The 56,344-nt window shown below is 54.2% G+C and carries 52 protein-coding genes (1 of these 52 cut by a window edge); 32 read left to right on the top strand and 20 right to left on the bottom strand.

Annotation, left to right across the window (positions count from 1 at the left end):
• The 5 genes in view from sctR to sctN are tightly spaced (at most 21 nt apart) and all read right to left on the bottom strand, a layout consistent with a single transcriptional unit that may run on beyond the window.
• Positions 1–31, bottom strand: the 5' portion of a protein-coding gene (gene sctR, locus AC2IBB_RS25840) for a type III secretion system export apparatus subunit SctR (RefSeq protein ID WP_486329584.1). 617 nt of this gene lie to the left of the window's left edge; the window shows 31 of its 648 coding nt (coding positions 1–31); the start codon lies at positions 29–31; its stop codon lies beyond the left edge, outside the window.
• Positions 24–1,022, bottom strand: a complete 999-nt coding sequence (sctQ, locus tag AC2IBB_RS25835) for a type III secretion system cytoplasmic ring protein SctQ (protein ID WP_486329583.1) — start codon at positions 1,020–1,022, stop codon at positions 24–26. Before sctQ ends, sctR begins: the two co-directional genes overlap by 8 nt.
• Positions 1,019–4,399, bottom strand: coding sequence for a hypothetical protein (locus AC2IBB_RS25830; RefSeq protein ID WP_486329582.1), 3,381 nt, complete (start codon positions 4,397–4,399; stop codon positions 1,019–1,021). The genes sctQ and AC2IBB_RS25830 overlap by 4 nt, the downstream gene beginning before the upstream one ends.
• 21 nt (positions 4,400–4,420) lie before the next feature.
• Positions 4,421–4,894 carry a type III secretion protein gene (locus AC2IBB_RS25825; protein WP_486329581.1) on the bottom strand — a complete coding sequence of 158 codons (474 nt, stop codon included), beginning with the start codon at positions 4,892–4,894 and terminating at the stop codon, positions 4,421–4,423.
• A 3-nt stretch (positions 4,895–4,897) separates the two neighbouring features.
• The gene (gene sctN, locus AC2IBB_RS25820; RefSeq protein ID WP_486329580.1) at positions 4,898–6,217 is read right to left on the bottom strand and encodes a type III secretion system ATPase SctN; all 1,320 of its coding nucleotides are present in this window, start codon (positions 6,215–6,217) and stop codon (positions 4,898–4,900) included.
• Positions 6,218–6,322: 105 nt separating this feature from the next.
• Between sctN and sctW the strand changes: the two genes are divergently transcribed.
• The 11 genes from sctW (at position 6,323) to AC2IBB_RS25765 (ending at position 14,522) form a co-directional block, all read left to right on the top strand.
• The gene (sctW, locus tag AC2IBB_RS25815; protein WP_486329579.1) at positions 6,323–7,453 is read left to right on the top strand and encodes a type III secretion system gatekeeper subunit SctW; all 1,131 of its coding nucleotides are present in this window, start codon (positions 6,323–6,325) and stop codon (positions 7,451–7,453) included.
• Positions 7,454–7,496: 43 nt separating this feature from the next.
• On the top strand, positions 7,497–7,874 hold the full coding sequence (locus AC2IBB_RS25810; RefSeq protein WP_486329578.1) for a hypothetical protein: 378 nt from the start codon (positions 7,497–7,499) through the stop codon (positions 7,872–7,874).
• Positions 7,874–8,170, top strand: coding sequence for a hypothetical protein (locus AC2IBB_RS25805; protein ID WP_486329577.1), 297 nt, complete (start codon positions 7,874–7,876; stop codon positions 8,168–8,170). The genes AC2IBB_RS25810 and AC2IBB_RS25805 overlap by 1 nt, the downstream gene beginning before the upstream one ends.
• Entirely contained in the window at positions 8,167–8,544 is a 378-nt protein-coding gene (gene sctX, locus AC2IBB_RS25800) for a type III secretion apparatus assembly protein SctX (protein WP_486329576.1), read from the top strand. The genes AC2IBB_RS25805 and sctX overlap by 4 nt, the downstream gene beginning before the upstream one ends.
• Before the next feature lie 4 nt (positions 8,545–8,548).
• Complete coding sequence (gene sctY / locus AC2IBB_RS25795; protein WP_486329575.1) at positions 8,549–8,905, top strand: type III secretion apparatus assembly chaperone SctY; 357 nt, start codon at positions 8,549–8,551, stop codon at positions 8,903–8,905.
• Complete coding sequence (gene sctV / locus AC2IBB_RS25790; protein ID WP_486329574.1) at positions 8,902–10,974, top strand: type III secretion system export apparatus subunit SctV; 2,073 nt, start codon at positions 8,902–8,904, stop codon at positions 10,972–10,974. Before sctY ends, sctV begins: the two co-directional genes overlap by 4 nt.
• Before the next feature lie 262 nt (positions 10,975–11,236).
• Entirely contained in the window at positions 11,237–11,536 is a 300-nt protein-coding gene (locus AC2IBB_RS25785) for a hypothetical protein (protein ID WP_127969167.1), read from the top strand.
• A gap of 45 nt (positions 11,537–11,581) precedes the next feature.
• Positions 11,582–12,121, top strand: coding sequence for a hypothetical protein (locus AC2IBB_RS25780; RefSeq protein ID WP_486329573.1), 540 nt, complete (start codon positions 11,582–11,584; stop codon positions 12,119–12,121).
• A 53-nt stretch (positions 12,122–12,174) separates the two neighbouring features.
• Positions 12,175–12,693, top strand: coding sequence for a SycD/LcrH family type III secretion system chaperone (locus AC2IBB_RS25775; protein ID WP_486329572.1), 519 nt, complete (start codon positions 12,175–12,177; stop codon positions 12,691–12,693).
• A complete protein-coding gene (gene sctE, locus AC2IBB_RS25770) occupies positions 12,677–13,699 on the top strand; it encodes a type III secretion system translocon subunit SseC family protein (RefSeq protein WP_486329571.1) in 1,023 nt (340 codons plus the stop codon). The genes AC2IBB_RS25775 and sctE overlap by 17 nt, the downstream gene beginning before the upstream one ends.
• Positions 13,700–13,709: 10 nt before the next feature.
• Positions 13,710–14,522 carry a hypothetical protein gene (locus tag AC2IBB_RS25765; protein ID WP_486329570.1) on the top strand — a complete coding sequence of 271 codons (813 nt, stop codon included), beginning with the start codon at positions 13,710–13,712 and terminating at the stop codon, positions 14,520–14,522.
• Between the two features lie 92 nt (positions 14,523–14,614).
• Here the strand turns inward: AC2IBB_RS25765 and AC2IBB_RS25760 are convergent, their stop codons facing one another.
• The 5 genes from AC2IBB_RS25760 to AC2IBB_RS25740 form a co-directional block, all read right to left on the bottom strand.
• The gene (locus AC2IBB_RS25760; protein ID WP_486329569.1) at positions 14,615–15,199 is read right to left on the bottom strand and encodes a PEP-CTERM sorting domain-containing protein; all 585 of its coding nucleotides are present in this window, start codon (positions 15,197–15,199) and stop codon (positions 14,615–14,617) included.
• A 355-nt stretch (positions 15,200–15,554) separates the two neighbouring features.
• Complete coding sequence (locus AC2IBB_RS25755; protein WP_486329568.1) at positions 15,555–17,174, bottom strand: hypothetical protein; 1,620 nt, start codon at positions 17,172–17,174, stop codon at positions 15,555–15,557.
• 226 nt (positions 17,175–17,400) lie between these two features.
• Positions 17,401–18,429, bottom strand: coding sequence for a hypothetical protein (locus tag AC2IBB_RS25750; RefSeq protein ID WP_486329567.1), 1,029 nt, complete (start codon positions 18,427–18,429; stop codon positions 17,401–17,403).
• A 12-nt stretch (positions 18,430–18,441) separates the two neighbouring features.
• Positions 18,442–18,858 (bottom strand): hypothetical protein, encoded by a 417-nt coding sequence (locus AC2IBB_RS25745; RefSeq protein ID WP_486329566.1) that lies wholly within the window; start codon positions 18,856–18,858, stop codon positions 18,442–18,444.
• A 176-nt stretch (positions 18,859–19,034) separates the two neighbouring features.
• Positions 19,035–19,466: a GFA family protein gene (locus AC2IBB_RS25740; protein ID WP_486329565.1), complete on the bottom strand. Its 432-nt coding sequence runs from the start codon at positions 19,464–19,466 to the stop codon at positions 19,035–19,037.
• Positions 19,467–19,677: 211 nt separating this feature from the next.
• On the opposite strand from AC2IBB_RS25740, the gene AC2IBB_RS25735 reads away from it, so the two are divergent.
• Positions 19,678–20,952 carry a hypothetical protein gene (locus AC2IBB_RS25735; RefSeq protein ID WP_486329564.1) on the top strand — a complete coding sequence of 425 codons (1,275 nt, stop codon included), beginning with the start codon at positions 19,678–19,680 and terminating at the stop codon, positions 20,950–20,952.
• Positions 20,953–20,973: 21 nt separating this feature from the next.
• On the opposite strand, the gene AC2IBB_RS25730 is transcribed toward AC2IBB_RS25735, so the two are convergent.
• Positions 20,974–21,675, bottom strand: coding sequence for an SOS response-associated peptidase (locus AC2IBB_RS25730; protein WP_486329563.1), 702 nt, complete (start codon positions 21,673–21,675; stop codon positions 20,974–20,976).
• A 331-nt stretch (positions 21,676–22,006) separates the two neighbouring features.
• On the opposite strand from AC2IBB_RS25730, the gene ptsP reads away from it, so the two are divergent.
• From ptsP to AC2IBB_RS25715, 3 genes are all read left to right on the top strand, one after another.
• Positions 22,007–24,292 carry a phosphoenolpyruvate--protein phosphotransferase gene (gene ptsP / locus AC2IBB_RS25725; protein WP_486329562.1) on the top strand — a complete coding sequence of 762 codons (2,286 nt, stop codon included), beginning with the start codon at positions 22,007–22,009 and terminating at the stop codon, positions 24,290–24,292.
• Between the two features lie 196 nt (positions 24,293–24,488).
• On the top strand, positions 24,489–24,743 hold the full coding sequence (locus AC2IBB_RS25720) for a hypothetical protein (RefSeq protein WP_486329561.1): 255 nt from the start codon (positions 24,489–24,491) through the stop codon (positions 24,741–24,743).
• 55 nt (positions 24,744–24,798) lie between these two features.
• Positions 24,799–26,577 carry a hybrid sensor histidine kinase/response regulator gene (locus AC2IBB_RS25715; RefSeq protein WP_486329560.1) on the top strand — a complete coding sequence of 593 codons (1,779 nt, stop codon included), beginning with the start codon at positions 24,799–24,801 and terminating at the stop codon, positions 26,575–26,577.
• A gap of 27 nt (positions 26,578–26,604) precedes the next feature.
• Here AC2IBB_RS25715 and AC2IBB_RS25710 read toward each other — a convergent pair whose 3' ends face one another.
• Both AC2IBB_RS25710 and plsB read right to left on the bottom strand, forming a co-directional pair.
• Complete coding sequence (locus tag AC2IBB_RS25710; RefSeq protein ID WP_486329559.1) at positions 26,605–27,276, bottom strand: response regulator; 672 nt, start codon at positions 27,274–27,276, stop codon at positions 26,605–26,607.
• A 228-nt stretch (positions 27,277–27,504) separates the two neighbouring features.
• A complete protein-coding gene (gene plsB / locus AC2IBB_RS25705) occupies positions 27,505–29,979 on the bottom strand; it encodes a glycerol-3-phosphate 1-O-acyltransferase PlsB (RefSeq protein ID WP_486329558.1) in 2,475 nt (824 codons plus the stop codon).
• Between the two features lie 361 nt (positions 29,980–30,340).
• On the opposite strand from plsB, the gene AC2IBB_RS25700 reads away from it, so the two are divergent.
• From AC2IBB_RS25700 to murI, 5 genes are read left to right on the top strand one after another with little or no spacing between them, the layout of a single operon-like run.
• Complete coding sequence (locus tag AC2IBB_RS25700; protein ID WP_486329557.1) at positions 30,341–31,261, top strand: ABC transporter ATP-binding protein; 921 nt, start codon at positions 30,341–30,343, stop codon at positions 31,259–31,261.
• Positions 31,258–31,992, top strand: a complete 735-nt coding sequence (locus AC2IBB_RS25695; RefSeq protein WP_486329556.1) for an ABC transporter permease subunit — start codon at positions 31,258–31,260, stop codon at positions 31,990–31,992. The genes AC2IBB_RS25700 and AC2IBB_RS25695 overlap by 4 nt, the downstream gene beginning before the upstream one ends.
• Before the next feature lie 9 nt (positions 31,993–32,001).
• Positions 32,002–33,945: a GldG family protein gene (locus tag AC2IBB_RS25690; RefSeq protein WP_486329555.1), complete on the top strand. Its 1,944-nt coding sequence runs from the start codon at positions 32,002–32,004 to the stop codon at positions 33,943–33,945.
• A 30-nt stretch (positions 33,946–33,975) separates the two neighbouring features.
• Entirely contained in the window at positions 33,976–34,785 is an 810-nt protein-coding gene (nudC, locus tag AC2IBB_RS25685) for an NAD(+) diphosphatase (RefSeq protein ID WP_486329554.1), read from the top strand.
• A gap of 42 nt (positions 34,786–34,827) precedes the next feature.
• Positions 34,828–35,610 (top strand): glutamate racemase, encoded by a 783-nt coding sequence (murI, locus tag AC2IBB_RS25680; RefSeq protein ID WP_486329553.1) that lies wholly within the window; start codon positions 34,828–34,830, stop codon positions 35,608–35,610.
• 58 nt (positions 35,611–35,668) lie between these two features.
• Here the strand turns inward: murI and AC2IBB_RS25675 are convergent, their stop codons facing one another.
• Both AC2IBB_RS25675 and AC2IBB_RS25670 read right to left on the bottom strand, forming a co-directional pair.
• On the bottom strand, positions 35,669–36,676 hold the full coding sequence (locus tag AC2IBB_RS25675; protein WP_486329552.1) for a DUF2156 domain-containing protein: 1,008 nt from the start codon (positions 36,674–36,676) through the stop codon (positions 35,669–35,671).
• A 66-nt stretch (positions 36,677–36,742) separates the two neighbouring features.
• Positions 36,743–37,429, bottom strand: a complete 687-nt coding sequence (locus AC2IBB_RS25670; protein WP_486329551.1) for a class I SAM-dependent methyltransferase — start codon at positions 37,427–37,429, stop codon at positions 36,743–36,745.
• A gap of 498 nt (positions 37,430–37,927) precedes the next feature.
• On the opposite strand from AC2IBB_RS25670, the gene AC2IBB_RS25665 reads away from it, so the two are divergent.
• The 4 genes from AC2IBB_RS25665 (at position 37,928) to AC2IBB_RS25650 (ending at position 43,576) form a co-directional block, all read left to right on the top strand.
• Positions 37,928–38,806 carry an alpha/beta hydrolase gene (locus AC2IBB_RS25665; protein ID WP_486329550.1) on the top strand — a complete coding sequence of 293 codons (879 nt, stop codon included), beginning with the start codon at positions 37,928–37,930 and terminating at the stop codon, positions 38,804–38,806.
• Between the two features lie 206 nt (positions 38,807–39,012).
• Positions 39,013–40,530, top strand: coding sequence for a fatty acyl-CoA reductase (locus tag AC2IBB_RS25660; protein ID WP_486329549.1), 1,518 nt, complete (start codon positions 39,013–39,015; stop codon positions 40,528–40,530).
• 319 nt (positions 40,531–40,849) lie between these two features.
• Entirely contained in the window at positions 40,850–42,799 is a 1,950-nt protein-coding gene (gene acs, locus AC2IBB_RS25655; RefSeq protein ID WP_486329548.1) for an acetate--CoA ligase, read from the top strand.
• A gap of 105 nt (positions 42,800–42,904) precedes the next feature.
• Positions 42,905–43,576 carry a response regulator transcription factor gene (locus AC2IBB_RS25650; RefSeq protein WP_216734866.1) on the top strand — a complete coding sequence of 224 codons (672 nt, stop codon included), beginning with the start codon at positions 42,905–42,907 and terminating at the stop codon, positions 43,574–43,576.
• A gap of 31 nt (positions 43,577–43,607) precedes the next feature.
• On the opposite strand, the gene AC2IBB_RS25645 is transcribed toward AC2IBB_RS25650, so the two are convergent.
• Positions 43,608–47,117 carry a hybrid sensor histidine kinase/response regulator gene (locus AC2IBB_RS25645; RefSeq protein WP_486329547.1) on the bottom strand — a complete coding sequence of 1,170 codons (3,510 nt, stop codon included), beginning with the start codon at positions 47,115–47,117 and terminating at the stop codon, positions 43,608–43,610.
• A 347-nt stretch (positions 47,118–47,464) separates the two neighbouring features.
• Here AC2IBB_RS25645 and AC2IBB_RS25640 point away from each other — a divergent pair, with 347 nt between their 5' ends.
• Both AC2IBB_RS25640 and AC2IBB_RS25635 read left to right on the top strand, forming a co-directional pair.
• The gene (locus tag AC2IBB_RS25640; RefSeq protein WP_011398819.1) at positions 47,465–47,731 is read left to right on the top strand and encodes a DUF4212 domain-containing protein; all 267 of its coding nucleotides are present in this window, start codon (positions 47,465–47,467) and stop codon (positions 47,729–47,731) included.
• 18 nt (positions 47,732–47,749) lie between these two features.
• On the top strand, positions 47,750–49,525 hold the full coding sequence (locus AC2IBB_RS25635) for a sodium:solute symporter family protein (RefSeq protein WP_486329546.1): 1,776 nt from the start codon (positions 47,750–47,752) through the stop codon (positions 49,523–49,525).
• A 60-nt stretch (positions 49,526–49,585) separates the two neighbouring features.
• Here AC2IBB_RS25635 and AC2IBB_RS25630 read toward each other — a convergent pair whose 3' ends face one another.
• Positions 49,586–49,972: a hypothetical protein gene (locus tag AC2IBB_RS25630; RefSeq protein WP_486329545.1), complete on the bottom strand. Its 387-nt coding sequence runs from the start codon at positions 49,970–49,972 to the stop codon at positions 49,586–49,588.
• 172 nt (positions 49,973–50,144) lie between these two features.
• The gene (gene ppnP / locus AC2IBB_RS25625; RefSeq protein ID WP_486329544.1) at positions 50,145–50,426 is read right to left on the bottom strand and encodes a pyrimidine/purine nucleoside phosphorylase; all 282 of its coding nucleotides are present in this window, start codon (positions 50,424–50,426) and stop codon (positions 50,145–50,147) included.
• 172 nt (positions 50,427–50,598) lie between these two features.
• Between ppnP and AC2IBB_RS25620 the strand changes: the two genes are divergently transcribed.
• The gene (locus AC2IBB_RS25620; RefSeq protein WP_486329543.1) at positions 50,599–51,087 is read left to right on the top strand and encodes a hypothetical protein; all 489 of its coding nucleotides are present in this window, start codon (positions 50,599–50,601) and stop codon (positions 51,085–51,087) included.
• Between the two features lie 25 nt (positions 51,088–51,112).
• On the opposite strand, the gene AC2IBB_RS25615 is transcribed toward AC2IBB_RS25620, so the two are convergent.
• Positions 51,113–51,319, bottom strand: a complete 207-nt coding sequence (locus tag AC2IBB_RS25615; RefSeq protein WP_486329542.1) for a hypothetical protein — start codon at positions 51,317–51,319, stop codon at positions 51,113–51,115.
• A 182-nt stretch (positions 51,320–51,501) separates the two neighbouring features.
• On the bottom strand, positions 51,502–51,780 hold the full coding sequence (locus AC2IBB_RS25610; protein ID WP_486329541.1) for a hypothetical protein: 279 nt from the start codon (positions 51,778–51,780) through the stop codon (positions 51,502–51,504).
• Between the two features lie 634 nt (positions 51,781–52,414).
• Here AC2IBB_RS25610 and AC2IBB_RS25605 point away from each other — a divergent pair.
• The 5 genes from AC2IBB_RS25605 (at position 52,415) to AC2IBB_RS25585 (ending at position 56,167) form a co-directional block, all read left to right on the top strand.
• Positions 52,415–53,623, top strand: coding sequence for an RtcB family protein (locus AC2IBB_RS25605; RefSeq protein WP_486329540.1), 1,209 nt, complete (start codon positions 52,415–52,417; stop codon positions 53,621–53,623).
• A 45-nt stretch (positions 53,624–53,668) separates the two neighbouring features.
• Entirely contained in the window at positions 53,669–53,827 is a 159-nt protein-coding gene (locus tag AC2IBB_RS25600; RefSeq protein ID WP_486329539.1) for a hypothetical protein, read from the top strand.
• Positions 53,828–54,087: 260 nt separating this feature from the next.
• On the top strand, positions 54,088–54,417 hold the full coding sequence (locus AC2IBB_RS25595; protein ID WP_486329538.1) for a DUF2288 domain-containing protein: 330 nt from the start codon (positions 54,088–54,090) through the stop codon (positions 54,415–54,417).
• Between the two features lie 68 nt (positions 54,418–54,485).
• Positions 54,486–55,196, top strand: coding sequence for an alanyl-tRNA editing protein (locus tag AC2IBB_RS25590; protein ID WP_486329537.1), 711 nt, complete (start codon positions 54,486–54,488; stop codon positions 55,194–55,196).
• A 2-nt stretch (positions 55,197–55,198) separates the two neighbouring features.
• Positions 55,199–56,167 (top strand): WG repeat-containing protein, encoded by a 969-nt coding sequence (locus AC2IBB_RS25585; protein ID WP_486329536.1) that lies wholly within the window; start codon positions 55,199–55,201, stop codon positions 56,165–56,167.
• Positions 56,168–56,344 lie beyond the last annotated feature (177 nt).

Raw genomic sequence — 56,344 nt, 5'->3', positions numbered from 1 at the left:
CGATCAGGGGAATCGCCTGTATGTCAGCCATGCTCGGTAACCCCGCTGTCGGCGCTGGTCAAACGTACTACGCGCGTTCCTAGACGCCCATCGATTTCCACCAGCTCGCAGCGGGCTACGGTCTGTCCATTGATCTTCATGGCCACCGGCGCATCCAGGCTCAGGCCCAGGTCGAAAGTCGCGCCTTCGGTCAGTTGCGACAGTTCATTCAGGCTCAGTTTGAGAGAGCCGAGATAAAACTCCAGCTTCAATTCCAGGGCGCCCAGGTCGGATGGGGCGTCGAGAGGTTCGGAAAGGTCTTGCATATCTGCAGTCATGGGCGTCACCAGTACTAATTTGTGATCATCGAGTCGGGCGCGGCAGGCGCCGTAACCGGGCAGGCGTAAAGTCACCAGATCCGCGGACGCGCCAGGGGGCAGCATCAGTACGTCACCGGGCTCCAGGCCTTTGAAATCGTTGAGAAATATCCGGCGCTCCGCCAATAACAGGGGGGCGGAGGCCATTGGCTGAATGGGCGTCGGCGCAGGCTCGGCGGGAACAGAGGCGAGCAGCTCGGCGACGCGTCCGGCGATGTGCGGGGGCGGGACCAGCATGGCCAGACCGGCGGACCCGTTGGCGCTGATGCGAGCGCCGATGCGGACGCCGGACAGGAGCATCGTGCTGTCCTGACTGATCTCATCCAGCTCCAACTCTGTTTGCAGTGCTGATGAAAGCGCCTGTATCGGACCATTCAACTGGGCGGCTAGCAGTGCTGACAGCAGTGCGTCTGGATAAATGGACGCATCCTGATCTTCTCCCAGCAGCGCGCTGGCGGCGCGCTGGTCGAGGTGCAGGTGGCCGCGACGGCCTTCCGCATAAAAGGCGACGCTGACGAACGTCTCCAGCATTTCCAGGCGATGCAGGCTGAACTGAACTGAATGTTCAGGAAGCGACAGCAGGAAAGGACGTCGACGGGCGCAGATCAGGTTATCCAGCTCCATCTGCATCCGTCCCATGCGGGGTATCGTCAGCGGCTTAATCATTGCTGCTGGCCTTTGGCGCGGCGTACCGGCTCTTTTCCGTAAACGCTGGATTTTCTGCTTTCTTGAATCCTGACTTCAAAACGTTCATTGGGCAGCTTGCTCCTCAGGGATGTGCTCATCTCTCCCTTTAGTGACACCAGCAGCGCCTGAGTTTCAGGTGTGGGCGTATTAAAACTTAACTGAATGTCGCCATGTTTTCGCATGATGGCGATTTCCGTTCCTTTCAGCGGGCCGGAACTCAGCAGCAGACGCAGTTCTTCAGGCTGTCCGGAGCCTGGTTTGCTTACCAGGATGCGACTGACGATCTGATCGACGATTTTCTGCATCTCCGCCACTTTTTCCTGGGTGGAAACTTTGCTGGTTTCTGCTCCTGCGGCGTTGGCGACGGCGTCACGCGTCTGGTTTTGTTGTGTGGGCTGGATTTGAAAGCTCTCCACGGGGCCTTCACGGCGCTCTTGAGGTTGCTCTGTCTTGTCTTTGTTCTGTTGCAGCGGCGACTTTTCGCGACGCTCCTGTTGCTCGGAGGAAGCGGAGCCCTTGCCGGTCGCTCGGGTTCTGGCGACGTCAGCGCCACGCAGGATATCGCCGGCCAATCCATCTGGTCTGCCGGGCTCCCCTTTATGGGACTCCAATGGATTGGGGGCGCCGCTGGCGGTTTTTTTCAGTGGCGCCTGGGTGGCGGCCTGATTCAGGTGTGCGTCACTGTGACTCCCTTTAGACTTTAAGACTGCCTGGGCGCTTAGCTCGGGATTTTGGTTAAGGCCAGGTTGATCTGTGACGCTGGCGTTCTGGCCGATGTGAAGGGAGTCAGCAGGGAGTTTTTTGGGGATGACGGTCTCATCAACACTGGAGTGCCCGGTTTTCTTACTGGATTGCTCGGGATGATCCGTTGTGCGGTTTACCGGACGCGGTGCGTCAACGCTGTCGAGTGGCGTTTCAAACTTGGGCTGAGCGTCTGTTTTTACCCCAGGATTGGCCTGGGCGGGTTCTGTCTTGTTGACCGTATCCGGCTTAGCCTGAATATTCCCCTTATTTTCCGGCTTGGATTTCACAGGGTCATGGTTTATTTGAGCAGGCTCTGTTTTGGCAAGCGTGTCGGTTTTGCCTTGTGCAGTCGTTTCAGGCTTCGGATGAGTATCGGTCTTCACATCAGGGGTGGTCTGAGTGGGTTCTGACTTATTGGTCGGCTCGGGTTTAGCCTGTACCTCCGTCTTGTTCTCCGGTTTGGTTTTTACTGGATCTTGATTTGTCTGAACGGGTTCGGTTTTGGCGGGTGTGTCGGTTTTGCCCTGCGCAGTCGTTTCAGGCTTAGGTTGGGTATCGGTTTTGACCTCGGCGCTGGACTGAGCTGGCTCTGACTTGTTGGACGTTTCTGGCTTCGTTTGAACATCCGCCTTGTTCTCTGGTTTGGTTTTCACCGGGTCGTGGTTTGTCTGAACGGGTTCGGCTTTGACAGGCGTTTCAGTTTTGCCTTGCGCAGTCGTTTCAGGCTTCGGATGAGTTTCGGTCTTCACATCAGGGTTGGGCTGAGTGGGTTCTGACTTATTGGTCGGCTCAGGTTTAGTCTGGACTTCCGTCTTGTTCTCTGGTTTGGTTTTTACTGGATCTTGATTTGTTTGAACGGGTTCGGTTTTGGCGGGTGTGTCGGTTTTGCCTTGTGCAGTCGTTTCAGGCTTCGGATGAGTATCGGTCTTCACATCAGGGGTGGTCTGAGTGGGTTCTGACTTATTGGTCGGCTCGGGTTTAGCCTGTACCTCCGTCTTGTTCTCTGGTTTGGTTTTTACTGGATCTTGATTTGTTTGAACGGGTTCGGTTTTGGCGGGTGTGTCGGTTTTGCCTTGCGCAGTCGTTTCAGGTTTAGGTTGAGGATCGGCCTTCACCTCTGGGATGGCCTGAGTGGGTTCTGACTTATTGGTCGGATCAGGTTTAGCCTGGACTTCCGCCTTGTTCTCCGGTTTGGTTTTCACCGGGTCTTGATTAGTCTGAACGGGTTCGGCTTTGACAGGCGTTTCAGTTTTGCCTTGCGCAGTCGTTTCAGGCTTCGGATGAGTATCGGTCTTCACATCAGGGTTGGGCTGAGTGGGTTCTGACTTATTGGTAGGCTCGGGTTTAGCCTGTACCTCCGTCTTGTTCTCAGGTTTGGTTTTTACTGGATCTTGATTTGCCTGAACAGGCTCCGTTTTGGCGGGTGTGTCGGTTTTGCCCTGGGCAGTCGTTTCAGGCTTAGGTTGGGTATCGGTTTTGACCTCGGCGCTGGACTGAGCTGGCTCTGACTTGTTGGACGTTTCTGGCTTAGGTTGAGTATCGGCCTTCACCTCTGGGTTGGCCTGAGTGGGTTCTGACTTATTGGTCGGCTCAGGTTTAGCCTGTACCTCCGCCTTGTTCTCCGGTTTGGTTTTCACCGGGTCTTGATTAGTCTGAACGGGTTCGGCTTTGACAGGCGTTTCAGTTTTGCCTTGCGCAGTCGTTTCCGGCTTAGGTTGAGTATCGGCCTTCACTTCAGGGGGGGGCTGAGTGGGTTCTGACTTGTTAGTTGTTTCTGGTTTGTTTTGGATATCCGCTTTGTTTTCGGGGGTAGGCTGTAAAGGCGATTTATTCCGCTGGTCGGATTCGGTTTTGGTCTGAATTTCGGGCTTTTGGCGGGCGTCCGTGTGAGCGCCGGGCTTAATTGACGGGAGTTCTGTGTTTGTAGACTCTGGAAGTTTTGTCTGTCCATTGGCGCCCGGCTTATTGACCAGGGACTCCGTCTCACGTTGCGCCATGAGCGTTTCAGATTTGGTCTGGGTTGGCGTGTCGTCTGGCTGTATTGCGCTGCGATCAAGCGCCTCGGGCTTGATCTGGCCCAGGTCTTCATTGGCTTTAGGAGGCGACAATTCAGGCTTCTCCACCGACAAAGGCAGTTTGTTAAGCGGATTGAGATTGCTGAAAGCGGCGTCGCTCGTGAGCTGATTGGCGAAGACACGGGATTCACTCTTCGCCTGCTCTTGAGACAGCGTTTGCAGAGGTTGCGCTAACTCAGGTTTGCCCAACAGCCCGCCTTTTTCGCTGGCTGTGGATTTTTGCGCGAATGTCTGGGTCAGGGACGGAATAGAGACTTTTGCGTCCGCTTGCCCTGCTTTGGATTGCGGCGTTGCTGCGTTTTGCGAGGATAGATTTTCCGCCGTCTTGAATGCATTCTTCACCATTTCAATCATGGCGTTGCGGACCTTGTCCGGAACCGGCTTCTCCTGCGACTGCTCTTCCGCCTGACGAAATTTATCCGGGTTGACGGACTTGGTCTCCATCAACTTGCTGAACTGCTGCAGAGAGGTTTCAGAGACTGCTTCCGACTCTTTTTCCCTGTCTGAGGAACCTGGTGTGCGATTGGATATTTTCATAATGATTCTGGAGTACTGTGTTTAGTTTTGGGGGCGTGAAAAACTGGTTTCGCTGGCTTCCTCAAGCTCTAGATCTTCGAGTCGCAGAGCCTCTGCATTAGCCTCGGCAGTCATTTGCGCAATCAGCATCTGGCACTTTTCGACGGCTTTGCCGGCTTCCGCCAAAGCCAGCTCCGCCTGTCTCAAATCGGCTTCGGCTTTAGTCTGCTCAACCCTGGCCTGTTCAACCTGCTCCGTCAGCGAAATTTCCTTCAGGCGCAGCATGCCGATCTGGTGTTTGACTTTGTCGATGGCTTTAAGCCCGACCTCTGATCCCATGATGCCGTCATACAGGCGATGTTCTTCCTGCACACGCCAGATTTCGAACTGTTGCAGGTCGCGCTGGGCCTCTTCGAGTTTCGCCTGGGCCTGCGTCAGTAACTGACGTTTCCTGAGAGTCTCCGCCTGGGCGTTGCGCTCGCGCAGCTTTTTGATGTCGGCCAGTGCGGACAGCATGATCTACACCGACTGCGCCAGGGCGTTAAGCGTGGCTGGGAAGTCGCACTTTTCGTCGGTCGCCTGCTTGAGAAAGCCGCGGATGCGGTCGATCTTGGCGATGGCTTCGTCCGCCAGCGGATCGCTGCCGCGCTGGTATTCGCCGATTTTCACCAGCAGCTCCACATCCACATACTTGGCCATCAGCTCGCGCATCTTGCCCGCCGCCTGACGATGCTCCGGGCTGGTGATGGCGGTCATTACCCGGCTGGTGCTGGCGAGCACGTCGATGGCGGGATAGTGGTTGGCGGCGGCCAGTTTGCGCGAGAGCACAATGTGGCCGTCGAGGATGGAGCGCACCTCGTCGGCGATGGGTTCGGACATATCATCCCCTTCCACCAGCACGGTGTAGAGCGCGGTAATGGAGCCCTTGTCGTTGAAGCCCACCCGTTCCAGCAGCTTGGGCAGGGTGGCGAACACGGAAGGCGGAAAGCCGCGCCGGGTGGGCGGCTCTCCCGCCGCCAGACCGATTTCCCGCTGCGCACGGGCGAAACGTGTTACTGAATCCATGAGCAACAACACTTTCTGACCCTGGTCGCGGAAATATTCAGCGATAGTGGTGGCCACATAGGCGGCTTTGGCGCGCTCCATGGACGGGCGGTCCGACGTGGAGATCACCAACACTGAACGGGCCAGCCCCTCCGGTCCCAGGTTATGTTCGATAAACTCCCGCACCTCGCGGCCCCGTTCTCCGATCAGGGCGATAACGATGACATCCACATCCGCGCCCATGACCAACATAGACAGCAACGTACTCTTACCGCCGCCGGCGGCGGCGAATACGCCCATCCGCTGGCCTTCGCCGCAGGTGAGCAAACCGTCCAGAGCGCGCACGCCGAGACTGAGCGGTTCGCTGATCATGCGGCGCATCATGGGGGAGGGAGCGTCGGCGTAGACCGGGTAGTGCTGCAGGTCGGAGGGAAAGTCCGCGTTTTTGCCGTCCATCGGGGCGCCCATGCCGTCCAACACGCGGCCCAGCAAATGAGGGCCGACCGCAATGTGGTGGGACTGCCCGGTAGTGATCACTTCCGTGGCGGTCGAAATACCCAGCATGTCGCCCATCGGCGTCAGCAGCGCTTCTTTCTCCTGAAAGCCCACTACTTCGGCGAGCAGTCGGGGCGCGCCGGCGGACTCCAGATAACAAAGTTCGCCGATTTGAGCGCCGGGAACGATCGCCCGGATGATGGTGCCGACCACGTTGGTCACCCGGCCGCGAAGGCCGACCGGCTGCACCTCGGCGATGGCCGAGCGCAGGTCTGATAACACATGGCTCAACTGGCTCACGTTTGACTCCTTAAAGCGGAAATTAACTTTCGCAGAAAAACTTTCTTCTTATGGGTGTTACCAACAGGGAGAAAGTTGCATGTTCAATTGCCGGAGATCGCAAACTTGAGTGAGCAAATCGTCAACCGGACCAGCGCTCCTGTCCTGCAGAGCGGGTCGATATCCACGAATGAAGCGGCTGCCCGGCAGGGCAAGCTGCACGGGGAAAATGTGCAGGTGAAGCAGAGCGCGTCCTCTTTACTGGAAGACGCCAAAGAGGAAGTGTCTCTTTTGTTCAAGGAGCGAGCGGAAAAGACGTTGGCGCGGCGGGAGATGTCCACCGGCAAGAAAGAAAACAACCAGCAGATCCTGATTGAGAAAATCCGGGAAATGATGGATCAGGTCCCTGATCTGCTGAAGAACGTCAAAATGAAAGTGCTCATTGAGCGTATGGCCAGTAACTTTCCCTCTACGCCTCAGCAATTGATGCGCCGCCTGGAGGAGTTCTCCAAAGACCCGACCCTGCAATTCGTCGCCTTACAGGTGCTGGAGCAGGAAGCCAAAGCTGGCGGCGCCGATAAGGCTGAACAGCTGAAGATGATCAAAAGCGCCGCCACGGAGCTGATGAATAGTAAAGGCGAGGCGGTGCGAGCCGGGTTGAATGTCTCGCTTACCGCCTCCGAATTCGCCGACCGTCTGAAAACAGACGTTCAGTTGCTGCGCGACGCCTATCGCGATGCGGTGCTGAACTACGGCGGCATTACTCAGACGTATCGCAGCATCATTGAGCGCCATAAAGGCAGTCCGTTTGAAACCGTGCGCAAATTTTTGATGAAAGCCCTGGGCGCTGATTACAACGCGCAAGGGCCGTCCATTGAGCCAACCCGGCTTAAGGCGATCATGGACGATATGTACGCCCTAAAGCTGCTGGGCGGCGTGCACGAACAATGCTGCGACATCATGGGCGTGATGCGCGATCTCTACGGTCAGGAGGACTGTAAGAGCGGCCAGGACCTGATGGGCAAAGTGCTGGACATCAAGGAAATGGATTGGGTGCAACCGTCCCAGATTGCTTCTATCCCAATGGAAATGAATGTGCAGGGCATTGAAAACCAGATCTACCTGTTGCGGGAAGTGGACACAGTATTTCGCGAAATTCCCGAAAAAACCTACAACGACCCCGCCGACCGGGAACGCCTGCTGGGCGTATCCAGGGAAGCCCTTGAGCAATTGTTTATCAAGGAGCAGGAAGAATGAGAGTGGGGCGACGATCAATTCAGAACAGGAGTAAGTCGAAAAAATGAATGCGATTCACAACATGTTGAACGCCTATGGCCGCAGCATGGGCGTCAATGGCGTGGGAGAAGGCGTCACCGCGCTGAGTTACGAAACCGGCGAGCGTATCACCCTGGACCAGCGCGACGATTGCCTGGCGGTGTCCCTCAGTTATGAATTACCGGAGTTTGAAGTGGACGAAGTCGCCGAAAAACTGTTGCAACTGACCCACTATCAAACGTCCACGGATTATCAGATCCAGCCGGGCCTGATGGGGGAAAGGCGGTTGGTGATGACCATCTGCATGAACGCCTCCGAGGCGTCCATTGACTTCCTGGACGGCGCTATCCGCCGCCTGCGGCATCGCTATCAGGAACTGACCGGCAAACTGGGTAATCTCTGATGGATGTCATTCTGAGCATGCCCTGGCCGCTGCAGCCGGAAGTGGAAAAGTCGTTTCTGATGCGCTGTCGCGAACTGGCGGAACAGGGGGAGGAGCGGGTGCTGATCCGCTGCGACCAGCCTCCGCATCCGTCTACCAGGGTGCTGACTCTGCTGTTGAGTATCGCACGCCTGGCGCCTTATGGGCCGACGCAATGGCGAGTGATCGACGCGGAAGAGAATCTGCTGGAGGCGCTCAGACTGACCGGACTCGATCATTGGTTTAAAAACGGGACGGACGAGGAGGCTGTCGCATGAACAACATCTCTTTGCGCTCCAATATCGAAGGGCTTTCCCTTTATAACGCGGCGGACGAGCGTCAGCTGCCGTCACGTAAGAAATTCACCCCCGCCGGCGGGCAGGTGGTGTCACATTTACGTCAGCTCTACAGCAAAGGCGAAGAGTCGTCATTGCTCGACTCCTTCATCAAACCCCGGGTCAGCTCTGAAAGCCTGCTGTCGCCAGTGGATTTCGAGCGGCAATACGGGGAAGTGCGCGGACTCTTTCAAAAACTGGCCCAGCAATCGCCAGAGGACCGTGAGCTGTTCAGCAAGGCGGAGAAAATTTTGCGGGATAATCAGGACGATATGCGTTACCTGAATCAGTATCGCAATGCGTTGATCGAGGCATAGTCGGATGAGCGAGTCACTGTCTCTCAGTCCCGCCAACCGTGAATGGCTGTTGGCGCTGGCGTTTGTATACCTGCAGCAGAACCATCATAAAAAGGCGCTGACCCTGTTGCAGGCCACCGCCAAACTCTGTCCCGACGATGCTTATGTGACCCGCGGGCTCGCCTTCGCCTGTCTGAAGGCCACGCGCTACAAAGATGCGCTGACCCTGAGCGACCGCAGCCTCCGGGAACTGGGCGTGAAACAGGAAACCGCGCCATTTCTATTGATACGCAGTCACGCGCTGTGGGCGCTGGAGCGTCCTGAGGAAGCGCGTAAAAGCCTGAAGAAATATCATCAACTAACAAGGAACTCTGTCGTATGAGTAGAGGAGCTTCTGTTCTGAGCGCGCTCAGCCAGCGCAACGACGTGGTGCTGGCGATCTTCCTGGTGGGCATCATTTTTATGATGATACTGCCTATGCCGACCATGCTGGTGGATGTCATGATCGCCATCAACATGGGGGTGTCGGTGATACTTCTGATGCTGGCGCTGTACATCAAATCGCCGCTGGACTTCTCCGTGTTTCCGTCCATGCTGCTGATCACCACTATGTTTCGATTGGCGTTATCGATCACCACTACGCGTCTGATTCTGTTGCAGGCGGACGCCGGGCAGATCGTCTACACCTTTGGTAACTTTGTCGTCGGCGGCAACCTGGTGGTGGGCGGCGTTATCTTCCTGATTCTGACCATTGTGCAGTTCCTGGTTATCACCAAGGGCTCGGAGCGGGTGGCGGAAGTCAGTGCGCGTTTCTCTCTGGACTCCATGCCTGGCAAACAAATGAGTATCGACGGCGACATGCGCGCCGGAGTTATCGATATGGAGGAAGCCCGCGTCAGACGCGCCAAAGTGGAGAAGGAAAGTCAGCTATACGGCTCTATGGACGGCGCTATGAAGTTCGTCAAAGGCGACGCGATCGCCGGCTTGATCATCACCGCGGTTAACATTCTCGGCGGTATCCTGGTTGGGGTGACGCAAAATGGCCTGAGCGCCGGCGACGCCGCCGCCATCTATTCGGTGTTGACCATCGGCGATGGTCTGGTGGCGCAGATTCCCGCTTTGTTTATCTCTATCACCGCCGGCTTCATCGTCACCCGCGTGTCCACGGATGAGTCGGAAAATCTGGGGCGCGATATCGGCGGACAGATCGGCGCGCAGCCGAAAGCGCTCTTTATCGGCGGCGCCTTGTTGTTGGGTTTCGCCTTGATTCCGGGCTTTCCAACGGCTGTTTTCCTGGTGCTGGCCGGGTTGATCAGTTCGGTGGGTTTTATCATGAGTCGTAAAGCCAAACACGCCGACGCGGACGATGACGACATTCCCGCTATGGCGGCGGCGGGACAAACCCGAACGCCCAGCAAAACGCCGGAAAAAGACGACTTTTCGCCTACAGTGCCCTTGTTGCTGGATGTGGCGGCGTCCTGTCAGCAAATGCTGAAGCCCTCTGAACTGAACGCCGAGTTATACAGAGTGAGGCGCGCACTGTATCTGGACCTGGGCGTTCCGTTTCCGGGCATTCACCTGCGTTTCAACGAGAGCATGAAGGACGGCGAATACACCATTTTGATGCATGAGGTGCCGGTGGCGCAGGGGCGCTTGCCGGCGGATAAAGTGGTGGTGTTGCAGGATCAGGAGCAACTGGACATTCTTGGCATCCCCCATCAGCAGGGCGAGCTGGCGATGTCAGCCAATCCATACTGGGTGGAGACATCCCATGCGCCCGCCATGGAGGACGCGGGTATCGAATATCTGGATGCGCCGCGGCTGTTGATTTACCACCTGTCTTTTATTTTGAAACGCTACGCCAGCGAGTTTATCGGCTTGCAGGAGTGCCGCTACCTGCTGGACCAAATGGAAGGACAATATGGCGACTTAGTGAAAGAGGTGCAGCGCGTCGTGCCGATTCAGCGTATTGCGGAGATTTTGCAGCGGCTGGTGTCAGAAGATATCTCCATCCGTAATCTGCGCGCCATCATGGAGGCGCTGGTGGAGTGGGGCCAAAAGGAAAAAGACACGGTGCTGCTGACGGAGTACGTTCGCAAGAGCCTGAGCCGCTACATCAGTTATAAGTTCTGTAATGGCCAGAATGTGCTGCCCGCTTATATGTTGGATCAGGACCTGGAAGAGTCCATTCGCGGCGGCATCCGACAGACGTCTTCCGGGGCTTATCTGGCCCTTGACCCGGACACCACTCAGAATTTCATCAATGAACTGCATCGGGAAGTCGGGGATCTGGACGCTTTGCAGCATAAACCGGTGTTACTGGTGTCCATGGACATCCGCCGTTATGTCAGAAAGATGATCGAGCGCGACTTCTTCGAACTGTGCGTGCTGTCCTATCAAGAACTCACTCAGGACATCACGGTGCAGCCGATCAGCCGGATTTGTCTGTAATCCTCATCGAGCTAAATATCGAGAGCGGTGGAACTCCTCCAGCGCTCTTTTTTCCGCTTTTGTCCCTCTCTCCAAATCCTCTCCCCCAACTCGCCCAAACAGCGCCGCAATTCCCAATTTAGACGCAAATATTCCCAAAAACAGCGACTTTTTGCGTCTTTCCGTTACTCAACTAATGATCCTCTCCGTAAACCGCGACGGTGATCCCCAAGCGGTGCGGCGAGAGGGTTATTCATGACTAAATCAAAGTGAGGTTAAAGCTATGAGCCAGACATTTACGGATGTAGAGGTGGAGAAAACGCTGGCGGAGTCCGAAGCGTTGATCCGTAAAGCGGAAAATATGCGTGAGCAGGGAGACAAGTTGTTTCAATCCCTGGGAATTCCCCGAGGCAGCGCTCAGAAGATATTGAATCACCCATTGGCTTCCGAAGGGTTCAAGCAGCAGGGTATGGAGCAACTGCAGGAATGGCGGGATGAAATTACCGAGATCATGAAGACCGGTAGCCGTACCACGACTCCCATCAAACGCAAAAAATCCAACCGTAATTATCTGGCGATTTAGCCCTCAGCTTTTTCGGTCTTACCTATTTAATACGAGGAAATTGAGATGAGTACAGTCCCTGTAACCAACAACCAACCCGTCAATCCATACGAGACTACTACGCCTACTGGCGATCCTAAGAATGCGTCCAAATTCGACGACGCCAATATGGACCCGTTTACACGAATCATGCTGCTGCAGGAAGAGCGCGTTGGTTTGCTGGATGGTCAGGTTAAATCCCAAAGCGAACGGATGCAGAGCATCAACACGGAGATCAAGGATTACGGCAAAACCATTTCCATGGTGAATGACAAGGCCGCGGGGCTGAAAAAGGGGGAGGACAAACTCACGCTGACGGATGCGGAAGTGACTGAGCTGAAGTCCAAAGGCGTTGATGTCAAAGGCAACGAAGTCAGCAAAGACCAGCTCAACTCCTATGCTGAAACCCTGAAGCAAAAGCGGGACGGCCTCAACAACGACTCACAGATGGAAATGATTCGCCTGCAGGGGCTGATTAACAAGCAGCAGCAGGCCTACCAGTTGATGACCAACATTCAGAAGAAAGAACACGACACCATCATGGCGACCATTAACAAGATCAACTGATGGCCTGCGTGTGTTCTGAACTCACAGAACTTAATCAGTAAAGGAGACATTCCGTGGCTGAATCAGCACAAGCAATACAACCAGACGCAGACGCCCGCTTTGAAGCGCTTCTGGAGTCGGTGGTGCATGGTCACGCAACCTTGGGCGAGATCAAGGGGATCACCGACAATGAATTGGAGGCGGTCTACACGGTGGCGTACAACCTGTATCGACAGAATCGCAATGGGGAGTCGGAAAAGCTGTTCCGTTTCCTTTGCCTGTACGGGCATTTGGATAAGCGGTTCTGGATGGGGCTGGGCGCCTGTCTGCAACAGCAGCAGAAGTATGAGGAAGCTGTGCAGGCGTATTCTTACATGGCCGTTCTGGATGTGGAAAATCCACACCCCCCAATGCATGCGGCGTTCTGCTACCTGGCTTTGAACGATCTGGAGAAGGCGGAAAGCGGTATTGAAGCGGCCTTGCATTGGGCGGGCGATCAGGAAAAGTACTCCCAGGTGCGCGCCAAAGCTGAGCTATTACGTTCAGTACTGCAACAGAAAAGGGAGGGCCTGGCCAATGGTAACGGTAGTTGACAATCAACAGTTCAATTATCCGATTGGAAACCCGGAGAATCAGGACGTTCAACTCCCGGGTCAGAAAAAAGTCGGTCCGCTTCAGGTTTCTCTGAATGTTCAGGAACCTCAGACCGGCGCCGCGCCAAATGCGTCGGGCAAGTCCTTTGCTCCGGACCTGGAGCAGCCGCAACCCCGCTCCTCCGATGAATTAGTGGCGCTGTTGTTAACGATAAAGTCCAAGTCCAGCAACGAGCAGATCGCTTCCTCCCAGCAGGACATTCAGCTGAACCGGACCAAGCAAAACCAAAAGCATGAGGAAATGCAGGAGCAAATACAGAAGTCCATCGAAGCCGGCGACAAGGCCAAAAAAGGCGGTCTGTTCGGCAAAATTTTCGGATGGATAGCCAACATTGCGACGGCGATCGCCGGCGCAGTCATGATCGCAACCGGGGTGGGAGCCATTGCGGGCGCAGCCATGTTGGCGTTGGCGGTGGATTCAATGGTGGGCGCGGCCACCGGTCACAGCCTGATGGGCGAAATGACCAAAGGTATAGCCAAGGGGTTACAGGCCATGGGAATGGACGAGAGTGTCGCCAACATTGTTGCTGGCGTCGTCACCGCGGCCGTAACGATCGCTGTCTGCGTCGGCGCCAGTATGGCCTCCGCCGCCAAAGCGGGTTCGGGGTTGATCACCAGGCTGGCGTCTTCGCCCGAGCAGATGCAGAAGATCCAGGTTGCGGGCGCTCAGGTGAAGAATATCTCCACGGCGACAGCCGGAGTCTCGGAGGTCGGCAGCGGCGCATCCCAGATAACCACTGGCGTATACAAGAAGCAGGCGACTGATTCTCGCGCTAACCAAATGGATATGAAGAAGGAACTCGCGAAGTTGCAAGCGGCCATGGAGGCGGAGCAGGATCGCTTGAAAGAAGTCATCGCCAAACTGAACGAGGGCGTCAGTCGCATCCTGCAGATCATGGGGAACGACCACAGCACTCGCATGCAGATCAGCAGGAATATGGTATAGGAGACTTTTTATGAGTGTTAATCCGGTAAACGAAGCGAATAACCCATTCGCTTTTTCTATTAATACGGAAGGCCCTGTTCCGGTTAAAGGTCCCAAACAGGAGGCTTCGCTGGTGCTCAGCGACGGTAAGCAGGACATACCGCTGATGCGTTTCAGTCGTGAGACCTACCAACCACAACTGGAGAGCCCTGATAGCAAGGCAGGCCCGCCAGGGAAGCAGCTTGACGGCAAGCTGTCGGAGGCCAGCGCCACTCTGGAGGTGGATATCTTCGCCATTATGAGTTTGATCCATGAGCTGGCGCAGACGCAGAAAAAAGGCGCCCGCGACATTCGTCATGGCGAGTACCAGCAGAAGTGGCAGTCGCTGGAAAACGCCGGCAAGGAGCTGCGTGACTCCGCAGGTAAAGAACTGGCGGCGTCCCTGGTGCAGGGCGCTTTTCAGATCGCAGGCGGCGCCGCTTCCGTCAAACTGACGGTGAAGTCGACACAGCAGACGAATGCGTTGATGAAAGACACCAAGCTTGATCCTGCGCAGTTGCAGCTGAAGCTGCAGGTGCCGCAGAACCTGACCAACCTGGGACAGACCTTCACCCAGATGGCGGGGGGCGTCGGTACGGTGGTTGCGGCGCCCCTGACCTATGAGTCCAAGCTGGATCAGGAGCATCAAAAGCAGTATGAAGCGGAGTCCGAGAAGCACTCGGCGAATATCGATGAAGCTAAGGATTTCATTCAGACCATGAAAGAAATCATGGACGACGTGAGATCCAAGCTGTCCGCTATCGAGCAATCCAAGCACGAAACGCGGCAGAAGATATTCTCGTGAAGTTGATTGTGTTGCAGTAACAAAAACGGCTGATCCCCAGATCAGCCGTTTTTGTCAGGGTGTGATGAAGAAAGCGCTAACCGGTTAAATGTTTAAGATTTGCGTCGCGCTCTTCCTGCGAGTCCCAGAAGGGCTGCGCCGAATAAGGCCAGTGTGGCGGGCTCAGGGACTTTCTTGATGCTGGTGATAGCAAACTTCACTGTAGCGTTGACGTCAAGCGTCAGACTGCCTGAATCAAATAAAGCAACAGGGAGGTGATTCAAGGAGGGTGAAAGAGGCTCTTTAAAGTTGAGTTCAAATTCAGCGACGTCAAAATAGAAAATAGGAATGTTATCAGAGGGGACTTCATCGGTGAAACTGAAGGTGTTTTCATTCATACGCGCTTTCATTTCGAAGGGAGGCATCGTGCTCTCGCCTGAGTCGCCAAAAACATAGTCACCGACTCTGGCGCTCCAGGAGCTGATTACAATTTTTCGATCATCCGGCGATCCTACGATATCGTAAGTGAGGCTTCCAAACATTGAGGTTCCAATATTGGGAAAATCCCTTTCAGGAAAGTAGGGGTCAAACACATTACTGACGTCTTCCAGACTGCCTGAAAACTGATAGGTAATGGGAGTAGCGCGAACCGTGGAGGTAAGCGTTAGGACGGTTAAGAAAAGTAAAACTTTCTTCATGAGAATTCCTTGTTAAAAGTACCCTTTAATTCAACGTTTTACGCAAAATGCGCGCCATCTTCCATATTCCCTGTCGGTGTCGGCTTTATCTGTGAGGTCAATCTACAGCAGCTTACACTTTTGTAAACTTTGCTGACGTTTGGAGCTGTTCTACGGCATTCGCGGTTGTCTTTGCTGTTCGAGCACACACTGGCGTAGTTCATATTGTCCCGACACTCAAGTAAGCGAACGTCAATTATAAATAAAAGACGTTGCATTATGTATGGATTCGCCGCCGCCTTTTTTACTTTAAGTTTTGCTTTTGTAAAAATTACCGACGTACTTCGACCTTTACTCCCTAATTACAAACGCACAGTTACATCGGAATCCGCTCCACATTACCCAAACGGCCGTCTTTGAACTCCAGCTGATAAAAAATATCGTTCCAGTCTCCTGGTACGGTAAACCGGTATGCGCTGAGGATGGTTCGCGGGTTTTTCTCAAAAATCTGCTCTCCTTTAATACTCACGGGTAAGCTGTTTTCGAGTTGGTCGCTGCTGGCGCTATAGCGAATCCTCTGTACATTCGCCCAAATCACCAATGGGTCATGGTCCGGCGGCGCGCAGCCAATGATCTCTGCGTTGCGATGACAGTTCAATTGAGGACGGCCCAGGTTAGCGGCGGTCTTGCGTATGATCTGGTCCAGGTCGAAGGCGTAGCTGAACTCCCGGGACTCACCGTCATGGCTGACTCGCACTTTAATCGCGTCGCTTTGGGGCGGAACGATGGGAAAGACATTTTGCGCCTGTCCTCCCTGGGAGGTATTGATGAACCCCTTGCCGTCGGAGTCGTAGGCGATCTCCAGGCTGGGCCTGGAGACATAACACTGGGCGCCGGACGCTCCCAGGAATAACTGAAATGATCTTCCATGCGCTTCAAACTTAAGCGCGGCGAACGGCGCTTCCGCGTAGTCAGCGCCCTTGGCGCGCAACGGCGTCCAACTGGAGTCCCGATGATCGTAACTGTCTGCGTTGTAGCTGATTTTGATATTGAACGGAATGGACCCGGCGTCAGCGAAGAGAATGTCTCCGTAAAGTTCGGCGCCAGGCTTCAGCCCGATGATGTCAAAAGGAGGGATGAGACAAAGCTCGCTTATTCCGCCAGCCTCCACCTCACGGCAGTCGATGGCGGTTTGAAAAGCATGATTTCCATGGGTGGGTCCGAAGGCCAGCCCCGTCGCCTGGGCTTCACAGAGCTCTTGCGCATCTACCTTGCAGCCGCTGGGAGTACACTCGAATACCCTGTCTGGTCTATGTTCCAATTTGGCGGCAAGTCCGTTGCGACGAACATCTGTCTGAAACTGTCGCAGTCTGCCGCTTAACTTCATTGCGTCAGTCTGTGCGCTGTTAACGGTTTCTCCAGCGGCGTCGAACATTTTGGTCATATTTTCACGCAGCGCCTCCTGCTGTTGCTGGATGAACTGGCTGGAATTCGGGTCCGGCCTGACCATGAGTTCATTGACGGCGCTGTAGCGTTTTCCGGCGGAAGTGGTCGCCTCCACTACAATACTGACCCGGCTGAAGTCGGTCGCATCCCTGATCGACACCAGCGTCAGCTCCATCTGGCAATTATCCGGCGCTTGCTTCAACACCGCGCCTTCATTGCCTTGCACCTGCCAATGACAGGTCATGCCGCTCAGGTGCTGTCTCCGTTCCGCATCCAGCTTCACCACTACTTTCTCACCGGGCTTGATCATCTTTTCGCCGATGATGTCGATGCGATAGGAAGGAGAGTCTTCCTGGCGGATACTGATATCTCCTCCTACATTGCCGCCGACCATGACGTTATTGTCGCCGCTGTTGTGCTGACTGGATGTAGGGTCGCGGTTAATGCTGAAGATGATGGTGACGACGCCGGCGAGGATGGACACCACGGTGGCGAACAGTTTGAGGGCTTTTGATCCAGAGAGAAACGAATGAGGCGCAGGCTTCGACATAATCACTCCTTCCTGTTATAGGCGAGTCGCCAGTCCTGAATGATGGGTGTGCAAACGTGATTACAGCGATGAGATCAGAGTTCGATTATAAAGGAAGTGAGAGACTGTTTTGTATGCGCGACGACTAAGCTTTGGTTTAGGCTGAGAGTTTAGGAAGGGGCTTATCCTGTGGCTGTGTGGCCGAGCGCAAAGAGACGGTCGGCCACAATCAAGGGAAGTAACGCGGCTACATTTGCTGCACGTAGCGGATGGCGTCACGTTCGTTGGAGGTGGTCCAGCCGTCTTCCAATATCGCTGTTAGCAGGTTGCGCAGTGGCGTATGCGCTTTCAGACTGCTTTTGATGATAGGCGTCGACCGGCGCACTCGGTTGACGTAAAGCAGCGCGACGTCGTCCGCATCCGAGTTGTACGCCCAGTCCAGCTCTTTGAAGACGCTATAGACCTTGTCCATTTCGTAGCTGCACTTTTCCACCAGGTCGCGGGCGATGGCTTCTTCGTCGGTGTTGAACATTTGCGTATGTTTGTCCAGAAAGGTTTTCACGAAAGGGTCATTGGAGGCGGCGACCTCAATGTAGGCTTCGTCGGCGATGATAGAGCCCAAAACGCCGCCGACCACGGCGCCAATGGCGACGCCCACCGGGCCGGCCCATAATCCCGCCACCGCGCCTCCCGCTGCGCCGCCGGCGAAACCGCCACCCAGATTCGCGGCTTCTCTGCCTGTCGCCCGGGTTTTATCTTCAGCGGAGGCGATGTTGTAGATGGCGATGCCGGCGCTTAATAACCAGAGGGCGCGGCCGGCTTTACCCAGGCGAATGGCTTTCGCGGAGACTTTGGGGTTCGCTCTGCCGGAGCTTTCCACAATCTGTAGAAAGACGTGATCCTGATCCGCTTTGCTCAGTTGCGAGAAGGGCTTGCTGAACAGGCGCTTGGCGTACTTGTCGCACAGCACATCCAAATCCAGACCTTTCGCTTTGAGGGCGCGGGCTTTGGCGCGTCCGATGTCGCTGGATTTGGTTCTGGCCCACTCCATGATTTCATTACGCATCTGATTGGCGGCCTGCGCCGCTTCGCTGGGGCTCATCTGACGGCTGTTGACCAGGTCTTTCAGCGATTCCGCATAGGCCTTGGTTTTCTCCATATACATCTGGCGGACATTACTGTCCTGAATAAAACGTTGCCCGAAATTGACGGCCTGGATTTCAAACTGCCTGATGGCTTCATGCGCGCTGTTATTGTTGGATTGATTGTCCGGCATACTAGGTTCCCTTTAGTCACTTTGAGTAATGATTATCTGCGTGCGTCGGAAAAACTTATCGGAGCGTTGAACTCCTGGAACCGCCTCGGCTTTCCACATAAAGCGCGGCTCCTGCAACCATTCCGCCCGGATCTTGAGGCCCGGCCAGAAGAGGAAATCGATGTGACTGACGCGTGCGTCGACGAATTGAAATACGCCCCCTGTGTATTCGGCGGAGAGTGTGACTTCTTCTTTTACATGGCCGCTGCTGTCGAGGTGTTGTATATGCAGCGTTTCTTCGTAGGGGCAGTCTTCGCTGAAGAAAGCCAGATATTCCTGATCGCGGTTGAAATGCGCTTCGTAGATGAGGCCTTCAGGCGTCGGAAAGGGAAAAGTCGCCTTGTCTGCAAGGGCGAGGGCGTTGGTTTCTTCTCTGATGGGAGCGGTCATACGCTTTATGCTCGTGGTTTGAGTTCAGTCCTTTAGCTCTTTGCTAAGCGTTAGCCGCTTTACCATAGCGTGGCGGGGAAGGGATAAGCAAGCTTACGATGAAGCCCATGAGTCCGGCGTTGAGGAGAAGTGGGCGCGCACGCTGATGGGGAGCGTCACCGTGCGCAGCGAAGCGGTTACTTCATGCCAATGGACTTCAAAAACTCGTCTTCCGTCATTCTTGGATGGTCTCCAGCGAATGCATAGCCGGCGGGTTTGCTGTCAATATAGATTTCTCCCGCCAGTTTGAACTGGGACTGGTCGTCGAAGAGGCCGCTCCAGAGATATTTCTCGCCTGTAGGCTTCAGGTGGTAGTACAGGTTGGTCCCGCAGTGTTTACAAAACGCACGTTGCGCCCACTCGGAAGAGTCATAAGCCGTAATGTTGTCCTCACCTTCAAAGACCGCTTCCTGCGCGGAAATCGCCATGGAAGGGCCGCCGTTCCAGCGACGGCACATGCCGCAGTGGCAGGCGTGGTATTCAGAATTGACGTTTTTCGCGGCCACTTTTACCGCGCCGCACAGGCATTGGCCGGCCAATGGTCCGGCGATAGTTTTGCTTTCACTCATGTAGTATCCCTCTGACTTATTGCTTGGTTTTATCGTATGTTTCGTAACGGCGTTGATTTCGTCACAGCTATCGTCTCGACACGACAATACTACCTGTCAGCTACTGACAGCATTGTGTCAGGAGCTGACGGCCAGATTACAATTTTCCGCCATGAAGAACAAAAGCGAACGACAACCTCTTTTCTCTAGTAACCGCAACAAGAGTCCAGCCATGACTGAACGTATGAAATGCCAAAACCTGTCGTGCAACCATATGATCTTGCCCAGCACCGCTGAGTGCACAGGTGGCTTGTGCATGCCCTGCGCCCTGGAGCAGGAGCGGGAAGCGAAGAGAGAGTACATACGTAAGCACAGCATAGTTATTGACCCCTACGCAGGACTGACTGACAGGGTCGATATCATAAAGGCGTATCACCTGCCTGCGCCTGGAGACCCCTTAATAACTTACACCCCATTTTCAGGGGCTATCGAGAAGGTTTATCAGGCGTTGACGGGAAATGAAACGCAACGCTTGGCGGAATATGCCGCAGAACAGCTTGAGACCGATGAAGACGATAGTGCAATAGAAATTGCTATGACGCTGGCGGCGTTCACGGATGCGGACCTGGCGGCTGTGCTGGAACGCCTCCTGTCTAGCGAGTGTTATGAGCCAGCCATATTATTTCGCGGGGCGAGCGAAGAGGTGGTCAACCTCTTGATAGAGCGCTTGGGAGCAGACCCTGAGTTGGATGGCCGTATTCTTGAAGCCTTGGCGTGGAGTGAGGACAGAAGGGTTGTGGCCTATCTGGCGCAATGGTCGCAGCAGCCGCCGGATTGGGCGTCGCGTCTGAATGTACCGGTGATGAATTGTATGGCTGAGGCCGGCTGGACGTTGGATAGTCATAATCAGCCGCGAAAACTCTACTTGGATGCCTGCTACGCGCTGGGGCCTACGGATACTGAAACGAGCGACGCCATTCGCGTAGGCAGTATTGATGCGTCAATCTGCCCTTGGTGCGAAGGCGAACTTACGCGTTTATTTGATCTCAATCTTAAAGACCCGAGGTTGGCGCTTTTCCCCTGGCAGGGAAACCGTTTGATTCTGTCGACCTGCCTGCTTTGCGCCTGTTTTGCTGAGGCGATCTATATGCATTATGACCAGGAGGGGGCGCCTGTATGGTCGTCGCACAGCAAAAAGTCAATCTATTCTCCTGACTGCTCTGAGATAGTGGAACCGCTCGTCACGCTCAATTGGAAGCTGTCCTCCCAGCCGAGGAAAGCCCGCTTCGCCGCCGTTCCCTTCGTTCCCACAACATTCTCGCAGATCGGCGGTATGCCTACCTGGGAACAACCCGCGGCGTATCCTGACTGTCCTGAATGTCACGAAGTCATGACGTTTATCGGACAGTTGAACATGGCGGAGGTGACAGAGTTTGGAGAGGGAACCTACTACGCCTTTCTGTGCCCAGGCTGCCGTATCTCGGCGACAAACTATCAGCAGACGTGAAGTAGAGAGGGAAAGGTCTGATTACTTATCCGCTAGCGGCCTGGGCGAATCAGTGGGCTCCATCGTTTGGCGTGACTTGTTTCTAACGTTATTAACCGCAGTACTCAACGGATAATACATCCAGTTAGTCAGTTCTCGCGGCGCCAGCATCGGGCGGATATCGACTAGTGGCGTGTCGGCGTTCAGCCAGGCGTTAAACTGGTCTGGCGTCAGTAGCACGGGCATGCGGTGGTGTAGTGCCTGTAGAGAGGGCGAGGCTTCGGTGGTGATGATGGCGCAGGATTCGAGGTAGGCGTCGCCTTTGCTCCAGATATCCCAGACGCCGCCGAAAAAGCAGTGCCCGGATTCTGGTTTGATGTAATAAGGCTGTTTGACGCCGTTTTCCAGCTTCCATTCGATAAAGCCGCTGGCGGGAATTATGGCGCGGCGGCGCTGAAACGAACCCTTGAAGGCCTTGCTGGTTTCAATGGTCTCCGCTTTGGCGTTGAACATGTTGTACTTGGCGGTTGGCTCTGGCGCCCAGCTTGGCGTCAGCCACCAGCGCATGCTCCTGAAAAAATTCGTCAGCTCTTCCTGCACCGCCACCATCACTTCTTCAGTGGGGGCGATATTGAACAAATCATCCTGGTAAAAATGCGACTTCAATCCGCTGGTGTCGAATCCGAGTGAGTCCATCAGGGCGATCACGACTGGGGAGTCGGTGACGTTGAATCTTCCACACATAGCAGCCTCGGCGTAATGGCGTTGCCTTTGGCAAGTGTAGACTGGATTGGCGCGACCATTGCGCAGGTTTGGGCAGTTCCAGATAAAGCCACATCACGGCCTATAACGAGATGATGAGCGATGGAATAGAGATATTCGTCACACTTGGATATCGTCGACGATGTAATTTTAGAAAAACATGCAGGATACAAGCCGATTTATGTCAAATATGCGAAAACAGTGGAAATTCCCTCTTGGTAATATGACGGGCTGGCGCTTATAGTTATCCCTGCCTGTTTACCACTGGTGAGCTAGTTAAGTTTGCCGTAGCTTGATTCTCCAGAGTATCGCCATGCTTGAGCCATTAAAAATCCTTAGGGAAATCTTTCAAGAAGCGGCGGATTTGCACGCCGCCAAAGACCTGTCTGAACTGATCGTCGATCGTGTACAGTCCGCAATGCGGGCGGATGTATGCAGTATTTATTTATTGGATGAAACTTCCCAGGAATTGGTTTTGATGGCGACCCGGGGGTTAGACCCGGAATCGGTGGGGCGGGTGCGTCTGCCCGTCGGGCAGGGGCTGGTTGGTTATATTGCGCAGCATCAGTCATTGATGAACGTGGACAGCGCGGAAAAGCACTCTAACTTCAAATATTTCCCGGAAACCCGTGAAGAACGCTTCTCGGCTTTTCTGGGCGCGCCGATTATCAACTTCCGCAAGAATATCGGCGTTATCGCGGTGCAAAAGAAAGAAGCCGCGTATTTCAGTGACGAGCAGGAAGCGTTTGTCGTCACCATCGCCGCCCAATTGGCCGGTCCATTGAGCCAATGGGTGCAGCAGGATGGCGTGTTTGACCGCGAAGTATGCCGGGATAAGTTCAAGGCGAACTTGAAATTCCGCGGCGTCAAAGGCGCAGCAGGCATGGCGATTGGTCGCGTACATTGGGTTGGCAAAGGCCACGATCTGGCGTCAGCGCCGGATCGGGAAGCTAAAGACGCTGATCTGGAAATCGCCCGTTTCACTAAGGCTTTGGAATTAGCGAAAGAGGAGCTGAACGCCAGCGGCGAGCGTATGGCGGGCTCCATACCCAAAGATGTGCTGGCGCTGTTCGGCGTATATCGCATGATCCTGGAAGATCAGGAACTGACCACCGAAACCGTCAATCACATCCACTCAGGACTTTGTGCGTCCTCCGCGTTACGCAAAACCGTTGAGGCGCACGCCCGCGTGTTTGAGAAAATGGATGACGCTTATCTGCGCGCCAAGGCGGATGATATCCGACACATCGGCAATCGTATTTACGCGAACCTGCGCGGCGTCGACAGTCCCGATGTTATCAATGTCAGTGAGCCTACGATCATTGTGGGCACGAATCTGAGCATTACCGATGTCGCCCAATTCCCGCCAGAGCATCTGGTAGGGCTGGTGTGCACCAGCGGCTCTTCATTGTCGCACATAGCGATTCTTGCGAATGCGCTGGGTATTCCCGCTGTCATGGGAATCGGTGACATCAAGCCTGCGCTGATCGAAAATGCGGAAGCGGTGGTGGACGGCTACCGGGCGGTAGTGGTGTTCAACCCTGTTGACGCGCTGCGCAAAGAGTTCAAACGTCTCGCCAAGCAAGAGAAGAAACTGATCAAAGGGCTGGATGAGCTGCGCGACCTGCCGGCGCAAACTCCAGATGGTTTCCGCGTCAAACTGTTCGCCAACACGGGGTTGCTGGCGGATATCTCGCCGGGACTTTTACGCGGCGCGGAAGGCGTAGGGCTGTATCGCTCAGAAATTCCATTCATGGTGCACGAGTCCTTCCCCTCGGAAGAAGAGCAGGTGCAGATTTATCGCAAAGTGCTGGAAGCCTATGCGCCGAGGCCGGTGTACATGCGCACCCTGGATATCGGCGGCGATAAAAATCTGCCTTATTTCAGCTTTACGGAAGAAAACCCGTTTCTGGGATGGCGTGGGATACGCTTTACGCTGGATAACACCGGTATCTTCATCAGCCAGATTCGCGCCATGCTGAAGGCCGGACGTTACCTTGGCAACCTCAAGATATTGCTGCCCATGGTCAGCCGTCTGGATGAAATCGAGAGCTTTAGAAGCCTGCTGCAGGAAGCCATCGGACAGTTGAAAGAAGCTGGCGTCGAAGTGAGTGAACCGCAAGTCGGCGCCATGATTGAAGTGCCGTCGGCGATGGTGCTGTTGGAAGATCTGGCGCAAATGGTGGATTTCTTCTCCATCGGCAGCAATGACTTCACCCAATACATGCTGGCGGTGGACCGCAACAACGCCAAAGTATCCGACCTCTACGACTGGTTGAACCCGGCGGTGCTGCGCTCCATTGGTCGCGTGGTCAAGGTGGCGAAGAAGCATGGCGTACCGGTCAGCGTGTGCGGCGAAATGGCGTCCGATCCGGCAGCGGTCTTGTTACTGCTGGGCATGGGAGTGGAGATGCTCAGCCTGTCCGCCTACAACCTGCCGAAAACCAAGTGGGTGATTCGTTCCGTCTCTCATCAGACAGCGGAGAAACTCTGGAAAAAAGCCTCACGCATGCGCAATGAGAAAGAGATCCGCGCCATGTTGCACGAGGTGTTGGACCAACATGGTCTGGGTGGACTGATTCGCGCTGGCGCACAGTAATCCGGTCAATTCCGGCGCTAGGCGTCAGTGCGCCTGAGCCTCGCAGCGAAGAGCCTTGTGGCGAGGGCTTTCCGTCAGGTGTTTTTCACCCAAACAGGTGATTTCAAGCCGCTCCCTTCCTTGCATAATCCCTCGTAACCGCTGTGGCGGCCTTAATAACTTCAACCCCCTCTTTCATGTAAGACCTATAAAAAGCATGTTACGCAAGACGCTTTATCGAGCCACTTTGGCGTTGTGTATTATTTTGCTGGCGACGGCCGCCTGGTTATGGGCGCACCGTTCCATGGATCTTGAGTTTAAACAGCCGGGGTGGCTGTCCGGCCTGGGGCGGGAAGCGCCGCCCGCTTTATATGATGCGCAGGCGGGACGAGGGGCGACGAAATACCCCGCGCAAGCTTCCAGTGATCGAGCGGCGATGCATGGCCTGAAACAAATACGTGACATGGATTAGATAGCGTGAAAGCAAAGCTTGCTTGTTAGGGGGCTGGTGTATATATCTAAACCCCATGGACGAAAAACTGATACAACAAGAATTACAACGCGGTTTTAAGTGGCTCAGGTTTTCTCCCTCCCTGGAGGAAACGTATCGCGCATTCCACAATCAGCGTGTACAAACGCGTCTGCCTCTCGTGCATGCGACGGCGCTGGCGTTCATCATCATCTATTCCTTGCTCGACTACTATTTGTTCCCTCGGCAGATCGCCAGCTGGACCATTCCCATTCGTCTGTTTCTGGTGTGTCCGATTATCGCCCTGGCGCTGTACGCGGGCATGCATTCCTGGCCCCGGCGATGGTTCATGCCTCTCTATAACGGCACCTATGCGTTGGGAGGACTCAGCGTGGTGGCGATCATCTGGATCGCGCATTCGCAAAATGTCATGGTGCCCTATGACGGCCTGTTTCTGGTGCTGATATACGGTTACTTTCTGATGGCGATTCCCTTTTATGTCGCCACCGCGATTTCCACCTTGATATATGCAGCCTATCTGCTCGTTGAACTGGATGTTGGCATGGAGCCGGCGACACTTGGGTTTAACGCATTCTTTTTGTTTGGGGCCAACCTGATCGGCGCGGTGGGCTCATATATTCAGGAACATGCTCAGAGGACGCTTTTTCTGAACCTGCAACTGGTCCAAATTGCGCAGCGTGAGGCTGAACGCGCGAACCGCTCCAAGACACGCTTTCTCGCGGCGGCCAGTCATGACTTGCGACAGCCCTTGAACGCCATGAGCATGCTCGCGGAGAGTCTCTCCGCCAAGATGGATCGCAACTCTGAGGAAGGCGTCATCGTCGGTAAACTGCGTCGATCACTCAGTCAATTGAGCGACCTGTTCAAATCGCTGCTGGATATGTCTCAGCTCAGCATGGGCGTGGTCAAGCCGAACCCCCGCCACTTTTATCTGCACGAGCTGGTGCGCCGGGTGGCGATGGAGTTTGACGCTGTGGACATTGTCACCTCCCGTCCAGAACGTATTGACACGGAGTGCGATGAGGGGCTGGTTGCGTATTCCGATCCCATTTTACTGGAGCGAATGCTGCGCAACCTGATCATTAACGCGCTTCAGCACGCCAGCGCCGACGCCATTCGGGTGAGCTGCCGAAGGCTGAATAATGTGCTCGACATCCATGTGATTGATGATGGCGTCGGGATTCCCTCCCGGGATATCAAACGCATATTCAAAGAGTTCCAGCAAGGCGGCGATGATGAAGGGAAGCCGCGATCGGGCATTGGGCTCGGGCTGGCCATCGTGCGACAGCTGGCGGGGCTATTGGGCGGTGTTCTGACGGTAAAGTCGTCGCCGGGCGTCGGAGCGGATTTTAGTTTCACTATCGCCTGCGGGCGGCCTAATCTGGTGGCTCCACAGCCGGAAGCCTATCCGGAAACCCGGACCCTTGGCGGCATGTCAGTCTGGCTGGTGGAGGACGATCAACCAAGCAGGGAGGCGATGCGCCAACTACTGGACGCCTGGGGCGTGCAAGTGGAAGCCTTCGCTGACGCCAAAGCAGCGATGGGCAGGTTGCATGATGAGACGCCGGATATGATCCTGTCAGATTATCGGTTAGGCGGCGCCATCTCCGGGCTGGATGTCGTGCTGTCGTTGCGGCGGCAAAGCGGACGGGATATTCCGGCGGTGATCATCTCCGCTGATGTGGAAATGCTGCAGGCGGAAGCCGGCAGCTATCCCAGCATCGTATTCGTCGCCAAACCGGTAACCCCGGCGCGGCTATATCTGATCCTGAGCCGGGAGTCCGCCCGCGCCGTCGTGGAAAACGCCGTCGGATAACCGAAAGCGCGACTGAATGACGGCGGGTCAGGCGTCCACCAGATGCAGCCGCGTCGCCACGCTGACGCATTCCGTTCGATTATGCACATTCAAGTGCATGAACAAGGCTTTCAAATGTGATTTCACGGTATCTTCCGTCAGTCTTAACTCCGAGCAGATTTTTTTGTTCGGCAAACCTTTGGCCAGCAGTTGCAGGACTTCCATTTGCCGGGGAGTGATGGAGTCGAGTCGCAACTGGCTGTCCTGAATCGGAGCCTGGCTGCGGTGGGTATAGAAGTTCGGCACGTATTGCTTGCCGTTGAGAATCTGCCGGATCGCCAGATTGATCTCCATCGCGCTGGATGACTTGCTGATAAAGCCTATCGCGCCGCTGCGCAGCGACAATTCCACGTCCTCTATGTCTTCCGAGGCGGATAGAATCGCCACGGGGATATAGATGCGTTTACAGGTCAGGTAGCGCAGAAATTTAAAGCCGCGCCCATCCGGCAAGGAAAGATCCAGCAGGATCAGGTCGAAACTTTGGTCCGCATCCAATAACGCCTGCGCCGCCTGACAATTGAAGGCGTTCACCAGATCGATAGGAACCTGTTGGGCGGTGAGGGCGACGCGCAGGCCGTCGATAACAAGTTGATGATCGTCAATCACCAGGACCCGTAGATGATTTGGTACAAATACCGCTGAAGAGGCGCTTATGCTCACGTTGACTCTCCCTGCGCCGCTCGGCGCTGTTTTCTTTTTGTTATGAGCTAAAAATTATACGCCGATAGAAACGTTGAACAGTGAACGATTGCTAGTTTTTGGGAACAGAATGGGATACGGAAGCATTGCTTTCTCCCCCGAGCCTGATTTGCGCAGAAAAGTCATGCGAGACAAAGGGGAGAGCATGACAGACCGCTTCTCTGAGCAGCCTGTCATTGAGGTTTTGCGTCAGGCGGCGGGAGGAGACGGCTGTGTCTCGATAGCGACTTGCAGGATGCTCTGACGCAGCTCCGCATTCAACACCAAACGCGCGTCTTCCGCGATATTGTCGAGGTCTTCGTCGTAAACGATGTGGCCTTCCTCGTCTACCTGAATGATCTCGTTACTTTTCAGATTGTTGATGAAGTTGCGGAACAAGGCCTTATCAAAGAACTCCGGCGCATTAAGTCCGTATAGGATGGACATGCGCTCCGCCATGGACGTGCTTTGCTCCTCCAGGGCGTTGGCGGTGATGGCGCCTTTGCCGTGACGGCGCAAAATAGCGATGGCGATGTAGTAACGCTCCAGCGTAGGGATAATGGTCTTGGCCAGGGCGTTGAGCAGGACGAACTCGCGGGAGCCCGCCATGGGGCGATAAAGGTTGTCCTTGTCCTTCAGCAGCAGGTTGCTTTCGCACAACGTCTCGATCCAGCGCTCGATTTCCGGGTCCACATCGTCTTTATGCCAGCGCAGGAACAGCTCTGACTTGATGTAGGGATAAATCGAACTCACCAGCCACACCAGTTTGGTGCGGTCCATAGTGCTGTTGTTCTGGAACAAACTGGCGACCAGCGCGGGCAGCGCCAGGAAGTGCAGAATGTTGTTGCGGTAATAGGTGAGCAAAATAGCGCTGGAGCCTTCCAGGCTGATGATATCTCCCAGCTTCTGTTGCTGGCGCAGGGCCAACCCCATGCTCTCCGTGTATTTGACCCAATCCGCGCCGCAGCCCTCCGGGAAGCTCATTTCATTACTGTAGGGATGCATGCGCAGCAGCGAAACCACCGCGTCGCAATGGTCCGCCAGCATTTTCTGATCCATCGCCTGCTTCGGTGTGGCCAGCAGCAGAGTGGCGACAATGTTGATCGGGTTGAGCGCCGCTGCGTTATTGATGCGGGTGGCGACCATTTCCGCCAGTTCGTCGATCATATGCGGCATCCATTTGGGGCGCGCTTCCTGATCGTAGGCTTGATCGCGCCAGTGCGGCTGTACTTTATCAAGCACGTCGGACAGCGCGAAAGGCTCGCCGAAGTTGACGCTGACGCGCCCAAAGGAGTTGCGCAGGTTACGCAGAGACTTGAACAGGCCGAATATGTTTTCGTCTTTCTTCTTCTTGCCGCGCAGCTCGCCGAGATAAGAGCGCGCTTCCAGGATTTTCTCGTAGCCGATATACACCGGCACAAAGGTGATCGGTTTTTTGTAGTTACGCAGATAGCTGCGTACGGTCATCATCAACATGCCTGCTTTCGGCTGCAATGTACGCCCGGTGCGGCTGCGGCCGCCTTCTACAAAGTACTCCACAGGATGCCCGCGAGTGAACATGGAGTGCATGTATTCGTTGAAAACGGCGGTGTACAGCTTGTTGTTCTTGAAGCTGCGGCGCATGAAAAAGGCCCCTCCGCGACGCAGAATCGGGCCCACTACAGGCATGTTCAGGTTAATGCCGGCGGCGATATGGGGCACCATCAGACCGTTGCGATACAGCACATAGGAGAGCAAGAGGTAGTCGATGTGGCTGCGGTGGCAGGGCACATAGACCACAGCGCTGGACTTGGCGGCCTCTTTCACCGCGTCAATATTGTTGATGTTTACGCCGTTATAAATCTTGTTCCACACCCAGGTCAGAATGATGTCGAGAAAGCGCACAGCCGCGATGGAAACGTTGGAGGCGATTTCGTCCGCATATTTGCGCGCCCGCTCTTTGGCTTTCTGAGGGCTGATGCTCTCTTTCTTGGCGGTTTCCCGAATGGCGTCTTTGACGGCTGGGCTGCGAATCAGCGTGGACACCAGGGTGCGACGGTGAGACAGGTCGGGACCGACCACCGCCTGGCGCATGCGACGGAAATGTACGCGCAGCAGGCGCGCCAGTTTGCGGTTGGCGCGTTGCGGGTCCTGGGTGTCGTCGACGATATAGCGCAGGGAAATCGGTTTGCTGAATTGAATAAAGGTGTTGCGTCCGTGGATCATGATGGTCAGGAACTGGCGTAAGCGACCGGCGATGGACCAGGTGTCCGCCAGCATCAGCTTGAACAGAGAGCGTTCTTTTTCCGGCGTCCGGCCCCAGAACAGGGAGACCGGGACAATCTGCACATCCAGTCCAGGGTCTTTCTGCGCGGCGCTGACCAGCTGTTTCAGACGCTCGGTGATGGTCGGCGTATGGCGGCGACGAAACATCTGGCCGCGTTTCTCATATAGGAAGAAGTGACTGCGTGATAAAACCGCATCTCTCAATGTCAGCGGCGCCTGGGAGGAAGGCAGACCGGCGAGGCGGCACTCCTGCTCCAGCACCAGCCGGCTGCTGAGCGAGCTGTGCTGCAGTACGTAGACGACGGGTTTTTCCGGGTCCAGCCCCAACTGCTTGGCGTTGTTGCCGATAACGTCTGTCCTGACCCATAAAAATAGAATTTTGCGGAGCAGGTTAAAGAAAAAAGAAGTGATTCCGAGCATGTAAAATACCGTTTAGCCCTGGCGAAGTGCCCGCTAGTTTAACGACTCCGCCATAGACTGGCAAAGCTCGGAAATGCTTGATTTTCAGCGGCTATATTCCGCGAGGATTGGGTTTGCGCAAACTTTCTGCAATGTAATGTAGAAGCGAAATGGGAATCTTGCAAAGCGGGATGCGACTCCTTATTCTTCTTTTTCTTTGCGTCCTCCTGTTGCGGCTTAACTTTCAAACATTCCATTTAACTTCAATCTGTTGTGAGGACTGGATTATTGGCGAATGGAATGTTGCAAGGTGTGTTTTAAACAACTTATGCGCCGCCTCTTTGGCGCTCGTTCCTTTATATAGCGAACGCGAGACCCTTCAATGATAAAAATTCAGAATCTGGAAAAGAAATACGGCGATATTCAGGCCGTATCCGGCATTTCTTTCGATATTGCTCCTGGTGAAGTTTTAGGCTTTTTAGGTCCCAACGGCGCCGGCAAAACTACGACCATGCGGATGATTACAGGCTATGTGCAGCCCAGCGGCGGTTCCGTCAGCGTCATGGGCGTTGACGTGGCCCATGCGCCGCAGCAGGCGCAACGGATCATGGGGTACCTGCCGGAAGGCGCGCCCTTGTATGGTGAGATGACGGTGGCGGCTTTTCTGGGCTTCATCGGTAAAGTGCGCGGTTTACGAGGGGCGCAACTGAAGCAGCGCATAGAGCAGGTGGTCGCCCAGGTTTCCCTTCAGCATGTATTGCAACAACCGATTGAAACGCTGTCCAAGGGCTTCAAGCGTCGCGTCGGGTTGGCGCAGGCGTTGATCCATGATCCGCAGGTGCTGATTCTGGATGAGCCTACCGATGGACTTGACCCCAACCAGAAGCACGAAGTGCGCAAACTGATTCAAAACCTGTCCAAGGACAAGATTGTCGTCATCTCCACCCACATTCTGGAAGAAGTCGACGCGCTCTGTTCACGGGTGGTGATCATCGCCAGTGGGCGTATCGTCGCCAACAGCACACCAGCGGAGCTGGCTGCGCAGTCCCGTTTTCATAAGGCGATATTCGTGCGTTTCTCCCAGCCATACGCCGCCCTGGCTGCGCTGGAAGCGCTGCCGGAAGTAGGGGAAGTGGAGCAAGTGGATGAGATGACCTATCTGGTGTATGCGAGTCCTGACGCAGCGCCGTTGCATGCTGTCAATCAACTGATCCATTCTCATAACTGGGATGTGGAGGAACTTCACGTAGAACGCGGCAGACTGGATGATGTATTCCGTCGCTTGACCATGGAGGCGGCATGAACGGCGTAGGCATTGTTTTCAAGCGGGAACTGCTGAGTTACGTTTCTACCTCGCTGGCGTATCTGTTTACCGTCATCTTCCTGGTGCTCAGTGGTATCTTCACGTTTTATCTGGGGCACTTTTTCGAGCGCGGACAGGCGGACCTGGAAGCATTCTTCAACTATATCCCCTGGCTGTTCGTCGTGTTGGTGCCGGCTTTGACTATGCGGTTGTGGGCGGAGGAGCGCAGCACGGGCACGATAGAGTTACTGCTGACCCTGCCTGTCCAGCCTTTTGTATGGGTGCTGGGAAAATTCCTGGCGGCCTGGGTGTATCTGGCCGGCGCGCTGGCGCTGACTTCGCCGTTCTGGTTTACCGTCAATTATCTCGGCGATCCGGATAACGGCGCTATTCTGGCCGGCTATATCGGCAGCTGGTTTATGGCGGGCGGCTTTCTGGCGCTGGGCTCCATGTTTTCCGCCGCCACCAAGAATCAGGTGATCGCCTTTATCCTTACCCTGGTGGTGTGCTTTCTGCTGGTGGCGTCCGGTTTCCCGATGGTGCAGGACTTTTTCTCCGCCTGGGCGCCGAATGGCGTGTTGGATTTAGTGGCGGACCTCAGTTTCTTCCGTCACTTCGAAGCCATTTCCCGAGGCGTCATTGATCTGCGCGACGTGCTCTATTTCGGTTCCATTATTGTCCTGGGCGTCTGGGCGACAGCGCATCTGGTCAAGCGTACGGCATCAAACTAAGGAGACGTCATGAAGCGAGCGGGTTTTGTCGTAATCGTTGTGATCGCCGCCCTGGCGCTGTTCAATCTGGCGGTGCAGCGGGGTATGAGCGGGTTCCGCTGGGACCTTACTGAAAACAGTCTGTACACGCTGTCTGACGGCGCGCGCTCCATCCTGGGCGGGTTGTCCAAAGACATAGAGTTGACGGTGTATTATTCCGAAGGCGCGTCGAAGGATTTGCCTGCTCTGCGTGCTTATGCGCGCCGGGTGCAGGAGCTGCTGGAAGAGTTTGAGCAGCATAGCGATGGAAAAGTCACTCTCAAAAAAGTCGACCCGGTTCCGTTCTCTGAGGAGGAGGATGAAGCCACTGCCGCAGGTTTACAGGCGATACCTGTTGGCGTAGCGGGAGACAACGTCTTTTTCGGACTGGTGGGCAAAGCGGGCGATAAAGAAGAAATCATCGCCTTCTTCCAGCCGAATAAAGAGCAGTTCCTTGAGTATGAATTGAGCAAGCTGATTTACAACCTGAATCGAGAGCAGCTACCCATCGTAGGCGTCATTTCCGGTCTGCAGATCAACGGCGGCTTTGATATGTACCGGCAGTCCCAGCAACCGGCCTGGATTGTCATGCAGCAGATTGAAGACTTGTTTGACGTGCGCTGGATGCCTGAAGATTTCGATGCTGTTGATGAAGATGTGGACGTGCTGATGGTTGTGCACCCCAAAGACCTGACCCAGCAGGCGCAGTTGGCGATTGATCAGTTTGTGCTGAAGGGCGGTCGCGCTCTGGTGTTTGTCGATCCCGATGCGGAGCAGGACCAGCCCGGTATGCCGATGATGGGCGCGAACATGTCCCGACGCAGTCAGTTGGACCCGTTGCTGAAAGCCTGGGGCGTCAGTCTGAAAGAGGACTCGGTGCTGGCGGACTTCAAAAACAGTATGGTGGTGGGCGTAGGTCAGGCGCGTACGCCGGTGCGTCATCTGGCGTTGTTGGGGCTGGCTGAAGACAGTATGACGCAGAGCGACATCATGCTGGCGGGTCTGGAGAGCATCAACGTTTCCACGCCCGGAATTCTGGAGAAAATCGAGGGTTCCACCACCACCGTCAAGTCTTTGCTGACATCCAGCGACGAAGCCGCTCCCATTGAAGCCGGCGCATTCGCGAACATGCAGAACCCGGAGTCGCTGTTCGATAAGTTCAAAGCCACTGGTGAGCAATACACAATGGCTGCGCGCATAGAGGGGCCTGCCAAGACCGCGTTTCCTGACGGTATTGAGATCACCGAAGAAGCAAAAGACGAAACTACGCAGGATGACGAAACAGCAGATGCGACTGAAGAAGACGCCGCTTCTGCAGAGCCCAGGACCGTCACCCGACATGTCGCCCCAGGCGTTACCCAGAGCGACAACATCAACGTTGTCGTCATCGCGGACACGGACATTCTGTCTGACCGCCTCTGGGTGCAGGTGCAGGAGTTTTTTGGCCAGCGCATCGCCAGCCCCTGGGCGAATAACGGCGACCTGGTGGTGAACGCGCTGGATTACCTTGCCGGTAACGCCAGTCTGATCAATATCCGGTCGCGGGGGCGTTTTACCCGTCCATTCGAGAAGGTTGACGAGTTGCGTCGTGCGGCGGAAGAGAAGTTCGCGGATCAGCAGCGAGAACTTCAGGACCGACTCTCAGAAACGGAGCAGCAGCTGGCGGAATTGCAGCAGGCGCGACAAGGCGGTGATGAAGCTGGCGGCGGCGTATTGTTGACGCCGGAGCAGGAAAAAGCGCTGGAGGACTTCCAGGAGGAGAAATTGCGTATTCGCAAGGCGCTGCGGGATGTGCAACATAATCTGGATCGAGATATCGACGATCTCGGACGACAGTTGAAGCTGGTCAATATCCTCATGGCTCCGCTGGCGTTGACGGTGATCGCTCTCATAGTGATGCTGTGGCGCAGACGCGGAGTTAGAAAAAGCGTTTAATAAAGTATCGGAAGTCGAAGGAGACAGGCGGTGGCGGTTTCGTTTAATTATCATCCTGCGCTGGTGAGCGGTCTGGAAAGCGGCGCCCGTCGCCATATTTATTTTCACGAAGACAAGCTATTGCTGCCCGCTGCGGGCGCCCAGCCCTGGGGTGCGGAAGAAGTCGATAATCCAGAAGGCCCGGTATTCCTGCTGGGTGAAGTGGATGGCGCCAGCTGCAGCGTAGGCAGTTTGAAGCAGGCGCCGCCTGGATGGACGGAAGTCGGGCTGCGGGATTATCTGCTCGGTTGCGACGATGTGGATGATTTCCGCGTGGTGAATGCCGCTTCCCAGCTACTGTATTGGTTGCGTACGCAGAACTTTTGCAGTCGCTGTGGAGAACGTCTGAGTTTTAACGAAAAAGATCGCGGCCTGCGTTGTCATGGTTGCGGTTACATTTCCTATCCTAAGGTGTCTCCCTGCGTCATCGTGGTCGTGCATCGTGGCGATGAGATCCTGCTGGCGCGCTCGCACCGCTCATTCAGTAAGCTGCCAACGTTCAGTTGTCTGGCCGGTTTCATCGAGGCGGGAGAGAGCGCTGAAGAAGCTGTGGTCAGAGAGGTGATGGAAGAGTCGGGTGTATTGGTGTCCGATATCGAGTACGTGACCTCCCAGGCCTGGCCGTTTCCTCATCAACTGATGTTGGGCTATCACGCCCGCTATGTGTCCGGCGACCTCAATATCGACACTACGGAACTGAAAGAAGCCGCTTGGTTCAAAGTCGATCAGCTGCCAGCGGTATCGCCTATGAAAACCATCGCGGGGAGATTGATTGACGCCTATGTGGCCAAGTTCCGGTGATTGCTTGAGATGAAGGCGAACGCGCAAGAGACGACAGGGCCTATGGCCCCGACGTTGATCATCGACTCCGGCAGTGGCGGCCTCTCCATTTGGGGACATATCCGTCGCCATACGCCTTGGCTGCCCACGCTGTACCTCGCTGACTTTGGTTTCTATCCCTATGGCGACAAGAGTGAGCAGGAGATAGAAACCCGTGTGCGTCATATTGTGGAGCAGATCAGCGAACGTTATCCCGCTCAATTGATTGTCGTCGCCTGCAACACCGCCAGCACGGTGGTGTTGGATCATTTGCGGGCTCGCTTTGAGCAGCCAGTGGTGGGCGTGGTGCCAGCCATTAAGACGGCGGCGACGCAGACTAAAAAGCAGGTGATTGGGCTGCTGGCGACCCAGGGAACCGTGCGCCGGGCGTATACCGACGAACTGATTCGGGACTTCGCCAGCCATTGCAAGGTCATTAAAGTCGGCGCGCCGGATCTGGTGCAGTGGGGTGAGGACTGGGTGCGAGGGCGCAGTCCTGACATGGCGCGATTACGGGCGGTCATCCAGCCGTTTCTGGACGCGGAGGCGGATCAGGTAGTGCTTGGATGTACGCATTTTCCATTGTTGAAACCTTTTCTTTATCAGCTGGCGCCGGATATCAACTGGGTGGATTCCGGCGAAGCAATCGCCCGACGGGTGGCTTATCTTCTGCAGGCTCAACAGGGCGAAGGCGGTGAGGAGTCAACCAGTCATCGGGCGTTTTATTCCGGCGATAAGCAGGACATCGAGTGGGAGCGGGGCGCAGCGGCGTTAGGCTTTTCGTCTGCAGAGCAAATAGCGCTTTAATAGCATTCGCTAATAGGACGACGCGATCCATGCGTCAACGAAATGATATTGATCGGTCTTAGAACAGCCTGGTCAATTTGAACATACAGAAAAACTCCAACAGTGGCGTCGCCTTGTGGTGACAGCAGTAAGTTTTTTCCACCTCGCCGCGAAAGCGGGTTTTAGTGAATTCCAGCCCTTTGAAGTTGTAAAGAAAATTGCCTTTGGCGTAGACCAGTCGCATCATCTTCTTCAGTAGTTTTGCTTCTTGCGCTTCGTCTTCCGCGGAGAGCATTAACGGGATTAATCCCAGATCCAGATAGGGAACGCCTTCCTGTTTAAACACGTCCATGGCGTGGGCCATGATGGTGTAAAAAAGCCCTTGCTTGAAGTTGGCGCTGGCGCGGGAAATATTGGGAACGTAGCTGATGATCTCGTTCTTGTAATAGATGGGATCGAAATAAATAAAACCTACCGCTTCGCCATCCTGATAGGCATAGAAGTGGCGTTCATTTTCTTTATAGCCCATCTCCATGGGACGGATCAGGAAGCGGATCTCGTTACTCTTGCATTTGCGCGTCTTGATCCAGGCTTCGGAAATCTCCCGGGTATGGTCGTCGCTGAAACGTTCCTTCACGGTCACGCCTTGTTTTTTCGCCTGGTTCAGCGCCGTGCGCAGCACCTGTTTCTTCTTGCCGCTTAAGCTCCAGTCCTTCAACGCAATGCGCGACTCGGAGCCGAATTGCGTGCCGTACATACCGAGACGACGGTGCAGAATGTCAACCACGGGCTTAGTTACCTGAACATGATTGGCCTGGGGGTAACGGGTATGGAAACGGGTTAGCATCAGTTCGAAATTCTGCGACGCGCACACCGGATCGGACAACACGAATATTCGCCCCCATTTGCGCATATAGGCGATGTAGCCCACGCCGCGAATATCGAAATACTGCATGTCCGGTTGCAGGGTGGAGAACGCCTGAGAATGGGAGCCGAATTCTTTGAGGTAATTGACTCGCTCTGAGAATGTGAAACTGCCTGCCTCTAACTCGCCGAGCGAGTCCAGCGCTATCGCCTGATTGCTCATTTCCTGACTCCTTCGTTGTTATTGTGTATGTTTTTGGCGTCTGAGTTTGTAACCCTTACAATCGGGTCAGGCTTGTTTGCGTCCGAGTACGGACCAATAACAGTTCATACTGAGGAGTTTGAAGAACTTTTTATTGCGAATGTCCAGCCCCTGCCTTTCCATATACTCGGGGTAGTTATAGATGTTGTGCATGGCGTTGTTCGCCATCAACCAGAACAGAGAAACGGCGACGTACCAGTAGGCCTGTTTGAATGCGCGCGCAACGATATTCCCGGTAGGGTAGGCGAAATCTCCAACCACGACTGCGCCTCCTGGCTTGGCTAAATCAATCAGATGCCGCAACACTTCCTCCATCATGCTTTCCCTGAATACATTCAGGAAAAAGTTGGCGACCACCATGTCATAGTGCTCAAGTTCGCTGAACTTGAATATGTCGCTGTGGACTTGGCGGATATTCAAGTGCTGCTTGCCGGAAGCGGTTAGCGCATCCTGAAACTTGCTTAGCATGGTGGCGGACAGATCGACGACGGTGACTTCCGCCCCTAACTCGGCGGCATGGATGGCGTCTTTGCCGTGTCCGACGCCTGCGAACAGAATTTTGTCGCCGGGTTTTACATTATCCGGCGTGATCATGCCGATCTTGCATTGATGAATGGATTTGCCGCTGTACAGCGCGCTGAGGAAGTCGTAAACCGGACCGATGAGACGGTATTTATCCCTGGCGTTCTTTACGCCTACTGCGTTGATGGTCATGTTGCGTTTCGCCCTTGTTAGTTATTGTTATGGGGGAATACTAAATTAACTTATCGTAACAAGACTGTGCGTCAGGCCTCATTTCTACCTTGCCTTAATTAACGAAATGGAGGTGAAAATCACAAAAATTCAAATAGTTGAATGAGATTGTAAGACAATGTGTTTGAGGGTTGTGCGCAAGTTCACATGCATCTCGCCGCATGAGACTTTTGGCGTATTGCATTTAAGAGTAAGTGCTCTAATTAACTTGTTTCATAATTGCCGGCGAGGGCTTAACATAGCGACGCCCGCATTGGTTTGGAGTTGTCGATGACAGTCGGCGGCTTGGGAGTCGAACTGGCGGTGCGAACAATCCTATTTGCAGATGATTGAGTCAGGGAATGATGCAGTCTTTTGTTTCCGATGTCGTCGACTCGCGGAAGCGGTTTTCACTGACGACGGTCTCTGCGCATATGTCCGCCAACCGAACAGCCCAGACGGTAAGTTTTAAGCATGGATATGCAGAACCTTCTCCCCATTGTGCAGCAGGAGCCGGTGCAGTTCTCGTCCCGAGGCGATGAGCTGGTCGGCCGGTTATTCCTGCCCGCCAGGGAAGGTCGCTTTCCCGCCGTAATCATTTGCCATGGCGCCTTTGGCTATAAAGAGCATTTTTATGAACTGACGGAAGCGCTGGCGCATCGAGGAGTGGCGGCCTTGGCGCTGGATATGCGCGGGCATGGCGAATCTGAAGGGCCCCGCTTTCATGTGAGCATGCAGGCATGGCGGGATGACGTGGCGGCGGCGCTGGCGTATCTCAAATCGCGTCGAGAAATTGAGTCTCACCGTATTGGCGCTTTGGGATTTTCCTCCGGCGGCACAGCGGTGCTTGAGGCCGCTGCGCAGGGCGCATCATTGCGCGCACTGGTGACGCTTAGCGCCACGGTTCGTAACGTGTTGAATTGGTGGCAATGGCCGTTTCTTAAAACCGCCAATCTGGTCGGCTCGTGTAAGCGTCGGCTGGGGTTCGGCGATCTCCGTCTTCCGCTTGCATTTGCGCTGAAATCAGTTCCCGCAGCAGTGGACCCGCGCATCAATGCGGCTGTCGTCGGCGACCCTTATTTGGTGCAGGCGTACGCTGGTTTACCTGTACCTGGCGCGATTGACTGCTTCATTGTTGACACATTTCGGCGCACAAAGAATGTTCAGTGCCCTGTTTGTGTGATTCATGGCGCAGAAGATCGTGTTGATCCGCCCACCAGCGCCAAACTTTTATATGACAGCCTGCGGGGAAGTAAAGCGCTGCATATTATCGCTGACAGCGGCCATGTAGGACATATGGACAAGAAAAAGGCGGAAATTATCCGGTTGGCTTGTGATTGGTTCGTCGATCGATTGTAAAACAATCAGTGGCCACGATGTAAAGGTGGTCAGATTTTTGCTGTGAGATGTATCACGGGGTACGCTGCAGGGCTCCTTCGTTAGGGAAATTGCGGAGACAGTCACACTTACAGTTGTAACCTAATGTAAATATCATTATCAAAAGACTCGCATAAGCTGGGACGCCAAGCGGCAATGTGTTTAAGGAGAGAGAGGTCTAAGCGAATATGAAGCAATCACTTACATTAACTGCTTTTGCAAATAAGAATGTACTGATCACGGGGACAACGGGATTTGTCGGTAAGGTGGTTTTGGAGAAGCTGCTGCGCAGCGTGCCGACAATTGGGACGATTTATTTGCTGATAAGGGGGAACTCAAAGAACCCTACAGCGCGAAAGCGGTTCCAGAATGAGATCGCGACCTCATCTATTTTCGATACTCTTAAAGCGTCACTGGGGAGTCGTTTCGACGAGCTGTGTGAAACGCGTATCCAATGTATAACGGGCGAAGTGACGGAGCCTCTGTTTGGCCTGTCGGAGAAGGACTTTACCGACCTGGCTGCGGACATCGACGTTATCATGAACTCCGCCGCCAGCGTTAACTTTCGTGAAGCGCTGGATCAGGCGCTGACTATCAACACTCTGTGCCTTAAAAATATCATCGAACTGTCGCGGCGGGCGGCGGACTGTCCTGTGGTGCAAGTATCTACCTGTTACGTCAATGGCTTTAACCAAGGGTTGATGGAGGAAGATATTGTCAGTCCGGCGGGAGAGCGCATTGCGCGTTCAGAGCGGGGCTATTATGAAGTGGAGCCGCTGATCGCGCGTTTGCAGCAGGATGTAGAACAAGTGTCTGCAGCGGCGGCGGATGACCATAGCAGGGAAAAGGACCTGATCGACCTGGGCATTAAAGAAGCCAATAAATACGGTTGGAATGACACTTACACCTTCACTAAATGGATGGGCGAGCAGTTGTTGATGAAGGAGCTGCATGGCAAAACCCTCACCATTCTGCGTCCATCTATCGTTGAAAGTACGCTGCAGGGGCCAGTGCCGGGCTGGATTGAAGGCGTGAAGGTAGCGGATGCGATCATTCTTGCTTACGCCAGAGAAAAGGTGTCTTTGTTTCCCGGTAAGAAGAATGCGGTTATCGACATCATTCCGGCGGATCTGGTGGCCAACAGCATCATACTCTGCGCCACGGAGGCGTTGTTGGATTCTGGCGCGCACCGCATTTACCAGTGCTGCAGCAGTGAGGCTAATCCGATCAGGATTCGTGAAGTGATCGGTCATGTGCAGCAAGAGGCGGAGCATAACTATCAGGCCCATGAAAAGCTGTTTTATCGTAAACCGAAGAAACCCTTTGTGATGATCCCAGGGGTGGTATTTCACGCATTAATGGCGATTAGTTTTCACATGCTGAAATGGTACTCCCGCCTGCAAGGCTTGTTCGGACGTAAAACGTCAGGACGCAAGCTGAGCAACATGGAAACCACAATGAAACTGTCCAAGGTGTTTTCTTTCTATACCTCTCCCAACTATACCTTCAGCAACCGTCGACTGCGGGAGCTGGCCACTCGCCTCGACGAATACGACCAAACCGAATTCCCGGTGAACGCAGGGATGTACGACTGGTCGCACTACCTGCGGGAAGTGCATGTGGCGGGGCTGAACAAGTATGCGCTGCGGCCGAAAGTGGTGAAAATGAATCCACCCGCCGCCAAACCCCGCAGCCGCGCCGCATAAAGACGGGCGGCGCGCAAATCGAAATCGATGCGTAGAGTGTCATCAAAAGGGGGAGGCGACTCCCCCGGGATATGGCTGAAATATCGTTGAGTCCGACCGGCTATCTTCTGATCTTTTCCCGCCTGCTGTCTTAAATCATTGCTTAATACTTAGGTCGTAACGGCGCCAATCTATTGAGCGCCTTTGCTTTTGGCTGTTTATGGCAAGCCGATATACCAAGGTCTAATACAGAGGGATGGTTCGCGGGAGTAGAAAAAAGAAGGCTTCAGGCCTTAACACATACTGCTTCAACAATAATAAAAGAAGAGAGTGCAAGACTATGAGTGCGTCTACTGTTTATCCGTCCAAAGCGGAAATCATCCAACATTCCTTTCTCGACGAACAGAAATACCAGGACCTTTATCGGCAGTCGATCACCGAGCCGGAAAAGTTCTGGGCCGAGCATGCGCAACGCCTGGACTGGTTCAAGCCCTTCAGTAAGGTCAAAGATACTTCCTTTCAAGCGCCGGATGTGCATATTCGCTGGTTTGAAGACGGCTATCTGAATGTCTCCTATAACTGTCTTGATCGTCACCTTGAGCATCGCGGCGACCAGACGGCGATTATCTGGCAAGGGGATAATCCCAGCGAGCACCAGCATATCAGCTATCGCGAATTGCATGCGGCGGTGTGCCGGTTCGCTAATGTACTGAAAGCCCAGGGCGTCGCTAAAGGTGACGTGGTGACCTTATACATGCCTATGATCCCGGAAACCGCGGTGGCCATGTTGGCCTGCACCCGTATCGGCGCGGTGCATTCCGTGGTGTTCGGCGGTTTTTCTCCAGAAGCCTTGGCGAGTCGTATATTGAATGGCCGCTCTAAACTAGTGATCACGGCGGACGAGGGGCTGCGCGGGGGTAAAACTATTCCGCTCAAGGCCAATGTGGACGCGGCGCTGGCGCGTCCTGATCTGGATATGGTGGAAAAGGTCATTGTGGTCAAACGCACCGGCGCCGATGTGGCGTGGCGGGAAGGTCGCGACCTGTGTTATCAGGAGGTCATGGCGCAAGCGTCTGACGACTGCCCCGCGGAAGTGATGAATGCGGAAGATCCTCTGTTTATTCTCTACACGTCCGGCTCCACCGGCGCGCCTAAAGGCGTGCTGCACACCACGGGCGGTTATCTGACATACGTATCGCTGTCTCACCAATATGTTTTCAACTATCGGGAAGGCGATGTGTTCTGGTGCACCGCGGACTTTGGCTGGATCACCGGCCACAGCTACGTGTTGTACGGACCGTTGAGCAACGGCGCTACGACTCTGGTTTATGAGGGCGTGCCGAACTATCCGGACCTGTCCCGCTTCTGGCGGATTGTCGAGCAACATAAAGTGAATCTGTTCTACACCGCGCCGACGGCGATACGCGCCATCATGGCGGCGGGGGATGAACTGGCCCAGACGGCGGATCGCAGCTCATTGCGGGTGATGGGAAGCTGCGGAGAGCCGATCAATCCAGAAGCCTGGGAGTGGTTCTATCGGGTGGTGGGGGACTCCCGTTGCCCGATCATGGATACCTGGTGGCAGACCGAAACCGGCGGCATCATGATCACGCCCATCGCCGGGGTGAATGATCTTAAACCCGGCTCCGCGACGCGACCCTTTTTTGGCGTACAGCCGGCGCTGGTGGATAACGTGGGCAATGAGATCTCCGGAGCCGGCGAGGGCAACCTGATCATCAAAGACGGCTGGCCAGCGCAAATGCGCACCATCTATGGGGATCACGACCGATTTGTGAAAACCTATTTCTCTACTTTTTACGGCGCCTATTTCACCGGAGATGGTGCGCGCAGGGATGAAGACGGGTACTATTGGATAACCGGCAGAGTGGATGACGTCATCAACGTGTCCGGGCACCGGATGGGAACCGCGGAAGTGGAGAGTGCGCTGGTTTCTCACCCCAAAGTGGCGGAGGCGGCCGTGGTCGGATATCCGCACGCCATCAAGGGACAGGGCATATATGTATACATAACGCTTAATGTAAGCGAAGCGCCGACTGACGCCCTGAAGGAAGAGTTGCGACAGTGGGTGAGAAAAGAAATCGGTCCTGTGGCGTCGCCTGACGTTATACAGTGGGCGCCGGGATTACCGAAAACCCGATCTGGAAAGATAATGCGGCGCATTCTGCGTAAGATCGCCGCCGACGAGCACGACAACCTGGGCGACGTATCGACCCTGGCCGATCCGTCCGTGGTTGACGAGTTGGTCGCCAATCGGGTTGGAGCGCCATAACGTCGACTCTTCCAACTGATATCGGCGTTGACGTTATCCCTGTTGCAGGACTATGAAAAGCACATAGATCAGAAATTCTTAACTGAGCAATGAAAGAGGGGGCTCATGTTAATGTCGCAACAGATAATCATCGCCGATGATCATCCGCTGTTTCGCGCCGCGCTCAAGCAAGCGGTCACTCAGGCGGTGCGGTTTGTGGACGTGGTGGAGGTGGAATCCATCGCAACCCTGCAGGATGCGGTGGTGGCCAATCCGGATGCGGATCTGGTTCTGCTTGATTTGAATATGCCGGGCGCTCACGGATTTTCCGGGTTGGTGTTCATGCGTGGACAATATCCGGGACTGCCTGTGGTGATCGTCTCCGGCAGCGAAGAGTTGCAGGTGATTCGCCGCGCTATCGATTACGGCGCCTCCGGCTTTATTCCCAAGTCGGCGCCCTTGGACGAGATTTCTCAGGCGATCCAGGCGGTGCTGAATGGCGAAGTCTGGTTGCCGGCGGATGTCGCCGCCAAGATCGATTCCGTCAAGGCGGAGCACTCAGACTTCTCCGAACGTCTGGCCACGCTGACGCCGCAGCAGTTCCGTGTGTTGGGAATGCTGACGGAAGGCATGCTGAACAAACAGATCGCCTACGATCTGGATGTATCGGAAGCCACCGTCAAGGCGCATATCACGGCTTTGTTCCGTAAACTGGGCGTGCGTAACCGTACTCAGGCGGTCATCGCGGTGCAGCAGATGGAAGTGGAGCAGCAGCAACAGGCCGCTCACTCCGGTTAATGCAATTGCCAGTGCGGGCTTGAGTCGAGTCTCAGGCCCGCGCCAGCATCTTGTTGATCATCGCTCTCAACGCGGCCGGCTTCACCGGCTTGTGCAAAATCTGATAACCCCTGTCTTTTGCATCTTGCTTCACTTCATCGGTATTCAGCGCCGTAATTAACACGCCCGGCCGCCGCGTCGGCATGGTCTCCTGCAGCATATCCATGGTATCCAGCCCGTTCTCGCCATCGTCCAACTGATAGTCCGCCAACAGGATGTCCGGCGCTTGTTCGGCGCATAGGGTCTTGGCGGCTTCGGGAGCCCGTGCGGTGCGCACCGTGCATCCCCAGCCTTCCAGCAGTGCGCGCATGCCGTCCAGAATCACTTGTTCATTGTCGATGCAGAGAATGTTGACGCCTTTCAGGCTTCCCAGCGCGCGGGGCGTTTTGGCTGCGTCGGCGGGTTTGTCGACAGGTTTGACGCCGAGCGGAATGGTGACAGCGAACTTGCTGCCCTGTCCCACCCAGGATTGAACTTCCACCGGATAGTTCAGCATGCGGCAGATACGATCGACGATCGCCAGACCCAGGCCAAGGCCTTTCTTTTCCGTCTGCCCGTGATTCAGACGTTTGAACTCTTCGAAGATGGATTCCAGCTGGTCTTTCGGAATGCCAGGGCCAGTATCCCAGACTTCAATCCGCACATGATCCTTGAGGCGGCGACAGCCGAGGACAATGCGCCCCTGACGGGTATATCGAATCGCGTTGGTCAGGAAGTTCTGAATCACCCGGCGCAGCAACTGGTGGTCGGAATAAACGTAACAGTTGCTGGGCAGCGTGCGCATAGTGAGGCCGTTTTCCGCCGCAATGACGGTAAATTCGGTGTTCAGGTGGCGCAATAACTCGTTGATATTAAAGGTAGTGAAGTGCGGCTCCAGAGCGCCGGCGTCCAGTTTGCTGATATCGAGAAGAGTGCTGAGAATCTCTTCCGCAGCATTGAGGGAGCTGTCGATATGGCTCACCAGCTCGCTGTATTCCTCATTGTTTTTCACTTTGTTGGAAAGCGCGGAGGAGAACAGGCGCGCGGCGTTGAGCGGTTGCAGCAGATCGTGACTCGCCGACGCGAGGAAGCGGGTTTTACTCAGATTGGCGTTTTCCGCCGCGGACTTTGCTTTCACCAACTGCTTGTTCAGTTTGGATAGTTCTTCGGTGCGTTCTTTTACCCGCTGCTCCAGATAGGTATTGGTTTCTTTTAACGCCAACTCTGTCCGGCGCATGCCGGTAATGTCAGAGAAGGTAGTAACGAAGCCCCCATCCGGCATGGGGCTGCCCTGGATCAGTATTACCGTTCCGTCAGGGCGCGTGCGTTCATACTCATGAGGGCGGCCTTCCGCCATCATCTGTAGGCGACGCTCTACAATCTTTTGCGCTCGACGGGCGGGAACATGGTTCATCAGCAGGTTGTAACGCAACAGGTCCGCAACGGGACGGCCGACGCGCATAAAGCCTTTGGGGTAATTAAAAATCTCCACATAGCGGCTGTTCCAGGCTACCAAGTTGAGCGACTTGTCCGCTACCGATACTCCCAGATTCATGTTCTCGATGGCGGCTTGTAACAGCTCCCGGTTGAACTTGATGACCTGGGACGCTTCATCGACGATGCTCACGACATCTTCGATCTGCATCTCCTGGCCCTTCAAGGCGGAGTTCAGCACTACCCGTGCGGTGGAGGAGCCGATGACGCTGGCCAGATGTTTTTCGATGTGTTTGATCAGCTCCACACTGGCGGGCTTGGAAGGATGCAGCTTGACCCGGTTGCGACGGGAAAAGTCTCGGAATGCGTCACGAGTGCGTTCTTCGCCCAGAAAACGCTCTGATAAGGCGCTGATATCTTCAATGGTAGCCTCGCTTAACCAAGTGGTGGGGCTGGCCCCGGCGTCTTGCGCGCTGTCGAAAAACGAAGCCACTTGTATTTTCTCAATCACCCGTTGCGTGGTCGCCAGGGAGACAGTGATATAAAGGAACAGGTTTATACCCACGCTCCAAAGGGCTCCATGGGTGATGGTGTCCAGGCCCTCCAGTCCGAACAGCGCAGTAGGGCGGGTCCACTCCATGCTGAACAAGCCGGTGCTGATCAAGGCGGAATCGATTTGGTTGACGCTGATTAACGAGGGGATCAGCAGAGTGTAGATCCAGGTGGCGAAGCCGAAAATCAGTCCGACAATGGCGCCCTGACGATTGCCGTGCCGCCATACGATTCCTCCGATCAATGCGGGTGCGAATTGCGCTACTGCGACAAAAGAGAGCAGTCCGATAGACGCCAGAGAGAAGTGGCTGCCCATCATGCGGTAATAGCCAAAAGCCGCCAGCAACGTAACCAGGATCGTGGCGCGGCGAATGTTTAACAGCCAGAAATGCACGTTCTTTTTGCGAGACAGATCCAGCGCCTGTATTCGCAGCAGTAGCGGTACAATGATTTCATTACAGAACATGGTGCTGAGCGTGACGGTGGATACGATCACCATACTGGTGGCGGCGGAGCCCCCGCCGATGAAGGACAATACAGCCAGCCATTCATGACCCGCCACCACAGGCAAGCTGAGCACGAATATGTCCGGGTCGACGGTGCCATTGGGGTAGGTCAGGATACCCGCCGCAGCGATGGGTATTACAAACAGTATCAGGAAAAACAAATACAGAGGCAGCGCCCAGCGTGCAGTGTAGATATCGCGAGGCTCGTAGTTTTCCACCACCGTAACGTGGAACTGGCGCGGCAGGCAGATAATCGCGAACGCCGCCAGTAACGTCTGCACCAGGAAGTTGCTCGGAGAAATGGCGCCGAAACTGAAAGCGCCGTCTTGTTTTGACTGCTGCAGCCGTTGAACCAGGTCTCCCAGCCCATCGAACATCACAAAACACACCAGAATACCGACGGCGATAAAAGCGATGAATTTGATGATGGATTCAAAGGCGATCGCCTGAATCATGCCTCTATGATGTTCAGTCGCATCGATATGACGAGTGCCGAACAAGATCGTGAACAGGCCCATCACCCCTGCAATATATAAAGCGGTGTCCTGAAACAGCGGCAACGCTTCCCGGTTGGGCTGCAACGCGCCTTCCGTTAGCACGTTGTATCCAGTAGATACTGCTTTAAGTTGCAGTGCGATGTAGGGAAGAATACCGACGATGGCGATGATGCTGACCATAACGGCCAGAGTCTGCGACTTGCCGTAACGTGTGGCGATAAAATCGGCGATGGAGGTGGTGTTGTGCCGTTTACTGATTCGAATAATGCGCGATAACAACGGGGCCCCAAAAATGAAAACCAGCATGGGGCCTATATAGATGGGAAGATACCCAAGCCCCGTCGCCGCTGCTGACCCCACCGCGCCAAAAAACGTCCATGAGGTGCAATAAACCGCCAATGAAAGGCTATACACCGCCACCCGGGTGCGTTCGTTCACATACATGCGTGGGCTCTGATCTCCCACATAGGCGATGGCGAAGAGCAAGCCGATATAAGCAATGGAAACCGTAAAAAGCAAAAAACCGTTAATCATCAGCGGAATTATCTTGGTTGCGGGAATTTAAAAGCACGAGTTTCAATGATAAGCGGGCAAGGGGGATATTTCTAAGTTTTCCTTTTCTTTGTTCTTCTATATGCATATTGAAATATATTTCGCCGCTTCATTGTTTGTGTAGTTATTTTGATCATGTGCAAGCGTATTTGTTTCGGTTTATACCTATGTCTAATTGTGTAGACTTTGGTCGGAAATGACTTTGACCTTTATACGTAACATCCTGAAATTTATAGGCAAAAATACTTATACCAAGGTCTAGATTTTCTCTCGCGGCGGCGGTGTTATCTTGATTACACCGATAAAAATAACAACGCGGAGGAGTCGGTATGTCGAGTGAAAAAGCTTCGGCCAAGGCCGCTTATTGGCGCGCCAACCTGAAACTACTGTTTATACTTTTGACGATCTGGTTCGTCGTTTCCTATGGTTGCGGCATTCTCTTCGTGGATGCCCTGGACACCATCAAAATAGGTGGCTTCCCCTTAGGTTTCTGGTTCGCCCAGCAGGGCTCCATCTACACCTTTGTTGTACTGATATTTGTGTATGTCTGGCGTATGAACAAGCTTGACCGCAAACATGACGTACACGAAGAATAAACGTAGTAGGAGGCCTAAATGGATACCCAGGTTTTAGTTTATATTGTTGTCGGCGCGACCTTTGCTCTCTATATCGGGATAGCAATCTGGTCAAGAGCCGGTTCTACCAGTGAGTATTATGTCGCAAGCAAAGGCGTGCACCCTATTGCGAACGGTATGGCCACTGGCGCCGACTGGATGTCGGCGGCGTCGTTTATTTCTATGGCGGGCATTATTTCGTTTGTTGGTCGCGACGGTTCGGTCTATCTGATGGGATGGACTGGCGGTTACGTGCTGCTGGCGATGTGTCTCGCGCCCTATTTGCGCAAGTTCGGCAAGTTCACCGTGCCTGAGTTCGTGGGGGAGCGTTACTACTCTCAGGCGGCGAGGATGGTGGCGGTCGTCTGCGTTATCTTTATCTCCTTTACTTATGTCGCAGGGCAGATGCGCGGCGTAGGTATTGTGTTCTCCCGTTATCTCGAAGTGGACATCAACCTTGGCGTCATGATTGGCATGGGCATCGTGTTTATCTATGCAGTGCTCGGCGGCATGAAAGGCATCACCTACACCCAGGTGGCGCAATACTGCGTCATGATTCTTGCGTATATGATTCCGGCTATCTTCATTTCCATACTCGTGACTGGCAACCCCATTCCTCAGCTTGGATTTGGCGGTACGGTGGAGGGAACGGATACCTATCTGCTGGACAAACTCAACCAGATTTCGCTGGATCTCGGTTTCGCGGAATATACCAGTGGGGCTAAGTCTACTATAGACACGTTCGCAATCACCTTGGCTTTGATGGTGGGAACAGCGGGACTCCCGCACGTTATCGTGCGCTTCTTCACGGTGCCTAAAGTCAGCGATGCGCGTTTGTCTGCAGGGTGGGCGTTGCTGTTCATCGCTATTCTATACACCACGGCTCCAGCGGTAGCTTCTTTCGCCCGATTGAACCTGGTGCAGACTGTCAATAATGCGGAATATCAGCAGTTGCCAGGATGGTTCCAAAATTGGGAGAACGCTGGCTTGCTGGCATGGCAGGACAAGAACGGCGACGGCAAAATTCAATACTCCGCCGGTGCGCCGTTTGCGGGTAAACCGGACTTCGCAGCTGATCAACGCGGCGCCAGTGGTGAGCGTGCGCTGACTAACGCTCCGTCAGAAGGCGCTAATGAGCTATATGTCGACCGCGATATTATGGTGCTGGCGAACCCGGAAATTGCTCAACTGCCTGGCTGGGTGGTGGCGTTAATCGCCGCTGGCGGACTGGCGGCGGCGCTGTCTACCGCTGCGGGGCTGCTGCTGGTTATCTCTACCTCCATTTCTCATGACTTGTTGAAGAGTAACCTGATGCCGAATATTTCGGAGAAGCAGGAATTGCTGGCGGCGCGTATTGCTGCGGCGGCGGCCATTGCGGTAGCGGGCTATTTCGGTATCAATCCGCCGGGATTCGTTGCTCAGGTAGTGGCCTTCGCCTTCGGGTTGGCGGCGGCGTCCTTCTTCCCTGCGATTATCATGGGAATCTTCTACAAGCGTATGAACAAAGAAGGTGCGATTGCAGGAATGCTGACAGGTCTTATATTCACCTTCAGCTACATCGTCTACTTCAAGTTTGTGAATCCTGCGGCGAATACGCCGGAGCACTGGTGGTTCGGCATTTCGCCGGAAGGCATCGGTACGCTGGGTATGGTTTTCAACTTCGTTGTCTCTACAGTGGTAGCGAAGATGACTGCGGAGCCTCCCGCCCATATTCAGGAGTTGGTGGAGGATATTCGTGTTCCCAGAGGCGCTATTGCGCCAGTGGCTGGCCATTGATTGGCAAGTAGATACAAAAGCGCCTGAGGGCGCTTTTTTTATGGGGCGAGGTCTGTTGTCTCAGCGCAGCTGAATTTTTCCGCCACCAGGCATTCCGCCGCCCATTCCTTCCTGGCCAGGAACAACGATGGAAGAGGCTGCTTGTCTGCGCATCTCTTTAAGCTCCTCGATAGTCTGGTGCATAGCCTTGTTAGCTGCTTCAGAGAACATTTTTACGGCTTGTTCCAGAGAGTCCGCTTCCAGCTCGAAGTTCAGAGGCAGGGCGCCGGCTGGGGTCATCATTTGAGTTTGGCCGTAGTACAGCACTTTGCGCGACTCGTCTTGTGCGCCATTGGCGTCCACTGGGGTCAGGCGTCTGATAGCGCCGATCTTCTGATCTGTAATGACTTCTTCCAGATACAGGTTATTGGCGTCCATGGTCATCTCGGGGATTTGAGATTCATTCATTTTGTCTTGTCCCGAATTAGTTGGTTTGAATATTAACTTTACTAGATGGCGGCCATATGGACGATTTCAACCCTAATTCATTTTTGCTATGTTGCCGGCTTAGCTAACGACTTGTTTCAAAATGAAAAAAGGGTGTCCTAGGGCGTATTGGGCGGCTACTGTAAATACGCTTTTACCCGTAAGTGCACAGATAAGCGGTGTCAACTGCAACCTTCAGATTAAATGTGGCGTTCGCCGGTATCTCAAACTGGTCTCCCGCATTGAATCGCGTCCAGCTTTCGCTCCCGGGTAGCTTGGCGCTCAAGGCACCGCTTACAACGGTCATCGTTTCATGCTGACTGGTGGAAAATTCATAGTCTCCAGGAATCATGACGCCGACCGTCGCCGGCAGAGTCGCTGTTTGGAAAGCGATGGATTTTACTCTGCCGTTAAAGTACTCATTTACCTTCAACATGGTTATTTCTCCAATAATTGGGGAGGCAGTATAACACAGGGTTGTAACGTTCTGTTGCGACATGTTTTGTTTGGTAAAAGTGTGCGCTGATGGGCAGGTTGCAGGGGAGAATGCTCACTCTTTGTCGATGGCTGAATGGTTAAAGTAGAGCAATGATGAACAGGAGGTGGGAATGTCTTCGGCGATGCCAAGCAAATTTTTAAAGTTGAAGGTTTTGGCGGATGTGCCGCGTGCAGAATACGTGGAGCCGTCGAAACAAAGCAGATCGCTGGACAAAGGCTCTCGGCTTGATTTTGTACGCATGCTGCGTAAGAGCGCTAAAGCGGAAGCGCCTGCGCCAAAGCGGGCCCCCAAGGTTAAGAAAACATTCAATGCCGCTGTTTGGTTGCGTTTTTTGACGCCGCCAGAGCAGCCCGTATCTTTGTGGATCATGTATCGCGATGATCGTGGAGAGTTTGCGGTAATGGTCGATGAGGCGAGACTGAGCACAAGCACTTCAACCATGCTTTCTGGCTGTGTAACGCTGGAAGTGCAAGGAGAGATTAGTTATATGAAAGCCTGCTGTGGTGGAACCCGGGATGGTGAAACTTTTGCGGTTGAAGAGCTCTACGTACAGCGCCATGCCAGCGAACAGGCGGCGACAAACCAACGCTCCGCCTGAATCTCCCTAAGACATTCCCTTTTTGTTACCCGGCTTTCATGGTATTCATGAGGCTGGGTTGCGCCTGTTGGGGGTCCTCTTCACACTCTTGCTGAGCCGTTGCGTCAGCAATGTCATTCACCAGTGATTTAGGCATTCTACCCCAGTCCAACCCCGTAATACGGTTGAGCGCACTCAGCGCCGACGAAGGTCGGGTACTGCTGATGTGGATAACTTTTGTCGATTTAGCCATCTTACGCGCTCCAGAAAAATCCTTGTCATCTAATAAGCTATTTGCGTGCCAATATTTTTTATTCAATAAAAACAAATGGTTAGAGTGTTTTTTGTTGTGGGCGTCTGACCCAAAGTGACATTTAGCGTCAGTTTGTGACAGAAGTACGAGAATTTGGGAAGAAATAGAAAGCTATGAATTGACTACAGGTCATTCAGGGCTTTCCAGGCATCCTCGTAGGTTAGCCGGACGCCTGTCTTTCGTTTCAATTGGCGCAAGCGGCGGATAGCCCAGTATAGCTGCCCGCGGTCTCGCAGTTGGCGAATGTCGTCCAAGCCGGTATCTTTTAGGGGTTTGAGCCTGCCTCGATGGATAGTCCATTGCTCAAGTAGAAACAACAGCACGTAATAAGCCAAGAAAGCGACCCCCATCAGCAGTAGCAATTGCGCCCAGTGGGCGGCATCAGAAGATAAGTCGAACATTAGAGGCTCCTTTTCTTTCTTAAGTCTGATTCCATGGCGTCCAAAGCAGAGTTTTGCACAGATAAACGAAGGATTCATCATCGAGCTATTCAGGCTAACTCGGCGGTTGCGCGGGGGGAAGTCATGTCGTATCATCTCGCGCTCGGTTTTCGGCTAAGCGGCTTTCGCTGAAAACCAAAGCTACAAGCTGTTTAATGATAGAGAGTCGCGTAGAAATCTAATTTTAAGGAGGCATTTGAAAGTGTTGGTAAGTCAGAGCAAAAAATCAGACTAGAAGCCTTTCAAGTGCGTTGGCTTGAAAGGCGAGTAAATAGAGCCTTTCGAGCCGGGACCCTTCCATACGAAAACCCCGGTCGACGGATGTTGATCGGGGTTTTTGCGTTCTAAGACCCTCGCTCAGGCTCATTTTCATGTAGAAGGTCTTATTATCGGCGCTTATAGGCGCAGACAAGTAAGACTTTATAAGGACGTCAACGCTCATGTTATTAATCAGGCGGACAAATAGCTTCTTTCTATTTGTCTCGACAGGGTCTGTCTCCCGCGGCTAGCCGCCGCGCAGGCGCATCCCTGCGCTTGATTATCAACATGCCAATATCATTGCCATGTTAATAACTAGCGTTGACGCAGGAATTTTATGCCTGTTTTTATTGAGTTAAATAAATCTGGGGATACTGGCTCAGTACCAGTGAAGATTTTCACTGCGGAAGTAGAGTATCAGGCCATGTCCCAACTGAAGAACCTGGCGCGATTGCCAATCATTCATTCCCACATTGCGGCTATGCCGGATGTGCATGTGGGGATTGGCGCTACTGTGGGATCTGTTATCCCCACGCGTAGCGCTATTATTCCGTCCGCTGTAGGGGTGGACATAGGATGTGGCATGAATGCCGTCAGATTATCGTTGAAAGCATCGCAATTGCCGGACGATTTAAGCCGGATTCGGACGGCTATCGAACGAGCGGTGCCTGTCGGGCAGCGTGCGCATTCTTCCGTTTCGTCCAGGTTTGCGGCCTGCAAAACGCTGGCGTCAGGGGCGGATAGATTGCTTGAGCTGCACCCGAAACTAAGCAAAATGCTTCCGCGGGCGCAACAAACGTGGGTGCGACAACTTGGAACACTGGGGAGTGGCAACCACTTCATAGAAGTGTGTGTCGATCAAAGTCAGGATGTCTGGGTAATGCTGCATTCAGGTAGCCGAGGTATCGGCAACGTGATTGGGCGGTATTTTATCGAGCGCGCACGTAAGGATATGTCCCGGCATATCGCGAACCTGCCGGACAGGGATCTGGCCTACTTTGAAGAAGGCAGTCCTCACTTTGCGGACTACCTGGACGCTGTAGAGTGGGCCCAGGAATATGCAAGGGTGAACAGGCAGGAAATGCTTGGCCTGACGTTAAGGGCTATGCAGCCATTCCTGCCGACTTTCACGACCACTTGTGAGGCGATCAACTGCCATCACAATTATGTGCAAAAAGAGCGGCACTTCGGCGCGGACATATACGTTACGCGTAAGGGCGCGATCAGTGCGAGGGAAGGGCAGTTGGGCATTATACCGGGAAGTATGGGCGCCCGATCTTTCATCGTGAAAGGTAAGGGAAATCCGGAGTCTTTCTGCTCCTGCTCCCACGGCGCGGGCCGCAAGATGAGTCGTATGCAGGCGCGTCAACGTTTTACTCGCGACGACCTTGAACGGCAGACTGCGGGCGTTGAGTGTAGAAAGGATAAAGGAGTATTGGATGAGATACCCTCAGCGTACAAAGACATTGACGAAGTCATGAAGAATCAATCTGATTTGGTTGAAGTGGTTCATGAACTTAAGCAGCTTATCTGTATCAAAGGATAAGCAAAAACTGTAAAGCCCAACTTGGGTTATTTGGAGAGTGCAAAGATGAGTAAAAAAGCTGGCCGTAAGGCTATTGTAAAAGCCAGAAATCCTCACGCAATTAATCCTCTGATGCGTAAAGGGGGGATTCACGAAAAAAGTGCTGGCGCCAAACGCGCGCAACAAAAACGCCACACCCGGCAGCTTGCCGGGGAGTGGCGTTAACTCATCGGTTCAATTCTCTTCCACGCTGTTTTAGTTCATTTCTTTCTATTCTGCTCACTCCCTCTCACTCCCTTCTATATTTCGCAATTTCGCAGTTCTTGATTTTTCTTTATTGCTCATTTCATTATTCCGAGTAGCCAGCCGCCGCGCTGAGACTTGGCCGGAACATACCTTTCCGGGAAAGTGGATATTGCTCCATGCATTTCTGATAATGTCCGCGAGCCTGACGTTCTGAAAGTTAACTGATTAGAGAATGATTGATGACTGAGATTAATAAAGCCGGTGAGCCTTTGTCTCCGGCGGAAGAGTTGCGCGCGAAACTGGTGTCTGATACGGCGAGAATCAACTGGCGGGAGCTGGAGCGTTTCTATGCGAAAGGTCAGGTGGTGCTGGTGTCTTCACAGCTTGACCTCATAGAGGCGGCGTCGTTGGTAGCGCAAGATGACAAGCAGAAAGTGGAGGCTTGGATTAAAGCCGGTGAGCTGGGCGGTGTATCGGCGGAGACTGCACAGCGTTGGCATGATGAAAGCTACGAGCTTTGGGCGGTTGTCGTGGCGCCTTGGGTGTTGGTTCAAGATAAAACTCCCTGATTTTCGGGCTAAAGCGCAAGCTCGGGAACGGAATAAACCAAAAAGTATATAAGTAGCGCAGGGTGATAATGATGACGCAGGAGCTGTTTAGAGAAGACGCGTACGCCACAGAGTGTGTCGCCAGGGTGGTTGCGGTCAAGGAAAGCGCGGTATTACTGGACCGAACGGTATTTTATCCCCTAGGTGGTGGGCAGCCAGGCGATACAGGTGAACTGGAAGGCCTGGGTGCTCGCGTCTGGAAAGTGATAGACGTTCGAAAAGACCCGGATGGTGAGGGTATCCTGCATATTCTGGATAGCTCGGAAGGCTTGAAGGAAGGAATGGAGGTGTCGCTTCGGATTGACTGGGAGCGGCGTTATGCCCACATGCGTATGCATACCTGTCTACACTTGCTGTGTTCTCTGATAGATGCGCCTGTCACTGGCGGCAATATATCCGCGGACAAAGGTCGCCTGGATTTCTACCTGGATTACTCTCCTGACAAAGTAGATCTGGAAAGTAGAATTAACGGATTAATCGCTGCGAATCATCCTGTGAGTTTTCGTTGGATTACAGATGAAGAGCTGGACGCTCAGCCAGAATTGGTCAGAACCTTATCTGTGCAGCCGCCAAGAGGGGCCGGAAAAGTCAGGTTGGTGAGTGTGGACGGCGTCGACTTACAACCCTGCGGTGGAACTCATGTAAGGAATACATCTGAAATTGGTCCTGTATTAATCGGAAAAATTGAAAATAAAGGCAAAGGCAATCGTCGGATTAATCTTGCGCTGGTGGGCGTGTAGTCATGCTGAATAGGATTTTGTTCTGTCTTGTATTGAGCGCGTTCTTGGTGGTCTGCTTCGGAGGCGTCGCACGGGCGGCGCCTTCGGTTGTAGATGTTTCCGCTCTGCAATGCGAAGTCAAAGACAGCGCGTCTCGCTGCGAAGATAAAATCCAATTCGATATGGGGTATGAGCAAGAGCTGCGAGAAGGTCGTTGTCGTTATCGCTCACTGGAAGGGCTACCGGTTGGCGATCGCTGGTTTGACCATTGCGTTGAGGGTTTTATTGGCGCCTATGCGCAAGTATGCCTTGTTGGACAGATGGGGCGCCTGGGATGCGGAGCGATTAATCACAGTGGTGAAATTGTAATTCCGTTGGTCTATGACCGTATAGAAATCACGCCCTATAGCGCTATTGTCGCTGTCAATTACAACGGTAAATGGGGGTTCTTCAATTTGGATGAAGACCGTCTGCTTCTCGCCCCTCAGTTTTCACGCATCACCAGCTTTAGTGAAGGGCTGGCTTATGTGGAGACTGAGAGTGAAGATATAACGGAACCCGGCTGGATTATTAATGAGCAAGGTTTGCGGGTTGCTTCAGTGATGCGCAAGATTCATGTCGCTGGTCGCTTTTCTGATGGGCTGGCGCCTGCTCGTTCAGATAAATTGTGGGGATACATTAACAGCAAGGGCGAATGGGCCATACCTCCGCAATTCTATAACGCCGGGGAGTTTTCCTCCGGCTATGCGACTGTTCTTGCGATAGACAAGCCTCAGCAGTGGGCGGTAATTGATGTAACTGGCGCGGGGGCGCTCTTTTTTGAGGGCGACCAGCATCGCGTGGGTGACGTGATCGGCGCAGCTGTGGCGGTGACATTCGATTGCGAGAGCGAGCCAGCAGTGGCGACGAGCGTCAGATGCAAGCGATTGTGCCTGGATTTGAATAATCCCAAGTCAGAGTCCACCTGCACTCAGTTGATTGAAACCCGCTGAAACGCTTTCTCTGCCATGTAGGATATTTCCTACACACAGAGCAGACATATAGTATTTTTTTCGCTTCTCAAGATTACTAATATTTAACACGCAAGATGCACAGACGGACGTAAGGATGCGAGGAAAGGAAGCGACAGGGACGATGAATAGCCATAGGAATCGGCAAGGGAAGCGTTC

The organism is Hahella sp. NS-SX17 (assembly GCF_057367735.1).
Note: the sequence above shows the minus strand (reverse complement) of the source record. Positions and strands in the feature narration are given on the sequence as shown.

What these genes read in the sequence shown, in the direction of transcription:
- sctQ (WP_486329583.1), bottom strand. Translation starts at nt 1,022, where the DNA reads ATGATTAAGCCGCTGACGATACCCCGCATGGGACGGATGCAGATGGAG.
- AC2IBB_RS25830 (WP_486329582.1), bottom strand. Translation starts at nt 4,399, where the DNA reads ATGAAAATATCCAATCGCACACCAGGTTCCTCAGACAGGGAAAAAGAG.
- AC2IBB_RS25825 (WP_486329581.1), bottom strand. Translation starts at nt 4,894, where the DNA reads ATGCTGTCCGCACTGGCCGACATCAAAAAGCTGCGCGAGCGCAACGCC.
- AC2IBB_RS25810 (WP_486329578.1), top strand. Translation starts at nt 7,497, where the DNA reads ATGAATGCGATTCACAACATGTTGAACGCCTATGGCCGCAGCATGGGC.
- AC2IBB_RS25805 (WP_486329577.1), top strand. Translation starts at nt 7,874, where the DNA reads ATGGATGTCATTCTGAGCATGCCCTGGCCGCTGCAGCCGGAAGTGGAA.
- sctX (WP_486329576.1), top strand. Translation starts at nt 8,167, where the DNA reads ATGAACAACATCTCTTTGCGCTCCAATATCGAAGGGCTTTCCCTTTAT.
- sctY (WP_486329575.1), top strand. Translation starts at nt 8,549, where the DNA reads ATGAGCGAGTCACTGTCTCTCAGTCCCGCCAACCGTGAATGGCTGTTG.
- sctV (WP_486329574.1), top strand. Translation starts at nt 8,902, where the DNA reads ATGAGTAGAGGAGCTTCTGTTCTGAGCGCGCTCAGCCAGCGCAACGAC.
- AC2IBB_RS25785 (WP_127969167.1), top strand. Translation starts at nt 11,237, where the DNA reads ATGAGCCAGACATTTACGGATGTAGAGGTGGAGAAAACGCTGGCGGAG.
- AC2IBB_RS25780 (WP_486329573.1), top strand. Translation starts at nt 11,582, where the DNA reads ATGAGTACAGTCCCTGTAACCAACAACCAACCCGTCAATCCATACGAG.
- sctE (WP_486329571.1), top strand. Translation starts at nt 12,677, where the DNA reads ATGGTAACGGTAGTTGACAATCAACAGTTCAATTATCCGATTGGAAAC.
- AC2IBB_RS25765 (WP_486329570.1), top strand. Translation starts at nt 13,710, where the DNA reads ATGAGTGTTAATCCGGTAAACGAAGCGAATAACCCATTCGCTTTTTCT.
- AC2IBB_RS25760 (WP_486329569.1), bottom strand. Translation starts at nt 15,199, where the DNA reads ATGAAGAAAGTTTTACTTTTCTTAACCGTCCTAACGCTTACCTCCACG.
- AC2IBB_RS25755 (WP_486329568.1), bottom strand. Translation starts at nt 17,174, where the DNA reads ATGTCGAAGCCTGCGCCTCATTCGTTTCTCTCTGGATCAAAAGCCCTC.
- AC2IBB_RS25750 (WP_486329567.1), bottom strand. Translation starts at nt 18,429, where the DNA reads ATGCCGGACAATCAATCCAACAATAACAGCGCGCATGAAGCCATCAGG.
- AC2IBB_RS25745 (WP_486329566.1), bottom strand. Translation starts at nt 18,858, where the DNA reads ATGACCGCTCCCATCAGAGAAGAAACCAACGCCCTCGCCCTTGCAGAC.
- AC2IBB_RS25740 (WP_486329565.1), bottom strand. Translation starts at nt 19,466, where the DNA reads ATGAGTGAAAGCAAAACTATCGCCGGACCATTGGCCGGCCAATGCCTG.
- AC2IBB_RS25735 (WP_486329564.1), top strand. Translation starts at nt 19,678, where the DNA reads ATGACTGAACGTATGAAATGCCAAAACCTGTCGTGCAACCATATGATC.
- AC2IBB_RS25730 (WP_486329563.1), bottom strand. Translation starts at nt 21,675, where the DNA reads ATGTGTGGAAGATTCAACGTCACCGACTCCCCAGTCGTGATCGCCCTG.
- ptsP (WP_486329562.1), top strand. Translation starts at nt 22,007, where the DNA reads ATGCTTGAGCCATTAAAAATCCTTAGGGAAATCTTTCAAGAAGCGGCG.
- AC2IBB_RS25720 (WP_486329561.1), top strand. Translation starts at nt 24,489, where the DNA reads ATGTTACGCAAGACGCTTTATCGAGCCACTTTGGCGTTGTGTATTATT.
- AC2IBB_RS25715 (WP_486329560.1), top strand. Translation starts at nt 24,799, where the DNA reads ATGGACGAAAAACTGATACAACAAGAATTACAACGCGGTTTTAAGTGG.
- plsB (WP_486329558.1), bottom strand. Translation starts at nt 29,979, where the DNA reads ATGCTCGGAATCACTTCTTTTTTCTTTAACCTGCTCCGCAAAATTCTA.
- AC2IBB_RS25700 (WP_486329557.1), top strand. Translation starts at nt 30,341, where the DNA reads ATGATAAAAATTCAGAATCTGGAAAAGAAATACGGCGATATTCAGGCC.
- AC2IBB_RS25695 (WP_486329556.1), top strand. Translation starts at nt 31,258, where the DNA reads ATGAACGGCGTAGGCATTGTTTTCAAGCGGGAACTGCTGAGTTACGTT.
- AC2IBB_RS25690 (WP_486329555.1), top strand. Translation starts at nt 32,002, where the DNA reads ATGAAGCGAGCGGGTTTTGTCGTAATCGTTGTGATCGCCGCCCTGGCG.
- murI (WP_486329553.1), top strand. Translation starts at nt 34,828, where the DNA reads ATGGCCCCGACGTTGATCATCGACTCCGGCAGTGGCGGCCTCTCCATT.
- AC2IBB_RS25675 (WP_486329552.1), bottom strand. Translation starts at nt 36,676, where the DNA reads ATGAGCAATCAGGCGATAGCGCTGGACTCGCTCGGCGAGTTAGAGGCA.
- AC2IBB_RS25670 (WP_486329551.1), bottom strand. Translation starts at nt 37,429, where the DNA reads ATGACCATCAACGCAGTAGGCGTAAAGAACGCCAGGGATAAATACCGT.
- AC2IBB_RS25665 (WP_486329550.1), top strand. Translation starts at nt 37,928, where the DNA reads ATGCAGAACCTTCTCCCCATTGTGCAGCAGGAGCCGGTGCAGTTCTCG.
- AC2IBB_RS25660 (WP_486329549.1), top strand. Translation starts at nt 39,013, where the DNA reads ATGAAGCAATCACTTACATTAACTGCTTTTGCAAATAAGAATGTACTG.
- acs (WP_486329548.1), top strand. Translation starts at nt 40,850, where the DNA reads ATGAGTGCGTCTACTGTTTATCCGTCCAAAGCGGAAATCATCCAACAT.
- AC2IBB_RS25650 (WP_216734866.1), top strand. Translation starts at nt 42,905, where the DNA reads ATGTTAATGTCGCAACAGATAATCATCGCCGATGATCATCCGCTGTTT.
- AC2IBB_RS25645 (WP_486329547.1), bottom strand. Translation starts at nt 47,117, where the DNA reads ATGATTAACGGTTTTTTGCTTTTTACGGTTTCCATTGCTTATATCGGC.
- AC2IBB_RS25640 (WP_011398819.1), top strand. Translation starts at nt 47,465, where the DNA reads ATGTCGAGTGAAAAAGCTTCGGCCAAGGCCGCTTATTGGCGCGCCAAC.
- AC2IBB_RS25635 (WP_486329546.1), top strand. Translation starts at nt 47,750, where the DNA reads ATGGATACCCAGGTTTTAGTTTATATTGTTGTCGGCGCGACCTTTGCT.
- AC2IBB_RS25630 (WP_486329545.1), bottom strand. Translation starts at nt 49,972, where the DNA reads ATGAATGAATCTCAAATCCCCGAGATGACCATGGACGCCAATAACCTG.
- ppnP (WP_486329544.1), bottom strand. Translation starts at nt 50,426, where the DNA reads ATGTTGAAGGTAAATGAGTACTTTAACGGCAGAGTAAAATCCATCGCT.
- AC2IBB_RS25620 (WP_486329543.1), top strand. Translation starts at nt 50,599, where the DNA reads ATGTCTTCGGCGATGCCAAGCAAATTTTTAAAGTTGAAGGTTTTGGCG.
- AC2IBB_RS25615 (WP_486329542.1), bottom strand. Translation starts at nt 51,319, where the DNA reads ATGGCTAAATCGACAAAAGTTATCCACATCAGCAGTACCCGACCTTCG.
- AC2IBB_RS25610 (WP_486329541.1), bottom strand. Translation starts at nt 51,780, where the DNA reads ATGTTCGACTTATCTTCTGATGCCGCCCACTGGGCGCAATTGCTACTG.
- AC2IBB_RS25605 (WP_486329540.1), top strand. Translation starts at nt 52,415, where the DNA reads ATGCCTGTTTTTATTGAGTTAAATAAATCTGGGGATACTGGCTCAGTA.
- AC2IBB_RS25600 (WP_486329539.1), top strand. Translation starts at nt 53,669, where the DNA reads ATGAGTAAAAAAGCTGGCCGTAAGGCTATTGTAAAAGCCAGAAATCCT.
- AC2IBB_RS25595 (WP_486329538.1), top strand. Translation starts at nt 54,088, where the DNA reads ATGACTGAGATTAATAAAGCCGGTGAGCCTTTGTCTCCGGCGGAAGAG.
- AC2IBB_RS25590 (WP_486329537.1), top strand. Translation starts at nt 54,486, where the DNA reads ATGATGACGCAGGAGCTGTTTAGAGAAGACGCGTACGCCACAGAGTGT.
- AC2IBB_RS25585 (WP_486329536.1), top strand. Translation starts at nt 55,199, where the DNA reads ATGCTGAATAGGATTTTGTTCTGTCTTGTATTGAGCGCGTTCTTGGTG.